Raw genomic sequence first — 43,427 nt, forward strand, 5'->3', positions numbered from 1 at the left:
CCACGCCGTGCAGGCCGCCGGAGACGGCGTAGCCGCCGCCGCCGAACTTGCCGCCCGCGTGCAGGATCGTCATGACGACCTCGACGGTCGGGCGGCCCTCGGTCGGGTGGACGTCCACGGGGATGCCGCGGCCGTTGTCGACCACCCGCACCCCGCCGTCGGCCTGCAGCGTCACCTCGATGTGGTCGCAGTAGCCGGCCAGCGCCTCGTCGACCGAGTTGTCGACCACCTCGTACACGAGGTGGTGCAGCCCGCGGGGGCCGGTCGAGCCGATGTACATGCCGGGGCGCTTCCGGACGGCCTCGAGCCCCTCCAGGACGGTGATGTCACCGGCACCGTACTCGCGCGTCTGCGCATCCTCTGTTGCCACGGGTTCCTGGCTCCTCCTGTTGGGCGTTCCGGCCGCTCCGGACAGCACAAGAGAACGCCGATGAGGCGCTCGACGACTCATCGGCTCGTGCAGGGTCGGAACGGTTCGACGGCTCCGGGCGTCCGCGCCGCGGGCGGGTGCCGCGATCGGCCGTGGGGACCCGGTCCGTCGATTCCTGTCTGACCCTGATTCTATCGGAAAACGACGGGCCAGGGGTGCCCGCAGATGCCTCTGAGCGGCCGGAAAAGGCCCTCAGGACGAATTTTCCTGCTCTCCACCACCAGCTGATCGTTCCCGGGGGGCCGCAGCGCGCCACGAGGCCGCTCAGCGCTCCGCGGATCCGGCCTCACCCGTAGGTGTCCCGGGGCCCCCGGCCCTGCACCGACCGGCGGCCGCGCTTCCAGCTCGGCGCGGCCGGGCCGAGGATCTCGATCCGGGTGACGATGCCCTCCCCCAGGTGCTCGTCGAACATGCGCAGCAGCTGCGGCACCATGAGCCGCAGGTTGGCGGCGTAGGCGGTGGAGTCGCAGCGGACCCGCACCACCGTCTCGTCGAAGCTCTCCGGCCGGCAGTGCCCCGCGATCCCCGGGCCCACGAGCTCGTCCCAGCGGGAGAGCACCGACCCGACGGCGACCGGAGACTTCCAGCCCCGCCCGGACACGAGGGCGTCCAGCACCGAGCCCACGCCCCGGGGATCGCGGGCGGAGCGGCCCGCCCCGGAGTAGCCGCCGAGCGCCCGGGGGTCCACGTCGTTGCCGCGGCGCCCCAGGCGTTCGGCCGGGGACGCGGTGGCCGACTCCATCGCCGCCCCGAAGTTCTTCAGGTTGCGCCGCGCGGCCGCCCCGTAGAGCCGGCCGTCCCCGCGCGCCTCGGCGGCGTGGCGCATCCGGGTCAGCAGCGCGGCGGGGGCGTCGATCTCGTCCTCGATCCGCACGACGTTCGCCTCCGGCGCGGGAGGCTCTGCCGCGGGGTCGGCCGGGAGGTCTGCCGGGAGGTCGTCCGGGGGACCGGGGAGCCGGTCCCCGCGCTCGGGGCCGTTCACGACGACGGAGCCTCCCCCGCCTCCGGGCCGGTCGCCGCCGGCGGGCGCTCGTCGTCGCGCACGGCCGTCCCGGGGCCCACCCGGACCACGTCGTGCGGGCCCGCGACGAGCTCGGCGGGCAGGTCCTCCTCGACCGCGGCGGTGACCAGGACCTGCTCCGCGGTGGCCACGATCGCGGCCAGCCGGCTCCGGCGCCGGGCGTCGAGCTCCGCGAACACGTCGTCGAGCAGGAGGATCGGCGCGGCGCCCTCGGCGGGATCGTCCGCGAGGTGGACGTACCAGGAGCCCAGGCGGAGGGCGAGGGCGTAGGACCAGGTCTCCCCGTGCGAGGCGTAGCCGCGGGCGGGGGCCGGACCCAGCAGCAGCTCGAGCTCGTCGCGGTGCGGGCCGATCAGGGTCAGGCCCCGCTCGAGCTCCCGCTGCTCGGCGTCCTCGCACGCCTCGAGGATCAGCCGGTGCAGGTCCGCGGGGCTGAACTCGCGCAGCCGGGCCACGTCCCCGCCGGCGCTCTCCGGCAGGACCGAGGACACGTAGCGCAGCGTGGTGGCCTTCGTGCCGTCGGTGAGCTGGTCGTAGGCGGTGGCCACCTGCGGGGCCAGGGCGTCGACGAGCTGCAGGCGCGCGTGCAGGATCACGGCCCCGGCGCGGGCGAACTGGTCGTTCCAGGCGGCCAGCGTCGATCGGTGGGTCTCGGTGAGGCGCCCGCTGCGGCGGGCCGACTTCAGCAGCGCGTTGCGCTGCCTGAGCACCTTCTCGTAGTCGGACATGGTGCCGGCGAGGACCGGGCGCATGGACCGGGCGAGGTCGTCCAGGAACCGCCGCCGGTGGGAGGGGTCGCCCTTGACCAGGGAGAGGTCCTCCGGGGAGAACAGGACCGTCCGCACGATGCCGAGGGCGTCCCGGGCGCGGACGGGGGCGGCCCGGTTGATCCGCACCCGGTTGGCGCGGCCGTCGTTGAGCTCCAGCTCGAGGACCGTCTGCTGGCCGCCGCGCCGGACCCGCGCCCGGACGATCGCCCGCTCGGCGCCGAAGCGGATCAGCGGCCCGTCCGAGGACACGCGGTGCGAGGAGAGTCCCGCGGTGTAGTCCAGGGCCTCGACGATGTTCGTCTTGCCCACGCCGTTCGGGCCCAGGAACACGGTGGTCCCGGGCCCCAGACGTATGTCCAACAAGGCATACGTCCGGTAGTCGAGCAGGGAGAGGTGGTCGACGAACACGCCCGGATCAGCAGCTTCCGCCTCGACGCCGGCCGGTCACTGGCTCGGGAGCCGGACCGGCATCAGCAGGTACTTGTAGTCGTCCCGGTCCTCGCCCTCCGGCTCGGCCTGCGCGGAGAGCACCGCCGGCTTGGGCGGGGCGGTGAACGAGAACCGCACGTAGTCCGAGGAGAAGGCGTGCAGGCCCTCCGAGAGGTACGTGGGGTTGAAGGCCACGGTGATGTCCTCCCCGGTCAGGTGGGCGTCCAGCACCTCCGAGGCCTGGGCGTCCTCGCCGGTCCCGGCGTCCAGGGCCACCTGGCCCTGGGTGAAGGCGAGGCGGACGGGGGTGTTGCGCTCGGCCACGAGCGAGACGCGCCGGACCGCCTCCACGAGCTCGCTGGTGCGCACCGCAGCCGTGATCGGGGTGTGCTCGGGGAACAGCGAGCGGATCTTGGGGTACTCGCCGTCGATGAGCAGGCTCGTGGTCCGGCGGCCGCCGGACTCGAAGCCGACGAGCTCGGCGGAGTCGGACAGCGCGATGTTGATGTCCCCGGCGGGGCCGAGGGTCTTGGCGATGTCGTTGAGGGTGCGGGCCTTGATCAGCGCTGCCGTGGAGATCTCGTGGGAGGAGGGCCGCCAGGTCAGCTCCCGCATGGCGAGCCGGTACCGGTCGGTGGCCAGGAGGGTCATCTTCTCGCCCTCGATCTCCACGCGCACGCCGGTGAGGATCGGGAGGGTGTCGTCCTTGCTGGCCGCGATGTTGACCTGGGACACGGCGAGGGCGAACTCGTCCCCGGCGACCACGCCGGAGACGTCGGGCAGGGCCGGCAGCTCCGGGTAGTCGCCCACGGGCATCGCGGCGAGGTTGAACCGGGAGGACCGGCAGGTCAGCGTGACCTTGCCCTCGTCGGCCTGGATCTCGACCGGCGCGGAGGGCAGCGAGCGGCAGATGTCGGCGAGCAGCCGTCCGGAGACGAGGGTGGTGCCCTCCTCCTGGACGTCGGCGCTGATCGACAGCCGCGCCGAGATCTCGTAGTCGAAGCTGGCGATGGACAGCGACCCGCCCTCCGCCCGGATGAGCAGACCGGACAGCACGGGGACCGGGGGCCGAGGAGAGAGGGACCGGGCGGTCCAGGTCACGGCCTCGGCGAGAACATCGCGTTCGACGGAGAACTTCACGAGAGGTTGCTGCCTTTCAGTCTGAGCAGGGGCGGCGGAGCCCGCGCCCGGAGGACGGCGTCCGCCGCGCCGCGAGGTGCGGCCGACCGGGCCTTCGCCCCCTGCATCGTATCCGCCCGTTTCGGCGGACGGCCATTCGGCCGGCCGTGGCGGAGTTCTTGTGGTTCGCCGGTCCCGGAGGGTCCGGCGGGGGCCGGGAGCACAGGATTCTTGTTGTTTGGCCGGAGATCTCTTTAAGGATGGGAGTGTTAATAACCGCTGTGGAATCTGTGGATAACTGCGTTCCGCCCAGGCGCCGGGCGGCGACGGCCTGTTGAGTTCCTGTGATTCACGATCCACCGGACGACGTCTTTCCGGTGGACAGGATCCGCGCGGTTCCGGGGCTTCCACAGCCCGGAGCGCAGTTGTGCCGAGGTTGTCCACCGGTGTCCGCCGGTGTTCCACAATTTTATCCACAGGTGTGGGTTTCGTCCTGTGCACAGGCGCTCCACAAGAGGTCGTTTCCTGTGCAGAAGAGTCCCCGCCGGCCCGGAACGGCGCGGCCGCGGCCTGTGGACGAATGACAAGAAACGGGCCCACCGGTGTCCCGCTGGGCCCGTCGGCGACGGCGCGCGGTGGTCAGCCCTCGCGCTGCTGCTGCTTGATGCGGTTCGTCAGCTCGGTGACCTGGTTGAAGATCTGCCGGCGCTCGGCCATCAGGGTGCGGATCTTGCGGTCGGCGTGCATCACCGTGGTGTGGTCGCGCCCGCCCAGCTCCTGGCCGATCTTCGGCAGGGACATGTCGGTGAGCTCGCGCAGCAGGTACATGGCGATCTGCCGGGCCGTGACCAGGGTGCGGGTGCGGGACTTGCTCTTGAGCTCCTCGAGGGTGATGTCGAAGTAGACCGCGGTCTGGGCCAGGATCGAGGCCGCGGTGATCTCCTGCGCCCCGTCGTCGGTGATGAGGTCCTTGAGCACCAGCTCGGCCAGGGGCAGGTCCACGGCCTGCTTGTTCAGCGAGGCGAAGGCGGTGACGCGGATCAGGGCGCCCTCGAGCTCGCGGATGTTGGTGGAGATGTGGGAGGCGATGTACTCCAGCACGTCGTCGGGGGCGTCCATGCCCTCGCTGGTGGCCTTCTTGCGCAGGATCGCGATGCGGGTCTCCAGCTCCGGGGGCTGCACGTCGGTGATCAGGCCCCACTCGAAGCGGGAGCGCATGCGCTCGGCGAAGCCGGTGAGCTGCTTGGGCGGCATGTCCGAGGTGATCACGATCTGCTTCTCGTGGTTGTGCAGGGCGTTGAAGGTGTGGAAGAACTCCTCCTGCGTGTGCTCCTTGCCGGCCAGGAACTGGATGTCGTCGATCAGCAGCATGTCCACGTTGCGGTAGATCTCCTTGAAGGAGGATCCCTCGTCGTCGCGGATCGAGTTGATGAAGTCGTTGGTGAACTCCTCCGAGTTCACGTAGCGCACCCGCACCTGCGGGTACAGCCGCTTGGCGTAGTGGCCGATGGCGTGCAGCAGGTGGGTCTTGCCCAGGCCGGACTCCCCGTAGATGAACAGCGGGTTGTAGGCCTTCGCCGGGGTCTCGGCCACCGCGAAGGCGGCGGCGTGGGCGAACCGGTTGGACTGCCCGATCACGAAGGAGTCGAAGACGTACTTCGGGTTCAGCCGCGCGGAGCTGTCCCACTCCCCCACCACGGCAGGGGCCGTGCCGGTGTCCTGCGCGGGGCGGCGGGGCGGGGCGGCCTGCGGGTCCCGCGGCGGGGGCAGGGTGCGGTCGCCGACGGCCGGCGCGACCGGCTCCGGGCGCGCCGCGGCGAGGTCGAGCATGCGCTGGTCGATCCCCACGGCGTCGGCGGTGCTCCCGGGGTCGCGCCGGGCGGGCCCGTCGGTGCGGTTGCGCTCGGCCTCGAGCTCGCTGATCGGGGGCAGCGCGGCCGCCTGCGGCCCCGGCTCCGGGGCGGGAGCGGGAGCGGCCTCGAGGTCGGCGTCCACGACGAAGGCCACGAGGGTCTCCGGGCTGAAGGCGCGTCCCACGGAGGAGCGCAGGACCGAGGCCATCTGGTTCTGGAAGAACTCCCGGGTCAGCTCGTTGGGGACCGCGACGAGCAGCGTGGTGCCGATGAGCCCCTGCGGCTGGGCCAGGGAGATGAACCCCCGGTACCGGCCGGTGGTCATGGGGTCCTCGTACATGTACTGCACGCATTCGGCCCACTGCGCGCTGAGCGCCTGATTGTCCTGCGTGCCCACGCGTACTCCTGCTGTCGTCGGGATGTCGTCGGGATGACGAGGCCGGTGCTCGGGTCGTCCCGGTCCTGCTGCGGCAGCCTTTTCCACAGAGTTGTTCACACCGGTGGAAAAGCTGTTCGGGGGCCGACCGCGAGTGCCAGCCTAGAACATGCTCGGAAGCTGTTCATAGCTGGTCCACTGGGCTCCGGGGAACTACAGAGGTGTAGTTCGGGCCCTGTTCCGCGCCGTTCCGCGGCCGGGGGCGCACGGGTTTTCCACAGGATGTGAGCAAGATCGGTGCACAGCTGTGGGTAGGATGTGCACTGCACAGCACCGCCCCGTTCTCGCAGGCCGCACCGGCGGCCTGCACCTCCCTCCGGCGCACCGAGGGGTCGCTCGGAGGAGCCGGTGCCCCGGGGCGTCGTCGTCCGCGGATTTGACCGTGCCCGGTGCGTTGTCTAGGGTGGGCTAGTCTTATGTGTCCTCTGTCATGCCCTTCCGCATGCTCGGACGCATCCACCAGCACTGCTGCGCTCGCCCCTTCGCCGCACCGACCCGGTGCGCCGAGGACCATGCGGCGCACACCCCGACGCCTTTGGAGTAACCAGTGAGCAAGCGGACTTTTCAGCCGAATAACCGCCGTCGCGCCAAGAAGCACGGCTTCCGCGCCCGGATGCGCACCCGCGCCGGCCGCGCCATCCTCGCCGCCCGCCGCAGCAAGGGCCGCACCGAGCTCTCGGCCTGAGCCGGCCCGTGTCGGCACCGGCGCCCCGGACGACCACCCCTGCGCGGGTGGCAGGGTCCGTGCCGCCGGAGCACCGGACCCGGCAGGAGCCGGACCGTGCTGCCTGACCGGCACCGGATCCGGACCTCGGCCCAGTTCTCGGCCACCACGCGTTCCGGCGCCCGCAACGGGCGCCGGAACGTCGTCGTATATGTGCGCCCCACCGCCGAGGACCACCCGGCGCGCTTCGGGTTCGTCGTCTCGAAGGCGGTGGGCAACGCCGTCCGGCGCAACAAGGTGAAGCGGCGCCTGCGGGAACTCGCCCAGACCACGGTCAGGCAGGACCCGTACGGTTACGACGTGGTCGTCCGTGCGCTGCCGCCCGCCTCCGCGGCGGACTGGGCGGAGCTGGCCGCCGACTACGCCAGGGCCTGGCGGACGGCGTCCGCGCGCGCGGGCGTCGCGCGGACCGCGACCGGGACGCCCCCGGCAGAAGACCACCGACCCGGATGGGAGGAGCCAGCGTCATGAGCGAGCACGCCCATGGGCACGAGGACCTCCTCGCCGCGGCCCCCCACGAGTACGTCCGCCCGGCGTCGGCGTGGCAGGCCCTCTGGTTCCTGCCGCAGAACGCGCTCATCGCGGGCCTGAAGCTCTACCGGAGCATCGTCTCCCCCCTGTACGGGGACGTCTGCCGGTACTTCCCCTCCTGCTCGGCCTACGCCCTCGAGTCCGTCACGGTGCACGGCGCCGTGCGCGGTCTCGGCCTCAGCGTCCGCCGGCTCCTGCGCTGCCACCCCTGGGCGGCCGGTGGGATCGACAGGGTCCCGGACGGCGGTCGGAGCTTTCCCGACCTCGCGTCCCTGCCCAAGATCGTCCTGCTGAACCACCCCACCCTCGCCGAGCGCCACCAGCACCACCCCGCCGGAGGCACCGGCCCCGCGGCCCAAGGAGAGCTTTCCCCATGAATCTGTTCGAACTGATCCTCTTCCCCTTCAGGTGGGTCGTCTCCGCCGTGCTGTGGGTCTTCCACGAGCTGCTGACGGCCGTCGGGATGGATCCCGCCGCGGGCATCACCTGGGTGCTGTGCATCGTGGGCCTGACCCTGGTCATGCGCACGCTGACCATCCCGCTGTTCCTCAAGCAGATCAAGTCCATGCGCGGCATGCAGGAGCTGCAGCCCGAGATGGCCAAGCTGCAGGCCAAGTACAAGGGCAAGAAGGACCAGCTCTCCCGTCAGGCCATGGCCCAGGAGCAGATGGAGCTCTACAAGCGCCACGGCTCCAACCCGTTCTCCGCGTGCCTGCCGATCCTCGTGCAGATGCCGATCTTCTTCGGCCTGTTCCAGGTGCTCAACGGCGTCCCCACGTCGGCGGCGGCCGGTGAGGGCGTGCACGTGCTCAACGCCGCCACCGTGCAGTCCTTCAACGAGGCCACCTTCTTCGGCGCCCCGCTCTTCTCGACGCTGCTCAACCCGGGCGACGGCAACCACGTCGCGACCGTCGTCCTGGCCGTCGTGATGATCGTCGCGATGTCCGCCTCGCAGTTCTTCACCCAGAAGCAGCTGACGGCCAAGAACATGAGCGAGACCGCCAAGGCCTCCCCCATGTACCGCCAGCAGCAGATGATGCTCTACCTGTTCCCGCTCGTCTTCGCGATCGGCGGCATCAACTTCCCCATCGGCGTCCTCATCTACTGGACCGTCTCCAACGTGTGGTCCATGGGCCAGCAGTGGTGGGTCATCCGCAACAACCCGACTCCCGGCTCCCAGGCGGAGCAGGAGCTCAACGAGCGCCGCGCCGCCAAGGGCCTGCCCCCGTTCGGCAAGTCCCGCGAGGAGCACGAGGCGGAGGTCGAGGAGCAGCGTGCCCGGGCCGCCGCCGGCCAGCGCCAGCAGCCGGTCGGCAAGAAGCGGCAGCGGCAGCAGGCGAAGAAGAAACAGACGCGGTGACCGCTGCGGGTCACCCCGCGACTTTCTCCCCGCACGGGGCCGGGCTGCCCGGCCCCGTGCTTCCACGGCCCCAGGAGACGACATGAGCGACATCCGGCAGACCACCCAGGACGCCGACGAGGCGCAGCCCACCCCCCACCCCGTCGAAGGCGGTGCGCCGGCGGACGCCCCCGCGCCGACCGGCCGGGACCAGGATCCCGCGGTCGACCCCCTCGAGGAGGAGGGCGAGGTCGCGGCGGACTACCTCGAGGAGCTGCTGGACACGGCGGACCTCGACGGGGACATCGACATCGAGGTCCGCGACGGGCGCACGTACCTGTCCGTCGTCGCGGAGGGCGACGACGACGGGAGCCTCTCCGCGCTCGTCGGGGAGGACGGAGAGGTCCTCGAGGCGCTGCAGGAGCTCGTGCGGCTCTCCGTCCTGGCGGCGACCGGGCGCCGCTCCCGGCTCGTGCTCGACGTCGCGGGCTACCGGGGGCGCCGGTCCTCGGCGCTGCAGGAGATGGCCCTCGCCGCCGTCCGGGAGGCTCGGGAGACCGGCGGGCGGGTGCACCTCGAACCGCTGTCCGCCTACGAGCGCAAGATCGTGCACGACATCGTCGCGGAGCAGGGCCTGGTCAGCGAGTCCGAGGGCGACGGAGCGGAACGGCACATCGTCGTCTCCGCGGAGCAGGCCTGATGGCCGAGGACCCGCGCCCCTCCCCCACCGCGCAGGAGCCCCCGCTGCCGGACCCCCGGGAGCGCCTGGCCGCCGAGCGGCTGTTCGGGGACCGGCTGGAACTGGCGGAGCGCTACGTCGCGCACCTGGCGTCCTCGGGGATCGTGCGCGGTCTCATCGGCCCCCGTGAGGTGCCGCGGCTGTGGAGTCGTCACGTGCTCAACTGTGCCGTGGTGGAGGAGCTCGTCCCGCAGGACGCGCGCGTGGCCGACGTCGGCTCCGGAGCGGGGCTGCCCGGGCTGTGCCTGGCACTGGCCCGGCCGGACCTGCGGCTGACGCTGATCGAGCCGCTGGAGCGCCGGGTGCAGTGGCTCGACGAGGTCGTGGCCGACCTGGGGCTGACCAACGTCCGGGTGCTGCGCGCCCGGGCCGAGCAGGCCGGGGACGAGGTGGGCGAGGTCGACGTCGTCACGGCCCGGGCGGTCTCCGCCCTCGTGGGCCTGCTGGACATCACGCTCCCGCTGCTGCGCGGCACGGGCGAGCTCCTCGCGCTCAAGGGGCGTTCCGCCGCGCAGGAGATCGAGAAGGCGCAGAAGAAGCTGACCCGCCACGGCGCCCGCTCCACCGAGGTCGTCACCGTGGGCGACGACCTGCTCCCGGAGCCGACCACGGTGGTCCGTGTGCGGCTCTGAGCGGTCCCGCTCCCGGTGCGGTGCGGCGACGGTAGGCTGGAGGGCGTGTGCCGCGGGCGTGGCGCTGTGGCCGTCCCCTCGGGGCGCTCCGCGCTCCCCCGCCCGGCGGCCGGGCCCGGATGACCTCCCCCCGCGGGAGGCCGGGCCCGGAGGGAACCACATCGAGACGACCCGGGAAGGTGCGCAGTCAGATGCCGATCGACGACGGCCGGGAAAGCCCGGTGGGCTTCGGCGAGGAGTTCCCGCCGGATCCCATAGATCAACCGGTGAAGGTTGTTCCAGACCGTGGCACCCGTGTTTCACGTGAAACCGACGGACAGCTGTCCAAGATGACGACGATGGCGGACGACACGCCGCTGGGGAGGACGCTCGTGGAAGAGACCAGGCGACGCGCCAGGCTGAAGAAGGTCCAGCTGGAGAAGCCCGCCGCGACGCGGGTCTTCACCATAAGCAACCAGAAGGGCGGCGTCGGCAAGACGAGCACCTCCGTGAACCTCGCCGTCGCATTGGCGCGGCAGGGGCAGAACGTCCTGGTGATCGACAACGACCCGCAGGGCAACGCCTCGACCGCACTCGGCGTGGAGCACAACTCCGAGGTGGACAGCACCTACGACGTCCTCATCGACGAGATGCCCATCGCCGACGCGGTGAAGCCCTCCGCGGAGGCCGAGAACCTGTGGGTGGTGCCGGCGACCATCGACCTCGCGGGCGCCGAGATCGAACTCGTGTCCATGGTCGCGCGGGAGCACCGGCTGCGGCGGGCCCTGGAGGCCTACGCGCGGCAGCGGGAGGCGGACGGCCTGGAGCGGCTCGACTACGTCTTCATCGACTGCCCGCCCAGCCTGGGCCTGCTGACGCTGAACGCCTTCGTCGCCGCCACGGAGGTGCTCATTCCCATCCAGTGCGAGTACTACGCCCTGGAGGGGCTGAGCCAGCTGCTGAAGAACATCGAGATGATCCAGAAGCACCTGAACCCGGAGCTGACGGTGTCGACCATCCTGCTCACCATGTACGACGGCCGGACGAACCTGGCGTCGCAGGTGGCCGAGGAGGTGCGCACGCACTTCCCGGACGAGGTGCTCGAGACCATGATTCCCCGCTCCGTGCGGATCTCCGAGGCGCCGAGCTATCAGCAGAGCGTCATCAACTACGACCCCAGCTCGACCGGTGCGCTCTCCTACCTCGAGGCCGCGGCCGAGATCGCGCAGCGCGCCGCTCGCTGACCGACCTCCCCTCCCCTACAGCGCGCCCGTCTCCGTCGGAGGCGGGCGCGCTGCTGGGTGCGGACCGGCACAACTGCCGTTCCGCACCGGAGCCCCGCCGTGTTTCACGTGAAACAGAGTGGCCGGTGCCTCGCGTGAGACCCTGCGACGAGGCGGACGCGCCCGCACAGGCCAGGCGTCCTGACCGGTGTCTCCACCCCGTCCGCGCGACGCACGGAACGGGCTCGACCCCCGCGGACGACGAGCAGGACTGACCGGGCGCTCTGCTCCCATGGCCCGGACAGTGGGTGTCGTCCCGACGCAGGACGAGGCGCCCATCGGCCGCGACCGGCCGTCACTGATCGCTGTGGCGCAGCCGACGGATTCGCCAGCACCCCTCCGGACCAGTGGCGATGCGCCTCGGCGCTGTGGTCGACGACGATGTCCTGCCGCGGGCGACGGACGGCCGTGGGCGTCGGGACATCCGAACCGGGGTCGTCGATGCCTCCTGCCGTCGTTGCCCGCGATCCCTCCGGACACCCGCAGGGGTGCGGTGTGCGGTGTCCGGACATGCCGTGCAGCATGGCGTCGACACCGGCACGGCCATGACATGCGTACGGTGGCCCTCTGTGTGGAGCGGCCGGACGAGGAGGCCTCCTCGGCTAGAATTGACCGGATTGCCGCGCGAGGAGAGGAACACCGTGAGCGAACGACGACGTGGTCTGGGTCGGGGACTGGGGGCGCTCATCCCGAGCGCTCCGGCCGCAGGGACGCGGACGGAGACCCCGGTCGAACCGGACCCGTCGGTCGGGACGGCACGGGCGGCGCGGACCGGACAGGAGGCCGCCGCTCCCCCGGCCGATGTTTCACGTGGAACATCCGGCACCGCGACCGGACGGACCGCATCGCCGCGGTCGGCCTCCTCGAACGTTCCGGACGAGCCGTCGACGGCCGCGACCACCCCGCCGCCGAGCGCGTCGGCCGCGAACACCGACGCCGCGCACGGCGAGGGTGCCGAGGACGCCGTGACCCGTCCGCAGCGGGGCGCCGCGGAGGCCGCCGGCGAATCCGGTGCGACCGGAGCCGCCCCCGCGGGCACCACGTCGACCACGGACCCGGCACCGGACGCGAGCGACACCGCGCCGGGCCGTGCCCCGGAGACCTCCCTGCCCGCAGGTCGGGCCGGGGCGGGGACCCGGGGTCGCTCCGTCAGCCCGGCTGCTCGGCAGAAGGCCATGAAAGCTCGCATGGACATGGGGGAAGCGCTGCGCAACACCACCCTGGTGAGCCGTCCGTCCGACATGTTCTTCCAGCCGTCGGCGTCCCCGGCCGCCCCCGTGGACGGTCGAGACGCGGGCCGCCCGCCCGCTCGGGAGGACGCGCCGGGCCCGTCCTCGGACCCGGCCGGTCCGACCGGGGCGGAGGCCGGCGAGCAGGGGAAGAACGTGCCCGCCGACACGGCGTCACCCGCGGACCGCGTTTCACGTGAAACGCGGTCCTCGTCGCGACCGCCGTCGAGCGCACGGCCGTCTGCGCAAGGGCGACGCCCCGCCGCCGACGACGCCGCGGCCAGCACGTCCGATACCGCGGACCGTGTTGCACGTGAAACGACGGCGGAGGCCGACGGGCTGGCGACCGTGCCCGGTGCCACGTTCGCGGAGATCGCGGTCGCGGCGATCCACCCGAACCGGAAGCAGCCGCGGCAGGTCTTCGACGAGGAGGAACTGGCGGAGCTGGCGTACTCGATCGGCGAGCTCGGCGTGCTGCAACCGATCGTCGTGCGACCCAGCCGGGAGGACGGCGGAACGTCGTACGAGCTGGTGATGGGGGAGCGCCGCTGGCGGGCGACCCAGCGCGCCGGCCTCGGCACGATCCCGGCGATCATCCGGGAGACCTCCGACGACGACCTGCTCCGCGACGCGCTGCTGGAGAACCTGCACCGCAGCCAGCTGAACCCCCTGGAGGAGGCCGCCGCGTACCAGCAGCTCCTGGAGGAGTTCGGCGCCACGCAGGAGGAGCTCTCCCGGCGCATCGGGCGGTCCCGTCCGCAGATCAGCAACACGATTCGCCTGCTGCGGCTGCCTCCGCTCGTCCAGCGCCGCGTCGCCGCCGGGGTGCTGTCGTCCGGCCACGCCCGGGCGCTCCTGTCCCTGGCCGACCCCGCGGAGATGGAGCGGCTCGCCCAGCGCATCGTCGCCGAGGGGCTGTCCGTCCGGGCCACGGAGGAGGCGGTGGCCCTGACCGAGGGGACCGACCGCAAGGCTCCGCGCGCGGCGGCCCCGGCCGGCCGGCACAAGGAGCGGCTGGACTACATCGCCGAGGCCTTCGCCGACCGGCTGGACACCAGCGTCAAGATCGCCCTTGGGGCGCGGAAGGGCAAGATGACGATCGAGTTCGCCTCGGTGGAGGACCTGAACCGCATCATCGAGGTGCTGGACCCGGGTATCGAGCGGTCCTGAGCGGCCCCGACAGCACGGAGCCCCGGTGTTTCACGTGAAACACCGGGGCTTTGTGCGCGACAGGGCTCGGGCTCAGCGTCCGTTGAACTCCGTGACGTCGTCCAGGCGCATGGTGCCCGTGGGCACGTCGTCCTCCGCGAGGAGAAACATCCGCTGCAGACCGAAGACGATGGCCTCCGCGAGGTGGCCGCGGTGCTCGGGATCCGCCAGGGCCGCGCGGTCCGTGGCGCTGGAGAGGTAGCCCAGGTCCAGCCAGACGGTCGGGGCGTCGTGGGTGCGCAGCAGCTCCCACTGCCGGGCATGGCTGCCGAGGTCGAGGGCACCGGTGCGGGCGACCATCTCCTTGAGCACGAGCCCGGCGGCGCGCTCACCGATGGGGGAGTAGACCTCGGAGTGGTCCTGCTCGCCCCAGTAGTAGGAGGCGAGACCCGTGGCGGCCGGCGAGTCGTTCCAGTCGCAGTGCAGGGACACGACCACGGGATCCGGGCGGCCGCCCACGGCCTCGGGCACGGAGGGCTCGCACCGGACCGGCTCACCGCGGCGGTCCCTGAGGCCCGGCTCCGCCGCCACGACCACCGGGGCGGCGCCGATCTCCTGCAGCAGCCCGAAGGCCAGGACGGAGACATCGGTGGTGATCTCGTCCGCGCGCTCCGCGAAGTCCGGGGCGGCCGAGGCCGGGGGCTGCTGGCCGGCGGCGCGCGAGGGCACGAGCACCACGGAACGTCCCCGGAGGGCCGAGGTGGCGCGCTCCAGGCGGTGGTAGTCCCGCAGGGAGAAGGCCTTCGACGAGGTGATGTTCTTGTTGATCCGGGCGAGGGCGGCGATGGTGTCGAGGTCCACCACACCCGTCTCCGCCACGCCGAGGCTCTGTTGCAGCTCCAGCACGGCATGGTGCGTGCTGCGGGTGAAGACTCCGTTGAGGTGCCCGTAGTAGAAACCCAACCGGGAAAGGTTGTGCTGCAGTCGGGTGACGTCGTCGCCGCGGAGGGGGCGGTCCTCGTCGAGGTAGAGGGGGCGGTCCCCGAGCGCGTACTGGGCCTCGTTGAGGCAGCGGTCGGTCTCGGGGCCGACCAGGCCGTCGACGATGAGCCCGCGCTCCTGCTGGAAGGCCCGCACGGCGGCGTCGACGTGGTCGTCGAAGTAGGAGGGGTTGTTCACGTCCTGCGGCGCGAGGTAGGCCACGGTGACGCCGGCCCGGAGCAGACGCTCCCGGAGGCCCACCACGCGCCGGTTCGTCAGGGTGCGGCGCAGCATCGGTTCGGTGTCGTCGAGTTTCACAGATGTCCCACGGTCGTCGGGTCGTCGTCGGTGCCGGTACAACGGCTCATCCGTCCCCTCCCGCTGGGGGAGAGGACGGATGAGCGCGATGTGGCAGGGATGTCGGTGCGACCGATCAGTTCCCGGGGGTCAGGTAGTCGGCGAACTCCTTCTCGAGGGCGCTCTTCGGCTTGGCGCCGATGGCCTTCTTGACGACCTCCCCGCCCGAGAACAGGTAGATCGCGGGGATCGAGGTGATGCCGTACTGGGAGGCCACCGCGGGGTTCTCGTCCACGTTCAGCTTGACGACCTCGACGGCCTCGGCGTGCTCGGCGGCGATCGCGTCCAGGACCGGGCCGACCATGCGGCAGGGGCCGCACCACTCGGCCCAGAAGTCGACGATGACGGGCTTGTCCGACTCGAGGACCTCGGTCCGGAAGTCGGCGTCGGTGACGTTCTTGGCGGCGCTCATGTTTCTCCTTGTCCGGGCGCCGGCCCGCTCGTGGCGTGCTCGGCGCGCTCTGTGGATCTGGTGCGAGGGACGGAACTGGTTCGATTATGGCCCATGCCGGGCGGGGCGGCCGGTGCCGTCCCGCCCGGCCGCGGGGCCGGGGACGCTCAGCTGTGCAGCACCGAGCGGTCGTGCAGGGCGGCGAGGTAGTGCTCGGCGTCGACCGCGGCCACGCACCCGGAGCCGGCGGCGGTGATCGCCTGCCGGTACGTCGCGTCCACGACGTCGCCCGCGGCGAAGACCCCGGCGAGGCTGGTGGTGGAGCTGCGCCCGTCCACCTGGATCGTGCCGTCCACGGTCAGCTCGAGCTGGTCCGCGACCAGCGCGGTGCGCGGGTCGGAGCCGATCGCCACGAACAGCCCCGTCACGGGCAGCTCCGACGTCTCCCGGGACTCGGTGTCCCGCACGGTGACGGAGCGGACCTTCTCCTCCCCGTTGATGGCCACGACCTCGGCGTTCCACAGCACCTCGATCTTCGGGTCCTCGAAGGCCCGCTGCTGCATGATCTCGGAGGCGCGGAAGCTGTCCCGCCGGTGGATCACGGTCACCTTCGAGGCGAAGCGGGAGAGGAAGGTGGCCTCCTCGAGGGCGGAGTCCCCGCCGCCGACGACCGCGATGTGCTGCTCCTTGAAGAAGAAGCCGTCACAGGTGGCGCACCAGCTCACGCCGTGGCCGGAGAGCCGCTTCTCGTCCGGCAGGCCGAGCTCCCGGTACGCGGAGCCGGTGGCGATGATCACGGCGTGCGCGCGGTGCACCGAGCCGTCCTCGAGGGTGACGGTCTTGACCTCGCCCTCGAGCTGCAGGGCGATGACGTCCTCGTAGCGGATGTCGGCGCCGAAGCGCTCGGCCTGCTGCTGCATGTTGGACATCAGGTCCGGGCCCTGGATGCCGTCGATGAACCCGGGGTAGTTCTCGACCTCGGTGGTGTTCATCAGCTCGCCGCCGGCGGTCACGGAGCCCGCGAAGACGATGGGGTGGAGGTCGGCGCGCGCGGCGTAGATCGCGGCGGTGTACCCGGCGGGGCCGGAGCCGACGACGATCACCTCGTGGACGACCTCGTCCCCGGGGGCGGACGTCGGCTCGCCGCCGCGCGGGGTGAGATCCAGGGCGTTGATCACGGGACCGAAGTCGGGACTCACTGTTCTGCTGACCTTCCGTACAGGGAGCGGCCGGACGGGTCCGGCCGCGGGGACCACTGGCACAACGGGGCGCGCACGGCGGATATTCCGGTGCCGCGCGTGCCCGGCCGCGGCCGCCGGCGGCGGGGCCGTCAGTCCAGCTGGATCTCCCCGACCCGCAGCCCGTAGGTGAACCCGGCGATGGGGTTGGTCAGCTGCGGCAGCTGGGTCCAGTTCACGATCACGTACTGGTGGTCCTCCTCCCGGGCCCCGGCGGCCAGCGGGACGGTGATCTCCGGGCCGGTGAAGGAGCCGGAGCCCACCTGCTGGGCGCCGTCCAGGGTCGGGGTGTCGTTGACGTAGACGTCGAAGAGGCCGCCGGACCCGGAGGACTGGCTCAGTCGCAGGGTCTCCACCGGTGCGGCTTCCTCGAGCTGCACGGCCAGGCCCACGCTGGGCGCCTGGTTGCCGAAGCTCTGGTCGGAGAACCCGTAGCTGATCCAGTAGGTGGACGGGTTCCCGTCCACGGTCTGGCCCAGCTGGGCGTCCTGGTCGGCCATGAAGTTCGGGTTGCCGGGCACGAGCCGGGTCACGGCCGTGGGCTGCGGGTCCGCCGCCGGGGCCGTCGGCTCGGCCTCCGCGCCCGGCGGGGACTGCTCCGTCCCCCCGTCCTCCCCGGCGGGGGCGCTGGCGGCCGGGTCCGGGGCGTTCGCCCCGGTGAAGAGCCCGCCCAGGCGGTCGAAGCTGAACACCACGGCCCCGATCAGCAGGGCCAGCAGCACCACCACCAGCAGGAGGAGGCCCCGGCCGCCCCGCTGGGTGCGCGGAGCGGGGTCCTGGCCGCGCGGCGGCGGGCCGGCGGGCGCCTCCGGCTCGCGCTCCGGAGCCTCCTGGTGCTCGTCGTAGTAGCTGTCGTAGCGGTTGTCGCCGTCGTAGCCGGGATCGATGTCGGTGCCGGCGGTGCGGCCGGCCACGGCGGCGGTGCCGCTGGCGGCCGCCCGGTCGAAGAGCGTGGAGCGGGTCGAGGTGGCGCTGACCCGCACCGGCCGGCCCAGGCGCGTGCGCACCGAGGGGGCGGGGGCGGCGTCGTCGTAGGAGTCGTCGTCCCGCCACCGGGTGACCTTGGGCTCGGGGGCCGCTCCGCCGAGGTCGTCCGCGGGCTCGGTGGCGACCACCGGCGTCGGGCTGGTGGGGTCCGGCTCGTCGTAGACGTACGAGGCGCTGCCGGTGCCGCGCGGCGCGCCGAAGATGTCGTCGCTGAGCGACTCGTCCTCGATCTCGTCGGGCTCCACGAGCAGGGAGTCCAGCATGTCCGCGGCCGGGGTGTGCGAGGTCACGAGGTAGGTGTGGGCCTCCGCCTGGCCCAGGTCGAGGATCTGGAACGGGGCGCCGATGCTGCCGTTGGCCATCGAGCGGGCGTTCTCCACCAGCAGGGCGGTGTGCCGCTCCGCGGGCAGCAGGATCGAGACGCGGCGGCCCAGGATCTGGTCCTGGCCCTCGAGCACGTGGTCGCCCTCGGCGGTGGCCAGCACGTCGGTGACCACCTTGTAGCGGCCGCCGAGGACGGAACCGAGCTTCATCGGTGCGGGCACGTTGGCTCCCTGGGGGTCGGGAATTCGCGGGCGGGGGCCGGAATTCGCGGGCGGGGGTGGCCGGCGGGGCGGAAGGGGTGTTCCTGGCCCACGTCGCCGACCACTGTGCACTTTACCGGTCCCGGCGGCCCGCGGCGGAGAGCCGTGTCACACGGTCAGCGGCCGAGCCGGGCGAGGACCGGGCGCACGAGGTCGTCGAGCTCCCGGACGCGGCACAGCCGGAGGGCGCCCAGATAGGCGACGCCCATGACGGTCCCGCCCACGGCGACGGTCGCGATCGCGCTCAGCTGACCGGTCCAGGGGAAGCCGTGCGGGTCGTAGCCGCCGAGCAGGAACAGGGCCGCGGCACCCACCCCGCCGGCGAGCAGGGACGCCACGAGGATCCGGGCGTGGGCGTCCAGGATGCGGGCGAGGTCGTAGTCCCCGATCCGCCGGACCAGGACCAGGTGGTAGATGAGCGTGCTCAGGATGTTCTGGGCCGCGTAGCATCCGGCGACCGCGAAGATGACGAGGTGCGGCGGGGCCAGGGAGGCGATCAGCAGCGCGCAGGCGACGGTGAAGAGGGCCACGCCCACCTGCACCAGGAACGGGGTGCGGGCGTCCTCCTGCGCGTAGAAGGCGCGGCCGAGCATGAAGGAGACGGACATGAAGGGCGCGCCGATCGCGATCACCGTGACCACCTGACCGATCACGGCTCCGGCGGAGGGCACGCCGCCGCTGAAGAGCATGCCGAGGGGTCCCGCGAAGACGATGAGGGCGACGGTCGCGAAGACCGTGGCCACGCCCGTGATCCGCAGGCTCGAGGACAGGGACGCCACCATGCCGGTCCGGTCCCCGTCCGTGGAGGCGGCGGCCATCCGGTTGAACAGCACCGTGGCGATGGACAGCCCGATCACCCCGTGCGGCAGGGAGTACAGCATCGAGGCCTGGTTCAGCGCCGCGACGCCCGCGATCTGCTGCGGCGGGTCCATGGCGAGGTACTCCGGGCGGGAGCCGGTGGGGATCGCGGCGACCTTGGTGAGGGCCAGGAACGCCAGGTTGGCGATGACCCCCGTGGCCAGGGTCCAGCCGGCCAGCCGTGCGGCGGTGGAGAGCCCGATGCCGCGCCAGCCGAAGCGGGGGCGCAGCCGCAGTCCCAGCCGGCCCAGCGGCCAGAAGAGCACCAGGGCCTGGGTGGCGACGCCCACGGTGGCCATGGCCGCCAGCCAGAACGTCTTGGCCGCCGTCCAGTCGTCCAAGGAGTGCTCCGCCGCGGCGTACGCCCCGAACTGCCGGATGAACACGAGCAGCGCCGCGATGGCCACCACGTTGTTGACCACCGGCGCCCACATGTACCAGCCGAAGGCGCCGCGGGCGTTGAGCACCTGACCCACCACGGTGTAGAGGCCGTAGAAGAAGATCTGCGGGAACGTGAACAGCGCGAACGTCACGCCGAGCGAGAGCTGCCCCTCGGTCCAGTCGGTGCCCATGGTCCGCACGATCGGTCCCGCCAGGGCCACCACGACCGCCGTCACGCCCAGCAGCGCGAGCACGGCCAGGGTGAGCAGGCGGGAGATGTAGTCGGCCCCGCCGTCGTCGGCGGTCCGGGAGGCCTTGATGATCTGGGGCACGAGGACGGCGTTGAAGATGCCGCCGGCCACGAGGACGTAGATCAAGTTCGGCAGCGTGTTCGCCAGCTCGAAGACGTCCGAGACGGTCGTGATCGAGCCGATGGCCACCGTGATGAGCACGGTCTTGACGAACCCCAGGGCGCGGGAGACCAGCGTGCCGGAGGCCATGATCGCGCTGGAGGCCGCCCCCGAGCGCCGGGCCGGGGCGGGCGGCGCGTCCTGGCGCCCGCCGGGGGAGCGCACGGTCTCAGAGCTGGTGGATGATGTATTCACGGGCGATGTCGGCGATGCGCCGCTCGTTGGGAAAGGACAGTTTCCGGCCGAGGTCGTCGATGTCCACCCACGCGACGTCCACGGCCTCGTGGTCGGGGTCGTTGTCCGTGGTGAGGTGCCCGCCGGTGGCGCGCAGCAGGAAGTGGTGCACCGTCTTGTGCACGCGGTGCCCGGAGACCGTGAACCAGTAGTCGATGCTGCCCAGCGGGCTCAGCACCTCCCCGGCGATGCCGGTCTCCTCCTCGATCTCGCGGATCGCGGCTTCCTCGTTCGTCTCCGCGCCCTCCGGGTGGCCCTTGGGCAGGCACCACTCGAGGCGTCCGCCCCGGTTGATCCGGGCGATGATGGCCACCGGGTGGGAGGGCGTGGCAAGGTCGACGACGATCCCCCCGGCGGAGACTTCCTCGACCGTGGGCAGCGCGGCGGCCGGCGCGGTGGGCCGCTTCTTCGGTGCGCTGGGGACGGGGAAAGCCATGTCTCCTACCTTGCCACACTCCTCCCGGCTCCCGCCCGCGGACGGGTCCGCGCACCGCGCCGCGGGCGGGGCCGCGGACCGGTTCCCGGCCCGCCCGGGCGGCCCGTCCGGACGGGCCGGCGCTCCGGGGTCTGGAACAATGGGCGGCACCATGACGCAGCTCCCCGACATCGACGCGATCCACCCCGCCGCCCTCGACCTGGGGCGGCGGTTCGCCGACGCCGGCCACGAGCTCTCGCTCGTGGGCGGGCCCGTGCGCGACCTCTTCCTCGGCCGGCCCGCCCTGGACCTGGACTTCACGACCGACGCCACGCCCGACCGGACCCTCGCCGTGGTCGCGGGCTGGGCCGACGCGGTGTGGGAGATCGGCCGGGACTTCGGGACCATCGGGATGCGCCGGGGCGACGTGCAGCTGGAGGTGACCACCTACCGGGCCGAGGCCTACGACGCGGACTCCCGCAAGCCGCAGGTGGCCTTCGGCACCTCGCTCGAGGACGACCTGTTCCGCCGCGACTTCACGATCAACGCGATGGCGCTGCGGCTGCCCGGGCTCGAGCTCGTCGACCCGCACGGCGGGGTCAAGGATCTGCACGCCCGGACGCTGCGCACGCCCGGTGCCCCGGAGGACTCGTTCTCGGACGACCCCCTGCGGATGATGCGCGCCGCCCGCTTCGCCTCCCAGCTCGACGTCGAGGTGGCCCCGGAGGTGCGCGCCGCCATGACGGACATGGCGGAGCGGATCGCGATCGTCTCGGCCGAGCGCGTCCGGGACGAGCTCGTCAAGCTGGTCTGCGGGCGCCGGCCCCGGCAGGGGGTCGATCTCCTCGTGGGAACGGGGCTCGCCGCGGTCGTGCTGCCGGAGGTGCCCGCCCTGCAGCTCGAGACGGACGAGCACCACCGGCACAAGGACGTCTACCAGCACTCCCTCACCGTGCTCGAGCAGGCGGCGGAGCTGGAGACCGGCCCGGACGGTCCCGTGCCCGCCCCCGACTTCGCCCTGCGCTTCGCGGCCCTCATGCACGACGTCGGCAAGCCCGCGACCCGCCGCTTCGGGGCCGACGGCGCGGTGAGCTTCCGCCACCACGAGGTGGTGGGCGCCAAGCTCACCGCGAAGCGGATGCGGGCCCTGCGCTTCGACAACGACACGATCCGCACCGTGAGCCGGCTGGTGGAGCTGCACATGCGCTTCTACGGCTACGGGGACGCCGGGTGGACCGACTCCGCCGTGCGCCGCTACGTCCGGGACGCGGGGGAGTGCCTGGAGCGGCTGCACCGGCTCACGCGGGCGGACGTGACCTCCCGGAACCGGCGGAAGGTGGCCCGGCTGTCCGCCGCCTACGACGACCTCGAACAGCGCATCGCCGAGCTCTCCGCGCGGGAGCAGCTCGACGCGGTGCGCCCCGAGCTGGACGGCCAGCAGATCATGGCCGTGCTCGGCGTCCCGCCGGGTCCCGTGGTCGGGCAGGCCTACCGGTTCCTGCTGGACCTGCGGCTCGACGAGGGGGAGCTGGGCGCCGAGGAGGCGGAGCGGCGGCTGCGGGCCTGGGCGGCGGACACCCTGTGAGCACCCGGGCGGAGTCCGTCCCGGACGCCCCCCGCACCGCCCCGGAGCCGGGGCGGCGCCCCGCGCCGCGGATCGGCCCGGGGCGGCCGGACGAGTCGGCCCGCCGCGCCGCTCCACCCGTGACCTCTATGCATGCCGAACAAGGCATATGCGCTGACCGCTCCGTTCCGCGTCCGGAGGACGTGCTGCACGGCCGGCGGTGGACCCGATGAGCCGGCCGGGCGGGCGCCTCGGCGGACACGGGCTGCAGCTGGCGGGCCTGTGCCTCTACACGGTCATGGTGGCCTACCTGCTGCGGCTGCCCTGCCGGGTCCCCGGCGGCGCGGCCGCCGAGCAGCTCCCCGCGCTGTGCGCCACCGAGGTGACCCCGGCGGCTACGGCCGGGACCCTGGACGGGTTCTTCACGGGAGGTCCCGCCGGGGACCAGCCCGCCCTGGTCGGGATGGTCACCACGGTGCTCGGGTGGATCGCGGCCCGGCTCACCGCGCTGCTCGGCGCGGACGTGGGCGGCGGCGTGTCCGCGAACCTCTCCGTGGTGCTGCTGGCGCTCCTGTGGCTGGCCACGGTCGCCGTGGTCTCCGGGCTCTCCGGCCGCCGCCGGGCCGACGCCCTCGTCCTGGCCCTGGCGCCGGTGGCGGCGCTGGTGGGCTTCAGCACGTGGGACCTGTGGGCGGTGCTGCTCATGGTCCTGGCGCTGCTCCTGCACGTGCGCGGCCGCCCGGGACCGGCCGGGGTGCTCCTCGGCCTGGGGGCGTCCGTGGCGCTGTTCCCCCTCGTGGTCCTGCTGGCCGTGCTCTTCCTCGCGGCCCGGTACCGCCAGTTCCGGGACTTCGCGGTCGTCCTCGCCGGGACCCTGGCCGCGTGGCTGCTGGTCAACGGCCCCTTCATGATCGCGGCGTGGGAGCAGTGGCTCGGCCGGTTCCGGGCGGCGGCCGACCGCCCGGTGGCCGGCTCCTCCCTGTGGAGCGTCTGGGGCCGTGCGGACGCCGTCCCCGGGGCCGCCGAGAGCGGCCAGCACGTGCTCCTGGCCCTCGTGCTCGGCGGCGCGGCGGTGCTGGTGCTCACGCTGCTCACCCGCCAGGAGCCCAGCGTCGTGCAGGTCGCGTTCCTGCTGCTCACCGTGCTGGTGCTCACGGGCCCGGCCTACTCGCTGGTGCACGCGCTGTGGCTGGCCCCGCTGCTGGTGCTCAGCCGGCGGAACTGGATCGAGTTCGCGGCCTGGCAGCTCGTCGAGGTGCTGTGGTGGACCACGCTGGTGCTGCCGGAGGCGGCCTGGCCGCTGCTGCCGTGGACCGCCCGCACGGGCTGGGACGCCCAGGACCTGCTGGCGGCCGTGCGGGTGCTGTTCCTGGTCTGGTTCCTGGGCGTGGTGGCCGTCGACGTCCTGCGCGGCCGCCGGGCGATGCAGATCGGCGTTCCCGAGGCGGAGTGAGCGCCGGCGCCTCCTCCGCCGGAAGAGGGAGACCGGGGCCGCGGAGGGCCGCCGAGCTCATCCTTCCGAGGGTGCCGGGCGGTGCCCCGGGTCCCGTAGGTTGAGGGCGGACCGCAATGACGAGTGCTCGGGAGGAGCGCCGGTGATCGAGATCGAGAACCTGACGAAGACCTACGGTGGCAAGACGGCGGTGGACGACGTCAGCTTCACCGTCCGTCCGGGCCGGGTCACCGGGTTCCTGGGACCCAACGGGGCCGGCAAGTCGACCACCATGCGCCTGCTGGTGGGCCTGGAGTCCGCCACGAGCGGGCACGCCCGCGTCAACGGCCGCCCGTACGCCCAGCACCGCGCCCCCCTCTCGGAGGTCGGCGTGCTCCTCGACGCCAAGGCCGTCCACCCCCGGCGCACGGCGCGGGCCCACCTCTCCGCGCTCGCCGCGACCCACGGCATCCCCCGCTCCCGCGTCCAGGAGGTCGTAGACCTCACCGGGCTCGGCGCCGCGGCGGACAAGCGGGTGGGGGGCTTCTCCCTGGGCATGGGCCAGCGGCTGGGCATCGCCGCGGCCCTGATCGGCGACCCGCACACCGTGGTCCTCGACGAGCCCGTCAACGGCCTGGACCCCGAGGGCGTCGTGTGGGTGCGCCACCTCGCCCGGTACCTCGCCTCGGAGGGCCGCACGGTCTTCCTCTCCTCCCACCTGATGTCGGAGATGGCCCAGACGGCCGACCACCTCGTGGTCATCGGCCGCGGCCGGATCCTCGCGGACGCGCCCATCGGGGAGCTCCTGGCGGGGGAGCGCAACCGCACCCGCGTGCGCACCACCGACCGGGAGGCCCTGCGCCGGGCCCTGCGGGAGGAGCACGCCGAGATCACGGAGTTCGACGACGACGGGGCCCTGGTCACCGGGCCCGCGCCGCGGCGGATCGCCGAGGCCGCGCTGTCCGCCGGGGTGCTGCTCTACGAGCTCACCCCGCAGACCGAGACCCTCGAGGACGTCTACATGGCCATGACGCAGGACGAGGTCGAGTACCGCTCCGGCGGCGCCCCCGTCGAGACCACCCGGGCGCCCTGGGCGGGCGCCGCCGCACGAACCGGAGACCGAGCATGAGCACCAGCACCTCGACCGCACCCCGCCCGGAGACCACGGGCCCGGGCCCCACCGGGCACGCCGGTCCCGCGTTCGACGCCCGTCTGGGCTTCGGCCGCGTCCTGCGCTCGGAGTGGATCAAGTTCCGCTCCCTGCGCTCCCACTGGATCCTGCTGACCGTGGCCCTGCTGCTCTCCCTCGGCTTCGCCGCCCTGGGCGCCTGGAGCACCACCTCCCTGCAGGACTTCAACGAACAGGCCGCCCAGGAGCAGATCGACGCGACGCTCGACGGCCGCAGTCCCGAGGAGGCCGGTCTCACCGAGGAGCAGGTCCAGCAGCAGAAGGACGAGATCATCGCCCAGTCGGACCGGCAGATCGCGCAGGACTCGGACATCGCCCTGCCCGACGGGATGGGCTTCAGCGAGTACCTGGCCATGACCAGCGCCAACGGCGGCCTCCAGCTGGTCATGCTGCTCCTGGGCGCGCTGGCCGTGCTGTTCATCGGCTCGGAGTACGCCACCCGGTCGATCCAGACCACCATGACGGCGGTGCCGCGGCGCACCCCGGTGATGCTGGCCAAGACGGTGGTGCTCTCCGCGGTCGCGCTCCTTTTCGGACTGCTCAGCGGACTGCTGTGCCACCTGCTGGTCCAGCCGATCCTGGCCGGCGGGGACATGGGCTACGACGTGTGGCAGGAACCCGTGCTGCTGAACGTCCTCGCCGTGGGCCTGTTCTACATGATCACCGCGTGGCTGGGCTTCGGACTGGGCGCCCTGCTGAGGTCCACGACCTGGGGCATCGTGGTGCTCGTGGTGGTGCTGCTGGTCCTGGAGATCGTCCTCTTCGCCCTGTCCTTCGAGTGGCTCGAGGACGTCAAGCCCTACTCCCCGGCCTCGGCCGGAGCCCAGCTCACCTCGGTGTACCAGCCCTCGGACGCCGTGCTGAACCACGTGGAGTCCGGGCTGGTCTACGGCGCCTGGGGACTGCTCTTCGTGCTCGCCGGGATCCTCGTCACGAAGAAACGCGCACTGTAGGGCTCCTCCTCCGGTCACCGCCGCCGCGCCCGACCTACGATGTGAGCCGGTGGGCCGCCGCGCGGCCCGGAGCACCGGCGCGCGCCGGACGAGCTGGGGTCGGACGGGGAGGCTGCGGTGGCGGTGCCAGGGGAACGGGAGCCCGGCGCGGTCCTCACCGCCGAGGACGCCCACGGCCTGCGGCGAACGCTGCTGATCTGGCTGGCGGCGGTCGTGGTCCTGGTCACCGGGCTGAGCTCGGCGTTCAACTGGTTCTTCGTGGACCGCGCCCCCCAGGACCCCGTGCACACCTGGCTCGGCGGCCTCGAGGACGGGCGCTCGCGGCAGCTGCTGTCCCGGGCGGAGGCCGTGGTCGCCGATCCCGCCCTCAACGTCTTCGCCAACCGGGTCTACCGCAACGCGGCCGGGCGGATCAGCGGCCACGAGGTGCTGCGCGTGGACGTGCAGGGCGAGCACGCCGAGATCCGGGCGCGCGTGTGGTGGGACGAGCCCGGGGGCGGGGACCGGGCCCGTGAGGAGGTGCACACCTACGGCGTGCACCGGGTGGAGCGCAGCGGTCCCTTCAACGACCACTGGGAGCTGGACTCCCCGGACGTGGCGCCCCTCGCCGTCCACCTCCCGGCACCCCTGGACGAGATCTCCGTCAACGGGGAGAGCATCCGCCCGGACCCGGACGAGCGTGTGCCGGACCCCACCGGCCCCGGGGGCTCGTGGCGCTTCGAGGCCCTGCCCGGGGACTACGCGGTCGGGCTCCCCGGCAACTCCTACTACCGGGTGCCCGTGCCCCTGCCTCCGGTGCGGATGGCCTTCCGCGACCCGCGCCCGGCGTCCGTGGACCTGGAGATCGAGCCCTCCCCGCGCATGTGGCAGGAGACCGAGGAGCGGATCAGCCAGTGGCTGCGCACCTGCATGGCCTCGGAGGAGCTCGCCCCCGAGGGCTGCCCGGCCTCCGCGCGGCACCCCGGCCCCGGGGCGTCCCCGGACGCCGCCGCGGGCCTGCCCGACGGGGACGGGGCGGCGGACCCGGGAGTCACCGACGTCCGCTGGCGGCTCGTCTCCCGGCCCGCCCTGGTGCTGGTCGGCTCCCCGGAGGACCCCCTGCGCTGGGACGCGGACCCGTACCGGCCCGCCGAGGCGCGGCTGAGCTACCTGGAGGACGGCGAGCCGGTCACGGAGCGCGTGCAGTTCCCGGTGCCCGCCACCGTGCGCTCCACGGGGCAGAGCGCACAGATCAGCGTGGGCCCGGAGTAGTTACGGGCCGGACCGGGGCCGGCGTGCCCGTCCGTGGCCGCCGCCCGCCGGGCCCCCGGCCGGCGAGGCCGCGGAGCACCCGCTCGGCCAGGAGCCAGTAGGCCACGCCCGCGGCCAGCGAGGCGACCACGGCCAGCACCGGGTGCACCGGCAGCAGCACGGGATAGACCAGCCAGTGCGTCAGGTAGATGTACAGGGACGCCGCGGCCAGCCGGCCGGTCAGGCGCCGCAGCCCCACCGGCACGGGCAGGGCCGGCACCCACAGGAGCAGCAGGATCCCCACGGCCAGCGTGCCCTCCCGCAGCGCGCTGTCGAAGTAGCCCGGGGTGCTCAGCACCGCGAGGACCGACACCACGCACCGCTGCGGCGTGGTCCGGGACCGGGCGGCCGCCCAGCCCAGGGCGAAGATCCAGAGCACGGGGGCGGGCTTGGGCAGGCCCGGGTCCACCAGGTCGTAGCGGCTGAGCAGCCCCACGCCGAGCAGGAGCAGCGGGAAGACGAACGGGAGGCGCCGCTCGGCGCGGTCGGCCCAGGGCAGCGCCATGAGGGCCGTGACGGCCACGAGGACGTAGACGAGCATCTCGACGAACCAGAAGTGCCACTGGCTCGTCAGCTCCTGCGGGCCCACCATCCCGTTGAGCAGCACCACGTTGGCCGCCGTGTAGTCATCGGTGAGCAGGTGGGCCACGGCGATGAAGGCCACGGAGGGGGCCACGATCCGGCCCAGGCTGCGCAGCTGGCGCCGCAGGCGGGGCAGGCGCCGCCCGGTCAGCTGGAACCGGGCGAAGTTGTAGCCGGCCACCGCGAACAGCAGGTGGGCGGTCTGGAAGGTGAACAGCTCCACGTGCGTGCAGACGATGCACACGATCGCGACCGCCCGGAGGACGACGCCGGTCTCCAGGAACGACACCGGGCGCCGCCGGGGCCGGGCCGGCCGGGGGACCAGGTCCCGGACCGGCGTGACGTGCCAGTCCGTCGGCAGGTGCCCGAGGGCCCGCTCGAGCCGGACCGAGGCCGCCACGTAGGACAGCGAGTCGCCCTCGAGGGAGACGAACGTGTCGTCGTCGTCGACGTCGGGGCGGTCCAGCACCTCCGCGAAGATCCGTCTGACGTCCTGCGGTCCCTCCGCCGCGCCCTCGGCGGGCGGGGTGGGAACGGTCCGGGGGGCGGCGAGCGCGGCGACGGCGGGGTAGTCCACCTTGCCGGTGGCCAGGCGCGGCAGCTGCTCCACGGGGTGCACCGCGACGGCGGCGCGGGGCAGTCCCACGCTGCGGGCGAGGACCTTGCCGAGCAGCCCCGGGTCGTGGTCGCCCGCGACGGCGACCACGAGGCCCTCGTCCGGGCCCGGGCCCGAGCCGGCGGCCGCCGCCGTCACGCCGAGCTCGGCGAGCGCACGCTCGACCTGCCCGAGGTCCACGCGCAGCCCCACGATCTTCACGAAGCGGCTGCGCCGCCCCACGACCTCGTACAGCCCGTCCGGGTGCCGGCGGGCCAGGTCGCCGGTGCGCAGCTCCTGGACGGTGCGCCCGGCGGCGAGGTCGGCCGGGCGCTCGGCGTAGCCGAGCATGACGTTGGGTCCGGTGTAGACGAGCTCGCCGTCGGCCAGGCCCTCCACCGGTTCGATGCGGAAGGCCCCGCCGGGCACCGGGACGCCGATGCACCCGGGGCGCTCGGCCGCCAGGTCCGGGGGCAGATAGGCCATCCGGGCGGTGGCCTCCGTGGCCCCGTACATGACGAACAGGTCCCAGCCGCGGCTGCGGCCGAGTTCGGCGTAGTGCCGGACCCGCTCGGGGGCCAGCCGCCCGCCGGCCTGGGTGACGCAGCGCAGTCGGGGCAGGTCCATCCCGGCGAAGCCCACGCGCTCCAGCAGCTCGAAGGTGTAGGGCACCGCGGCGAAGGACGTGGCCCCGCGCGCGCGGAACAGCTCCCAGAAGCAGGGGTCGACCACCGACAGGTCCGTCAGCACGAGCCCGGCCCCGCGCAGCAGGTGGCTGTTGAGCACCGACAGCCCGTAGCAGTAGGACATCGGCAGCGTGGTCGCGGCGCGGTCGTCGGGGGTGATGGCCAGGTACTCGGCGATCGCCTCGGCGTTGGCGGCCAGGTTCTCGTGCGAGAGGCGCACGAGCTTCGGGGAGCCGGTCGACCCCGAGGTGCTCAGCAGCAGCGCCAGGTCGGGGTGCAGGTCGTGGCGCGTGCCGGGGCGCCGGTCCTCCACCACGGGCGCGCCGTGGCCGGAGCGGAGCACGACGTCGGGGTCGTAGGCGGCCACCAGGGAGGCCAGGGCCTCCGGCTTGTCCGCCGGGACCAGGAGCAGGGGGTGGCCCGCGGTGAGGGCGGCGAGATAGGCGACGAGGGAGTCGAGGTCGTTGGCCGCGGCCAGGACCGCCAGCCGGCGGCCGCCGCCCAGGCGCGCGGCGAGGGCGTCGACGCGCTCGGCTAGTTCCCGGTAGCTCAGCGTCCCATCCCGGGTGAGGACGGCAGGACGGTCCCCGTGCCGGGCGAGCCCCGCCGCGAAGGGGATGCGGGCCAGATCCGGGTGCGTGGTCACGGCGCCACCTTAGAAGAGTCGATTAGCGAAGAAAAGTCTTGTCGAATTCGTCCGGCATGGGGTACCGCCCCGTCGGTGCCGCCGCCCGCGGCGGAGCGGTGACGGCCCGGTCGTCGACGAGCAGCGTCGGGGTGGTGCCCGGGGCCACCGTCACGGCGACAGGGGTCCCCGCGGGGTGGCGGACGTTGTGGGGCTGCCAGGAGCGCAGCGTCCGGCCCGAGGCCAGGCGCACGTGGTGGAGCACGAACGCACCGTGGTACTCGACCGCCGACACCCGTGCGGGGGAGTCCGGGTCCGGGTGCAGCGCCACCTCGTGCGGGCGCAGCACCACGTCGACCGCCGCGTCGCTGCCGGCCCACCCCGGCACCGTGGAGACGACGCCGATCTCGCAGGTCAGCAGCCCCCGGTGCACCCGCGCCGGGAGGAAGTCCGCGTCGCCCATGAACGAGGCGACGAACCGGGTGCTGGGCTGCTCGAAAACCTTCTCCGGGGTGTCGGCCTGCTCGATCACCCCGTCGTGCATGACCACCACCCGGTGCCCCACGGAGAGGGCCTCCGTCTGGTCGTGGGTGACCAGCACCGCGGTGGTGCCGGTCTCGTGCAGCGTGGCCGTGGTGTCGCGGCGGACCTGGGCGCGCAGGGACTCGTCGAGGCTGGAGAACGGCTCGTCGAGCAGGACGACGGCCGGCCGGGGCGCCAGCGCCCGGGCCAGGGCCACGCGCTGCTGCTCGCCCCCGGACAGCTCGTGCGGGTAGCGGTCGGCGAGGTGGCTCAGCCGCACGAGCTCGAGGACCTCCCCGACCCGGGCCCGGCGCTCCGCCCGCGGGGACCGGTCCAGCCCGAAGGCGACGTTCTTCGCGACCGTCAGGTGCGGGAACAGCGCGTGGTCCTGGAAGACCAGGCCGACCCGGCGGTGCTCCGGCTCCCGGAACCGGCGCCCGTCCGCGACCACCTCCCCCGCGATGCGGATCGTCCCCTCGTCGGGCCGTTCGAGCCCGGCCACGAGCCGCAGCGTCGTGGACTTCCCGCAGCCGGAGGGACCGATCAGCGTCACCAGCTCCCCGGGCGCCACCGTCAGGTCCAGGGCGTCGGCGCCGACGGAGTCCCCGTAGCGCTTGCCGACCCGGTCGAGGACCAGGGCGGGGGGCGCCTGCCCGGAGCGGGGCGCGCGGTGGGCGCCGACGGCCGGCACGGTCATCGCCCTACCTCTCCGGGGTGCTCGGCCCGGCGCGTCTGCCGGACCAGGACGACGACGGGCACGACCGCCGCCGCCACGATCACCAGCGCCGGCAGGGCCGCCCGTTCCCAGAAGTTCTCGCGGGCGAGCTCGTAGACCCACACGGACGTCGTGGTGAACCCGAACGGGCGCAGCAGCAGCACGATGGGCAGCTCCTTGACCGCGTCGATGAGCACGAGCACCAGGGCCACCGCCACGCCGGGGCGGGCCAGGGGCAGGTGCACCCGGGTCAGCACCCGCAGCGGGGAGGCGCCGAGGCTGAGCGCGGAGGCGGTGGTCGTCGGGGAGATCTTGCCCAGGCTCGCGTCCACGGCCTGGTAGGCCGGGGCGAGGAAGCGGATCACGTAGGCGTAGAGGATCCCCAGGACCGAGCCCGTCACCAGCAGCCCCGTGCCGCCCGGGACGCCCGCGCGCTCCAGGCCGGTGTCGAGCCCGGCGAAGGCGATGAGGACGCCGATGCCGACCACCGCGCCCGGGACGGCGTAGCCGAACGTCGTGAGCTGGGCCGCGGAGGCCGCCAGCCGACCGCCGCTCATCCGCACGCCGTGCGCGATCGCCAGGGAGAGCGCCACGCAGGTCGCGGCGGCGATCGCCGCGACCACGAGGCTGTTGGCGAGGTGGTCCGCGAAGCGGGGGTCAGTCAGGGTGGCGGGATCGCCGGCCACCTCGCCGACGGCCCACGCGAGCAGCTGGAGCACGGGCAGGAGGAAGCCCGCGGACAGGGCGGCCACGCAGACCAGCGTGGCGCCCCAGCCCCGCCACCCGGGGAGCCGCTCCGGCTGCAGCCCCTGGCCGCGGCCGCCCCGCTGGTGGAACCGGGCCCGGCCGCGGAGCAGGCGCTCGCCGGCCAGGACGGCCACCGCGAAGAGCAGCACTAGCACGGCCAGCCGGGTCGCCGCGTGGAAGTCGAAGCTGCCCTTCCACACCAGGTAGACCCCCACCGAGACCGTCTGCACGTTGAAGTACTGCACGGTGGCGAAGTCGGTGAGCGTCTCCATCATCACCAGGGCCAGCCCGGCCGCCAGGGAAGGGCGGGCCAGGGGCAGCAGGACGCGGCGCAGCGCCCGGGCCCGGCCGGCGCCCAGCGTCCGGGCGGCGTCGTAGGTGCCCGCCGTCTGCTCCACCAGCGCGGCCCGCGCCAGGAGGTAGACGTAGGGGTAGAGGGTCAGGGTCATCACCAGGACCGCGGCGGGCAGCGAGCGCACCTCGGGCAGCCACACGTCCGTGCCCAGCACCGCCCGCAGGGCGGACTGCACCGGCCCGGAGACGTCGAAGGTGGACAGGAGCACGAAGCCGAGGATGTAGGCCGGCATGGCCAGGGGCAGCACCAGCAGCCACACCAGGACGTCGCGCAGCGGGAAGCGGTGGGCGGTGACCAGCCACGCCAGCCCCCCGCCCACGACCAGCGTCCCCGCCCCGACGCCGAGCATGAGCGCCAGGGTGGTGAGCACCATCCGGCCGAGCCCGCGCGGCGGGCTGCCCTCGCCCAGGCCGCCGAGGCCGTCGGCCACCACGGCCAGGACGGGGGTCGCGACGAGGACCGCGACGAGCACGACGAGGGCCGTCCACCGCGGGCGGCCCGGGCCCGTGCCCCGGCGCGGGACGGGCGGCCGGGCCTCCGGGAGGACGGCCGTCTCGGTCACCGGTATCCGGCCTCGGCCAGCAGGTCGACCGCCTCGGCGTTGAGGTCGCCGTAGGCCTGTGCGTTGAGCGGCATGCGCTCGAACTCCCCGAAGGCGGCAATCGTCGGCTCGGGCTCCACCGCGGGGTTGACGGGGAACTCGTGGTTCGCGTCGACGAACGCGTTCTGGCCGTCGGTGGCCAGCCACTCGACGAGCCGCTGCGCGTCCTCGGGGTTGTCGGACCCGTCGACCACGCCCGCCCCGGAGATGTTCACGTGGGTGCCGGCGCCGTCCTGGCTGGCCCAGAACAGGTCGACGTTCAGATCCGGGTTCTCCTCCAGGGTGCGGGCCAGGTAGTAGTGGTTGTTGATCCCCACGTCGCAGGTGCCGGCGTCGATCGACTCGAGCAGCAGGACGTCGTTGCTCATGATCTCCACGTCGTTGGCCACCCAGCCCCGCACGATCTCCAGGGCCTCCTCCCCGCCGTGCAGGTCGATCAGACTCGCGACCAGGGACTGGGTGTAGGCGGAGGTGGCGTCCCGCATGCACAGCCGTCCCTTCCACTTCGGGTCGGCCAGCCCGGCGTAGCTCTCCCGGCCGTCGAACTCGGCGGGGTCCACGGTGTCCGGGTTGTACGTGAGCGTGCGCGCCCGCATCGCGAGGCCGAACCAGCGGTCCTGGGGGTCCCGCAGGTCCTCGGGGACCGCCTCGTCCAGGGCGGGGGAGGAGATGGCGGCGAGCTCGTCCTGGCGGGCGGCGTTCCAGAGGTTGCCCGCGTCGACGGTCATGAACACGTCCGCCGGGGTGTCCTCGCCCTCGGCCTTGAGCCGCTCGAGCAGCTCGGCGTCGTCGCCGCTGATGAACTCCACCGTGATCCCGGTCTCGTCCGTGAAGTCGCCGAACGCGCCCTCGAGGTCGTAGTGCCGTGCCGAGTAGATCTGCAGGTCGGCGGGTTGGTCGCCGAGGCCGAGCGTGCCGCAGCCCGTGACGACCGCCGTCATCGCGGTCAGGATGCCGGTGGTGACGTACAGGGAGCGACGGCGCATCGGGGCCTCTTCCTCGGGCGCGGCGATCCCGGGGACCGCACGACGATCATTCGACAAGAAAAGCGTAGCCTAATCGGAATACCCCCGGCCCGGGGGTCCCGCCGCCGACCCGACAGGAGCACCCGTGCCGCAGGATGCCTCGATCACCGTCCGCCACGCCCCCGACCGGCACCGCTACGAGCTGCTCGACGGCGGGACGGTCGTCGGGAAGGCCCACTACCGCCCCTTCGGCGCCCCGGCCGGGCCCCAGCGGATCTTCTTCCACACCACGGTGGACGACGACCGGGAGGGCGAGGGCCTGGGCAGCCGGCTGGCCGCCGCCGCGCTCGAGGACACCGTGGCCGCAGGCCTGACGATCGTGCCCGTGTGCCCGTTCATCGCCGCCTGGCTGCGCGGGCGCGAGGAGTTCACCGGGCACGTGGGACCGGTGCGGCCCGAGCACCTCGCGGCGGTCCGCCGCCCGGAATAGCGCTCGCCGGCCGGTCGTTGTGCTGATCGAGGCCGTCCCCGCGGGCGGCCCCACCCCGACCTCCCGTCCGCACCGACGGCCCGCCCCGAAAGGACCCCGTGGCTCCCGAGCCCGAGTACTACCGCCCCGTTCCGCTGAACGACGATCCCGGCCGCGCCGGGTACCGCGGCGCACCCTACGGCCAGCCGTTCGGGACCGGTTACCAGGCGCCCAGCGGGTATCCCCGCGCGCCGTACGGAAGCGGCCACGGCGTGCCCGCCGGGGCGCCCGTGGTGAACGTGGTGGGCGGCAAGTCCCTGCTCCTGGCCTACGTCCTGTGGTTCTTCCTGGGCTGGCTGGGCGTGCACAAGTTCTACCTCCGCCAGCCCGTCTGGGGCCTGATCTACCTGTTCCTGGGCGGTCTGGGCTGGAGCACCGTGGGCATCGGCATCGGCCTGCTGTTCCTCGTGCCGTGGGCGCTGCTGATGTTCCTGGACGTCTTCACCATGCCGTTCCGCACCGCCCTCGTGAACGCCTCGATCGCCCGGAGCGCCTACCGCCGGTGAGTGTCCCGCCGGGCGCGAGTGCCCCGGCCGTGCGCCCCGTTCGGCACGGGGCCGGGGATGTAGTAGTGTTGTGAGGTCTGTGTGCCCGCCGCCCGACGTGCGGCGCCGGCGCGCGGACGACGCTACAGAACCTCCTGCTGCGGAAGGACCGCAGCCGCTCAGCCCGAAGGAGGTGGGTTCGAACATGCGTGAATACGAACTGATGGTGATCATCAACCCCGAGGTCGAGGATCGTGCCGTGGAGCCGACTCTCAAGAAGTTCCTCGAGGTCGTCACCAAGGACAACGGCACCGTCGACACCGTCGACATCTGGGGCCGCCGTCGCCTCGCCTACGAGATCCAGAAGAAGTCCGAGGGCATCTACGCCGTGGTCCGCTTCACCGCGACCCCGCAGACCGCCCAGGAGCTCGACCGTGTGCTGAACCTCAACGAGGCGATCATGCGCACCAAGATCACCCGCCCGGAAGAGCAGAAGATCTCCGCCGAGTAAGGACTCCACCGGCTGATCGCCGAGGGTGCCCCCCGAGGGCCCACCGGTGAGATGCTGGAGATCCCCAGCACGTCCCGTACGACCGCGAACTTCTTCGACCCGGGAGGTCCACATGGCTGGTGACACCGTCATCACCGTAATCGGCAACCTGACCGCTGACCCCGAGCTGCGCTTCACCCCCTCGGGTGCGGCCGTGGCCAACTTCACCGTTGCGTCCACGCCCCGCACCTTCGACCGCCAGTCCAACGAGTGGAAGGACGGGGAGACCCTGTTCCTGCGCTGCTCCGTGTGGCGCGAGGCGGCCGAGAACGTGGCGGAGTCCCTGCAGAAGGGCATGCGCGTCATCGTCCAGGGTCGGCTCAAGTCGCGGTCCTACGACACCAAGGAAGGCGAGCGGCGCACCGTCACCGAGCTCGACGTCGACGAGGTCGGTCCCTCGCTGCGCTACGCGTCCGCCAAGGTCAACCGCAACGCCCGCTCCGGCGGGCAGGGCGGCGGCTTCGGCGGCGGCGGCCAGCAGGGCGGCGGCTTCGGCGGCGGCGCCTCGCAGGGCGGCGGCGGATTCGGGGGCGACTCCGGGTTCGGCGGCGGCCAGCAGGGCGGCGGCTTCGGCGGCGGCCGCGGTGGCGGCGGGCGTCAGCCCGCTCCCCAGGCCGCACCCCAGAACGACCCCTGGAGCCAGTCCTCCGGCGGCAACTACGACTGGGGCAGCGGGCAGGACGACGAGCCGCCGTTCTAGGCCTTCCCCGCTTTTCCCGACACACACCCCATCCCGCGGTGACCAGCCGCGGGCTCCACTTGAAGAACAAGGAGCACCACGATGGCCAAGGCTGAACTTCGTAAGCCCAAACCAAAGCAGAACCCGCTCAAGGCTGCCAAAGTCACTGAGATCGACTACAAGGACGTTGCGCTGCTGCGCAAGTTCATCTCCGATCGCGGCAAGATCCGTGCCCGCCGCGTCACCGGTGTGACCGTGCAGGAGCAGCGCAAGATCGCCCTGGCGATCAAGAACGCCCGCGAGGTCGCGCTGCTGCCCTACTCCGGCGCCGGCCGCTGATCAGAGAGGACAGATACTCATGGCAAAGATCATCCTGACGACCGAGGTCACCGGCCTCGGCGCTGCCGGTGACGTGGTCGAGGTCAAGAACGGGTACGCCCGCAACTACCTCTTCCCGCGCGGCTTCGCGACCCCGTGGTCCCGCGGCGGCGAGAAGCAGATCGAGAGCATCAAGGCCGCCCGCGCCGCGCGCGAGGTCGCCTCGCTCGAGGACGCCCAGACCCTGGCCCAGAAGCTGACCTCCGCCACCGTGACCATCCCGGTCAAGGCCGGCGCCGAGGGACGCCTCTTCGGCACCGTCAAGGCCGAGGACGTCGCCCACGCCGTCGAGGCCGCCGGCCTCGGCTCCGTGGACAAGCGCAAGGTCGAGCTCAACCAGCACATCAAGACCACCGGTGTGTACCAGGCCTCCGTGCGCCTGCACGAGGACGTCAACGCGAACGTCGAGTTCGAGGTCGTCCCCGCCTGACCGGTTCCCGGTCCTGCACGGCAGAAGGGCCCCCGCGGTGCGCCGCGGGGGCCCTTCCGCATCTCCTGGGCCTCAGCGGGGACGGACCCCCTCGAGGACGACGTCGAGCGCGGTCGGGGTCGTGCGGACCCGTTCGGCGCGCAGCAGGTCCAGGCCCTTGCCCTCGAGCACGGCCACCGTCTCCTCCAGGTCCGGGCGCGGCACGGCCGGCGGCGGGCCCTCCACGCTGCCGGGGGCGTGGCTGATCCACAGCAGCCGGCCGCCCGGCGCGAGCCACTCGGTCGCGCGGCGCAGCAGGGACAGGTCGTGCTGGAAGTAGGCGGCGAGCACCAGGTCGAACTGCCGGGGCACCGCGTCGGCACCGGGGAGCTGCTCCTGCTCGGGGCTCCAGGTCCGCAGGTCCGCCACTAGGGCGCGGCCCGGCAGGCCCCGCTCGGCCAGGGCGCCGGTGAGCACGCGCACGGCGCTCGGGGAGAAGTCCACGGCCGTGGGATCGTAGCCCGCCAGCGCCAGGGCCAGGGTGTGCCGGCCCGTGCCCGCACCGAGGTCGAGGGCGGCCGGGGTGCGGCCCGCGTGCTCCCCGGCCGTCCGCTCCAGGAGGGCGGCGACCTCCGGGTGCGGCGCGGTGCCGTCGGGGGACGGCTCCCCGGCGGCGTGCCGGTCCTCCCACGTGCTCCGGCTGTCGTCCACGGGACCTCCTCTGCGGCTCGGGCGCCCGGGGGCGCTCCTGGAGCGGTGTGCCGGTGCCGCGCGGACCCTCGGGGGACAATGGGTGCATGCCGTCCCTGATCCCGCGCGTCACTCCGTCCGCCCTGTACTGGTTCGGGCTGGGGTGCCTGCTCTTCACCGTACTGGCTTTCCTCGTCGCCTTCCTGGGAGGCAACTCCGGGGGAGCCGAGACGGCGATGACGGTCTTCGTGGTCGGCTTCGTGGCGGCGGCGGTGGGGGCCACCGTGACGGCGGTGGTCGCGCTGGCCGGAGCGGTCGGCTTCGCGGGCGCCCGGGCCCGCTTCCTGGTGCTGTTGGCGCTGTCCGTCCTGTGCCACCCGCTGCTGTGGCTGGGCGTGGTCGCCTCGGTGCTCTGAGGGCGGTCCGGCCCGTCTGTGCTGTGGATGACACCGGTGCCGTCCGGAGCGGTCCTGCACAGCCTGTGCATCCGTGTTTTACCTGGTCAGCACGGGATCAGTCGCTGACCGTGCACAACTGTCCACAGGGTTTCCCCCACCCTGTGCACAGTCGTGCACGGCGTTTTCCACCAGTTGTCCACAGGGTGGAAAACCCGGTGCCGCCGGTCGCGGTCCGCGGCCGCCGGCCTTTCCTCGCGCGACGGACCCTGCCAGGCTGGGCAGCAGACCCGCACGGGCAGCCCAGCTGCCGGGGAAGGAGCGGCCGATGAGCAGCACCACGCGCGTGGCACTGGCCCTGGGCAGCGGCGGTGCCCGCGGCTACGCCCACATCGGCGTGATCGAGGTGCTCGAGGAGCGGGGCTACGAGATCGTGACGATCGCGGGCAGCTCCATGGGGGCGCTCGTCGGCGGGCTGCACGCGGCGGGACGCCTGGACCCGTACGCCCGGTGGGTGCAGGGACTGACCCAGCGGGACGTGCTCCGGCTGCTCGACCCCTCGCCGTCGTCCCCGGGCGTGATCCGGGCCGAGAAGATCATGGCCAAGGTGCGCGAGCTGCTGGACGGCGTCCTGATCGAGGACCTGCCCGTGCCCTTCACCGCCGTGGCCACCGACCTGCTGGCCCGCAAGGAGGTCTGGTTCCAGGAGGGTCCGGTCGACGTCGCCGTGCGGGCGTCGATCGCCCTGCCCAGCATCATCACCCCCGTCATGGTCAACGGCCGGCTGCTCGCCGACGGCGGCATCCTGAACCCCGTGCCCATCGCCGCGACGGTCGCCTCCCGCGCGGACGTCACCGTGGCGGTCTCCCTGTCGGGGGACCGGACGCCCGGCGAGGGCAGGGTGCCGGCCCGGGAGACGGCCGCCGCGCGCCCCGCGGAGGAACGGGCGGAGCGGTTCCGCCGCAGCGCCGCCCACCTCCTGGACCGGGAGCTGACGCGCACCGTCCTGGACCGCTTCGCGGAGACCCGCGGCCGCGGGGCCGCGGCCCGCGCCCACCGGCTCGGGGAGGAGCCCCTGGAAGAGGTTCCGCAGGAGCTCCCGCAGCTGCTCGACGACGAGCTCCTCGAGGAGGCGGCCGAGGACGTGCTCGGGGCGCTCCCCGCCGGCCTGCGCACGCTCGACGTCATGCAGCTGTCCCTCGAGGCGTTGCAGTCCATGGTGCTGCGCTACCGGCTGGCCGGCTATCCGCCCGACCTGCTCATCACGGTGCCCAAGCGCACCGGCCGCCTCCTGGACTTCCACCGCGCCGAGGAGCTCATCGCCTTCGGGCGCCGGGCGACCGAGGAGGCCCTCGACCGCGCCGAGGACTTCCCGCCCCCGCGGTCCGCCCCGTAGCCCGGGCAGCCGGCGCGGCGCGCCCGCCTCACCGCTCCCGCAGCAGTGCCTCCACCGTCCGGGCGAGGTCCAGCAGCACGGCGTCCGAGCCCGGGCCGGCCGCGAGCTCGAGGCCCACCGGCAGTCCCTCCGCGGTGCGCCCGGCGGGAAGGCTGATCCCCGGCGTGCCGATGATTCCGGCGAGGTCGGAGTGGCGGGTGAAGGTCTCGAACGTGGGCACGCGGCGGCCGTTGAGCTCCACCGTGTCGTCCTCGCCGAGCGGGCGGGCCGTCACCGGGCAGGTCGGCTGCACCAGGGCGGTGACGCCCCGGGCCTCCAGCGCCCCGGTGTACAGCCGCAGGGCCAGCCGGCGCGCCTGCCGGGCTGCCCGGTACTCGTCCTCGGCGGCGCGGAACACCTCGGCCAGCTCCCAGATCCGCAGGACGTCCGGGCTGCCGATCCCGTGCCGGACCTGCTCCAGGGAGTGCCCGCCGCCCCCGTCCGCCAGGTACGCCTCCAGGTCCGGCAGGAACTCGTGCAGGGCGATCGTCATCCCGGCCGGCGCCGCGTGGTCCCGGGCCGGGGCGATGTCCACCCCGACCAGCTCCGCGCCGGCGGTCTCGAGCGCTCGCAGGGCCGCGCCGAAGACCGTGTCCACCCCGGGCTCCAGGTCCCGGAGGAACAGCTCGGGCACGCCCAGCCGGACCCCGTGCAGCGGGCCGGGGCCCTCGTCGTCGACCTCCAGGCGCCGGGCGCGGGGCGGACCGCCGGGGTGCTCCCCGGCGAGCAGCGCGTCCAGCAGGACGACGTCGTCCACGGTCCGGGCCATCGGCCCGATCGTGTCCCGGGAGTGGGCGATCGGCAGGACGCCCGACGACGGGTAGCGGCCCAGCGTGGGCCGGAACCCCACGATCCCGCAGAGCGCGGCGGGGATGCGGGAGGAGCCGCCCGTGTCCGCGGCGACCGCCGCCGGGACCAGGCCGACCGCGACGGCCACCGCCGAGCCCCCGCTGCTGCCACCGGCGGCCAGCGCGGGGTCCAGCGGGTGGCGCACCGGTCCGAAGGAGCCGTTGTTCGAGGTGATGCCGAAGGACAGCTCGTGCAGGTTGGTCTTCAGGAACAGGATGGCGCCGGCCTCCCGCAGACGCCGCACCGCGGGGGCGTCCCGGTCCGCCAGGTGGTCCTCCAGCGCCCGCGTGCCGCCCGTGGTGGCGAACCCGGCCACGTCCACGATGTCCTTGACGCCCAGGGGGATCCCCGTCAGGGGACCCCGGGTCTCCCGGCGGTCCAGGGCGTGGGCGAAGGCACGGGCCAGCTCCGGGTCCACGCTGATCACGGCCCCGAGCCGCCGGGCCGGCGGCAGGCGCTCCAGCAGGGCGTCGAGGTGCTCCACGTGGCTGATCCGGCCCGCGGCCAGCTCCTCCCGGGTGGTCCGGATGTCCCACGAACAGGGACCGCTGAGGTCTGTGGCGAGCGTCATGGTCCATGGTGTCCACGGACGCCACCGGGCGGCAAGCGGTGTCCGCGGTCGGTGCGAGAATGGTGGGGCCGCCCGCAGACGGGGCGGCGTCGTCGTTCGTCCGTGCCCCCGCACGGGCGCAGGGAGAGGTGGGCACGTGTCGGAGCAGGCGTCCGGGGGCGACCGGGAGTTCGGACGGACCCCGCCGCAGGACAACGTCGCGGAGCAGTCGGTGCTCGGCGGCATGATGCTGTCCAAGGACGCCATCGCGGACGTGGTGGAGGTGCTGCGCGGCGTCGACTTCTACAAGCCGGCCCACGAGTCCATCTACGAGGCCGTCATCTCCCTCTACGGGCGGGGCGAGCCCGCCGACGCCATCACGGTGGCCGACGAGCTGACCAAGCGCGGCGAGATCGAGCGCGTGGGCGGACCGGCGTACCTGCACACCCTCATCTCCTCCGTCCCGACCGCCGCCAACGCCGGGTTCTACGCCGAGATCGTGCGCGAGCGCGGGGTGCTGCGCCGCCTCGTGGAGGCCGGCACCAAGATCGTGCAGCTGGGCTACAGCTCCGACGGCGAGGTCGACGACATCGTCAACGCCGCCCAGGCCGAGATCTACCAGGTGGCCGAGCGGCGCTCCTCCGAGGACTACACGGTGCTCAAGGAGGTCATCGAGTCCACCGTCGACGAGATCGAGGCGGCCGGCTCCCGCGGGGAGGGCATGCGCGGCGTGCCCACCGGGTTCATCGAGCTCGACGAGCTGACCCAGGGCTTCCAGGGCGGCCAGATGATCGTCATCGCGGCGCGGCCCGCGATGGGCAAGTCGACGCTGGCCCTCGACGTCGCGCGGTCCGCGGCGATCAAGCACAACCAGACCACGGTGATCTTCTCCCTCGAGATGAGCCGCAACGAGATCGCCATGCGTCTGCTCTCGGCCGAGGCGACGCTGAACATGCAGGACCTGCGCAAGGGGCGCCTGCAGGACGAGCAGTGGGCGAAGATCGCCACCACGATGGGCAAGATGGACTCCGCCCCGCTGTTCATCGACGACTCCCCGAACATGTCGCTGATGGAGATCCGGGCCAAGTGCCGCCGGCTCAAGCAGAAGCACGACCTCAAGCTCGTGGTGCTGGACTACCTCCAGCTGATGAGCTCGGGCAAGAAGGTCGAGTCCCGTCAGCAGGAGGTCTCGGAGTTCTCCCGTGCCCTGAAGCTGCTGGCCAAGGAGCTCGAGGTGCCGGTCATCGCGCTGTCCCAGCTGAACCGTGGCTCCGAGCAGCGCCAGGACAAGAAGCCGATGGTCTCGGACCTCCGCGAGTCGGGCTCGATCGAGCAGGACGCCGACATGGTGATCCTGCTGCACCGCGACGACGTCTACGACAAGGAGTCCCCGCGCGCGGGCGAGGCCGACGTCATCGTGGCCAAGCACCGCAACGGCCCCACGAAGACGATCGTGGTGGCGTTCCAGGGCCACTACTCCCGGTTCGCCAACATGGCCCACGAAGGCCTGTAGAGCGCGCCGGCGGCCCCCGCACCAGGCGGGGAGGGGCCGTCCGGTGCTCGGCCCCTCCGGGGCTTATCAGCGGTCCGCCTCCTCCGTAGGGCGATCGCAATTGCAAAGCATATGCCTTTGCCACGAGTCCCGGGAGCCCATCATGAACCGCAGCTTCTCCGCCGGTGCCGCCGTCACGCTCGTCCTGGGACTGATCCTGGTCTTCGCCACCAGCGGCAACACGATCAGCCTGGGCTCCTTCGCCATCAGCCTGGTCACGGTGGGGTGGATCCTCACCGTCGTCGGTGCGGTGCTGCTGGTGATCTCGCTGATCCCGCGGCGCACCACCACCCAGACCCGGCACGTCGATCCCGCCGGCCGGGAGTCCGTCACCGAACGGGACGCGCACCTCTGAGCCCGGGTCGGGCGCGTCCCGCGCTCCCACGCCGCGATCCGCGCGGTCACGGCACCGGACGGGACCGCGGAAGAGCGTGCACCCGGTCCCCACGGGACCGGCGTGACGCACGGGCCGCAGGAATCGGGTAGTGTCTTCCCGTGGCTCCTGCTGGAGCCACGAATGCGGCAGTAGCTCAGCTGGTAGAGCGCCACCTTGCCATGGTGGAGGTCGCGGGTTCGACTCCCGTCTGCCGCTCTTCCCGTCCCCTCCTGCAGGGCGAGACGGAGGACCTGCCCGTCGTCGACGGCTCCAGGTTCCGCACGCGTCCCCCGGCCGCCGATGCGCTCGCCGCAGCGGCCGAGCACGACGACCCGGATGCGCGCCGCTCGACCACCACGAGCCCACCCCCCGGTCACGGCCGGGCCGCTTCGGCCCCTCCGCGGCGATGCCGTACCCGTCCCGGACGGTGAACGGTCCACGGTGCCGCGCGAACTCCACACGAACCGGCTCCTGCCGAGCCTCGGCCCCAGCCCCTTCGCGCCACAGCACGGTCCGGCGCGCGGTGCCGGACCGGTCCGACACGGAGTCCGAGGTGACCCTCGCATCCCCACGGCGGTGCCGCCTCGGCCCGCGTCTCCCTCGCCCGTGGCCCCACGGACTGTCCGGGGTGCCGATACGGAATGCCGGCACCGAGGAGGTCCGTGGCCGGGAGGCCGTCCATGCCGGCCCGGCGTGGGGGTGGTGGGGGTGTTTTGACGGTGGGGTGGGGTGGGTGTAGTGTCTTCCGAGTCGCTGCGGCCGGGGGTGGTTGTGCCCCGGGTGGTGGTGGTTTTCCGGGTTCGTCTGGTGTGGTCGTGCTCTGCTGGTGCGGGGTGCGGGAGTTGCGCGGGGCGGGTCGGGGAGGTAAATTAGCTGAGTCGCTCCGGCCGGGACGGGATGTCCTGGTGTGGTCGAGCGGATCGGAAGTGTCATCCACGAGTTTCGGGGCCCTGGGGGGTTCTGGTTCTTGGTCTGTTGTTTGAGAACTCAATAGTGTGCCATGTTTGTTGATACCAAATGTTTTGTTTGGTTGATGGATCGCCTGTGTCCCGCCTCCGTGGGGTGTGGGTGGTCGTTTCGGCCTGGATCGCTCGCTCGTCCCGGTTTGGTCGGGGTGGGTGGGTTTGTTTTTTCGTTTTTTTGACGGAGAGTTTGATCCTGGCTCAGGACGAACGCTGGCGGCGTGCTTAACACATGCAAGTCGAACGATGATCTCCCGCTTGCGGGGGT

General features: G+C 72.9%; 40 protein-coding genes, 1 tRNA gene and 1 rRNA gene (1 of these 42 running past the window's edge). 25 read left to right on the forward strand and 17 right to left on the reverse strand.

What is annotated here, in order from left to right:
• From gyrB to dnaA, 5 genes are all read right to left on the reverse strand, one after another.
• Positions 1–370, reverse strand: the beginning of a protein-coding gene (gene gyrB, locus ACWCOM_RS03150) for a DNA topoisomerase (ATP-hydrolyzing) subunit B (RefSeq protein ID WP_454547277.1). The gene continues 1,730 nt to the left of window position 1, outside the view; 370 of the gene's 2,100 nt are visible here — the first part of the coding sequence; it begins with the start codon at positions 368–370; the stop codon falls past the left edge of the window.
• A 346-nt stretch (positions 371–716) separates the two neighbouring features.
• Positions 717–1,412, reverse strand: a complete 696-nt coding sequence (locus ACWCOM_RS03155; protein WP_454547278.1) for a DUF721 domain-containing protein — start codon at positions 1,410–1,412, stop codon at positions 717–719.
• Positions 1,409–2,629, reverse strand: a complete 1,221-nt coding sequence (gene recF, locus ACWCOM_RS03160) for a DNA replication/repair protein RecF (protein ID WP_454547279.1) — start codon at positions 2,627–2,629, stop codon at positions 1,409–1,411. The genes ACWCOM_RS03155 and recF overlap by 4 nt, the downstream gene beginning before the upstream one ends.
• A 36-nt stretch (positions 2,630–2,665) precedes the next feature.
• Positions 2,666–3,790: a DNA polymerase III subunit beta gene (dnaN, locus tag ACWCOM_RS03165; RefSeq protein WP_454547280.1), complete on the reverse strand. Its 1,125-nt coding sequence runs from the start codon at positions 3,788–3,790 to the stop codon at positions 2,666–2,668.
• A gap of 618 nt (positions 3,791–4,408) precedes the next feature.
• Positions 4,409–5,962, reverse strand: a complete 1,554-nt coding sequence (dnaA, locus tag ACWCOM_RS03170; RefSeq protein WP_454547319.1) for a chromosomal replication initiator protein DnaA — start codon at positions 5,960–5,962, stop codon at positions 4,409–4,411.
• A gap of 643 nt (positions 5,963–6,605) precedes the next feature.
• Between dnaA and rpmH the strand changes: the two genes are divergently transcribed.
• The 8 genes from rpmH (at position 6,606) to ACWCOM_RS03210 (ending at position 13,684) form a co-directional block, all read left to right on the forward strand.
• On the forward strand, positions 6,606–6,743 hold the full coding sequence (rpmH, locus tag ACWCOM_RS03175) for a 50S ribosomal protein L34 (RefSeq protein WP_019181680.1): 138 nt from the start codon (positions 6,606–6,608) through the stop codon (positions 6,741–6,743).
• 96 nt (positions 6,744–6,839) lie between these two features.
• Positions 6,840–7,253 carry a ribonuclease P protein component gene (rnpA, locus tag ACWCOM_RS03180; RefSeq protein ID WP_454547281.1) on the forward strand — a complete coding sequence of 138 codons (414 nt, stop codon included), beginning with the start codon at positions 6,840–6,842 and terminating at the stop codon, positions 7,251–7,253.
• Positions 7,250–7,690, forward strand: a complete 441-nt coding sequence (gene yidD / locus ACWCOM_RS03185) for a membrane protein insertion efficiency factor YidD (RefSeq protein WP_454547282.1) — start codon at positions 7,250–7,252, stop codon at positions 7,688–7,690. The genes rnpA and yidD overlap by 4 nt, the downstream gene beginning before the upstream one ends.
• Positions 7,687–8,673 (forward strand): membrane protein insertase YidC, encoded by a 987-nt coding sequence (yidC, locus tag ACWCOM_RS03190; protein ID WP_454547283.1) that lies wholly within the window; start codon positions 7,687–7,689, stop codon positions 8,671–8,673. Before yidD ends, yidC begins: the two co-directional genes overlap by 4 nt.
• Before the next feature lie 82 nt (positions 8,674–8,755).
• Complete coding sequence (locus tag ACWCOM_RS03195; protein ID WP_454547284.1) at positions 8,756–9,352, forward strand: Jag family protein; 597 nt, start codon at positions 8,756–8,758, stop codon at positions 9,350–9,352.
• Entirely contained in the window at positions 9,352–10,023 is a 672-nt protein-coding gene (rsmG, locus tag ACWCOM_RS03200) for a 16S rRNA (guanine(527)-N(7))-methyltransferase RsmG (RefSeq protein ID WP_454547285.1), read from the forward strand. The genes ACWCOM_RS03195 and rsmG overlap by 1 nt, the downstream gene beginning before the upstream one ends.
• 329 nt (positions 10,024–10,352) lie before the next feature.
• On the forward strand, positions 10,353–11,246 hold the full coding sequence (locus ACWCOM_RS03205; RefSeq protein ID WP_454547286.1) for a ParA family protein: 894 nt from the start codon (positions 10,353–10,355) through the stop codon (positions 11,244–11,246).
• 1,232 nt (positions 11,247–12,478) lie between these two features.
• Positions 12,479–13,684 carry a ParB/RepB/Spo0J family partition protein gene (locus ACWCOM_RS03210; protein ID WP_454547320.1) on the forward strand — a complete coding sequence of 402 codons (1,206 nt, stop codon included), beginning with the start codon at positions 12,479–12,481 and terminating at the stop codon, positions 13,682–13,684.
• Positions 13,685–13,756: 72 nt separating this feature from the next.
• Here ACWCOM_RS03210 and ACWCOM_RS03215 read toward each other — a convergent pair whose 3' ends face one another.
• The 6 genes from ACWCOM_RS03215 to ACWCOM_RS03240 form a co-directional block, all read right to left on the reverse strand.
• Positions 13,757–14,962, reverse strand: coding sequence for a peptidoglycan-binding protein (locus tag ACWCOM_RS03215; RefSeq protein ID WP_454547287.1), 1,206 nt, complete (start codon positions 14,960–14,962; stop codon positions 13,757–13,759).
• A gap of 115 nt (positions 14,963–15,077) precedes the next feature.
• Positions 15,078–15,413, reverse strand: a complete 336-nt coding sequence (trxA, locus tag ACWCOM_RS03220) for a thioredoxin (RefSeq protein WP_454547288.1) — start codon at positions 15,411–15,413, stop codon at positions 15,078–15,080.
• Between the two features lie 146 nt (positions 15,414–15,559).
• Complete coding sequence (trxB, locus tag ACWCOM_RS03225) at positions 15,560–16,591, reverse strand: thioredoxin-disulfide reductase (protein WP_454547289.1); 1,032 nt, start codon at positions 16,589–16,591, stop codon at positions 15,560–15,562.
• 131 nt (positions 16,592–16,722) lie between these two features.
• The gene (locus tag ACWCOM_RS03230) at positions 16,723–18,162 is read right to left on the reverse strand and encodes a hypothetical protein (RefSeq protein ID WP_454547290.1); all 1,440 of its coding nucleotides are present in this window, start codon (positions 18,160–18,162) and stop codon (positions 16,723–16,725) included.
• Positions 18,163–18,317: 155 nt separating this feature from the next.
• A complete protein-coding gene (gene murJ / locus ACWCOM_RS03235) occupies positions 18,318–19,940 on the reverse strand; it encodes a murein biosynthesis integral membrane protein MurJ (protein WP_454547321.1) in 1,623 nt (540 codons plus the stop codon).
• Between the two features lie 79 nt (positions 19,941–20,019).
• Complete coding sequence (locus ACWCOM_RS03240; protein WP_454547291.1) at positions 20,020–20,520, reverse strand: NUDIX domain-containing protein; 501 nt, start codon at positions 20,518–20,520, stop codon at positions 20,020–20,022.
• Between the two features lie 151 nt (positions 20,521–20,671).
• On the opposite strand from ACWCOM_RS03240, the gene ACWCOM_RS03245 reads away from it, so the two are divergent.
• From ACWCOM_RS03245 to ACWCOM_RS03265, 5 genes are all read left to right on the forward strand, one after another.
• Positions 20,672–22,084: a CCA tRNA nucleotidyltransferase gene (locus ACWCOM_RS03245; RefSeq protein WP_454547292.1), complete on the forward strand. Its 1,413-nt coding sequence runs from the start codon at positions 20,672–20,674 to the stop codon at positions 22,082–22,084.
• A 208-nt stretch (positions 22,085–22,292) separates the two neighbouring features.
• Positions 22,293–23,516, forward strand: coding sequence for a glycosyltransferase 87 family protein (locus ACWCOM_RS03250; RefSeq protein WP_454547293.1), 1,224 nt, complete (start codon positions 22,293–22,295; stop codon positions 23,514–23,516).
• 142 nt (positions 23,517–23,658) lie between these two features.
• A complete protein-coding gene (locus ACWCOM_RS03255; RefSeq protein ID WP_454547294.1) occupies positions 23,659–24,624 on the forward strand; it encodes an ABC transporter ATP-binding protein in 966 nt (321 codons plus the stop codon).
• Entirely contained in the window at positions 24,621–25,637 is a 1,017-nt protein-coding gene (locus tag ACWCOM_RS03260) for an ABC transporter permease subunit (protein WP_454547295.1), read from the forward strand. Before ACWCOM_RS03255 ends, ACWCOM_RS03260 begins: the two co-directional genes overlap by 4 nt.
• A gap of 117 nt (positions 25,638–25,754) precedes the next feature.
• Positions 25,755–26,888, forward strand: coding sequence for a hypothetical protein (locus ACWCOM_RS03265; protein ID WP_454547296.1), 1,134 nt, complete (start codon positions 25,755–25,757; stop codon positions 26,886–26,888).
• Here ACWCOM_RS03265 and ACWCOM_RS03270 read toward each other — a convergent pair.
• Genes ACWCOM_RS03270 through ACWCOM_RS03285 form a run of 4 tightly spaced genes read right to left on the reverse strand, consistent with a single transcriptional unit; the run spans position 26,869 to position 33,341 of the window.
• The gene (locus ACWCOM_RS03270) at positions 26,869–29,436 is read right to left on the reverse strand and encodes an AMP-binding protein (protein WP_454547297.1); all 2,568 of its coding nucleotides are present in this window, start codon (positions 29,434–29,436) and stop codon (positions 26,869–26,871) included. The genes ACWCOM_RS03265 and ACWCOM_RS03270 overlap by 20 nt on opposite strands.
• Positions 29,437–29,458: 22 nt before the next feature.
• Positions 29,459–30,634 (reverse strand): ABC transporter ATP-binding protein, encoded by a 1,176-nt coding sequence (locus ACWCOM_RS03275; protein ID WP_454547298.1) that lies wholly within the window; start codon positions 30,632–30,634, stop codon positions 29,459–29,461.
• On the reverse strand, positions 30,631–32,316 hold the full coding sequence (locus ACWCOM_RS03280; RefSeq protein ID WP_454547299.1) for an ABC transporter permease: 1,686 nt from the start codon (positions 32,314–32,316) through the stop codon (positions 30,631–30,633). Before ACWCOM_RS03280 ends, ACWCOM_RS03275 begins: the two co-directional genes overlap by 4 nt.
• Complete coding sequence (locus ACWCOM_RS03285) at positions 32,313–33,341, reverse strand: extracellular solute-binding protein (protein ID WP_454547300.1); 1,029 nt, start codon at positions 33,339–33,341, stop codon at positions 32,313–32,315. Before ACWCOM_RS03285 ends, ACWCOM_RS03280 begins: the two co-directional genes overlap by 4 nt.
• A gap of 124 nt (positions 33,342–33,465) precedes the next feature.
• Here ACWCOM_RS03285 and ACWCOM_RS03290 point away from each other — a divergent pair, with 124 nt between their 5' ends.
• The 6 genes from ACWCOM_RS03290 to rplI all read left to right on the forward strand — a co-directional run bounded on the left by ACWCOM_RS03290 (position 33,466) and on the right by rplI (position 36,371).
• Positions 33,466–33,810, forward strand: a complete 345-nt coding sequence (locus ACWCOM_RS03290) for a GNAT family N-acetyltransferase (protein WP_454547301.1) — start codon at positions 33,466–33,468, stop codon at positions 33,808–33,810.
• Positions 33,811–33,908: 98 nt separating this feature from the next.
• The gene (locus tag ACWCOM_RS03295) at positions 33,909–34,355 is read left to right on the forward strand and encodes a TM2 domain-containing protein (protein ID WP_454547302.1); all 447 of its coding nucleotides are present in this window, start codon (positions 33,909–33,911) and stop codon (positions 34,353–34,355) included.
• Between the two features lie 184 nt (positions 34,356–34,539).
• On the forward strand, positions 34,540–34,845 hold the full coding sequence (gene rpsF / locus ACWCOM_RS03300; protein ID WP_454547303.1) for a 30S ribosomal protein S6: 306 nt from the start codon (positions 34,540–34,542) through the stop codon (positions 34,843–34,845).
• A 112-nt stretch (positions 34,846–34,957) separates the two neighbouring features.
• The gene (locus ACWCOM_RS03305) at positions 34,958–35,584 is read left to right on the forward strand and encodes a single-stranded DNA-binding protein (protein ID WP_454547304.1); all 627 of its coding nucleotides are present in this window, start codon (positions 34,958–34,960) and stop codon (positions 35,582–35,584) included.
• Between the two features lie 81 nt (positions 35,585–35,665).
• A complete protein-coding gene (gene rpsR / locus ACWCOM_RS03310; protein ID WP_017835048.1) occupies positions 35,666–35,902 on the forward strand; it encodes a 30S ribosomal protein S18 in 237 nt (78 codons plus the stop codon).
• Positions 35,903–35,921: 19 nt separating this feature from the next.
• Positions 35,922–36,371 carry a 50S ribosomal protein L9 gene (gene rplI, locus ACWCOM_RS03315; protein WP_454547305.1) on the forward strand — a complete coding sequence of 150 codons (450 nt, stop codon included), beginning with the start codon at positions 35,922–35,924 and terminating at the stop codon, positions 36,369–36,371.
• 72 nt (positions 36,372–36,443) lie between these two features.
• Here rplI and ACWCOM_RS03320 read toward each other — a convergent pair whose 3' ends face one another.
• Entirely contained in the window at positions 36,444–37,061 is a 618-nt protein-coding gene (locus ACWCOM_RS03320; protein WP_454547306.1) for a class I SAM-dependent methyltransferase, read from the reverse strand.
• 86 nt (positions 37,062–37,147) lie between these two features.
• Here ACWCOM_RS03320 and ACWCOM_RS03325 point away from each other — a divergent pair, with 86 nt between their 5' ends.
• Entirely contained in the window at positions 37,148–37,456 is a 309-nt protein-coding gene (locus ACWCOM_RS03325) for a hypothetical protein (protein WP_454547307.1), read from the forward strand.
• Positions 37,457–37,763: 307 nt separating this feature from the next.
• Complete coding sequence (locus tag ACWCOM_RS03330; protein WP_454547308.1) at positions 37,764–38,831, forward strand: patatin-like phospholipase family protein; 1,068 nt, start codon at positions 37,764–37,766, stop codon at positions 38,829–38,831.
• A gap of 28 nt (positions 38,832–38,859) precedes the next feature.
• Here the strand turns inward: ACWCOM_RS03330 and ACWCOM_RS03335 are convergent, their stop codons facing one another.
• The gene (locus tag ACWCOM_RS03335; protein WP_454547309.1) at positions 38,860–40,290 is read right to left on the reverse strand and encodes an amidase family protein; all 1,431 of its coding nucleotides are present in this window, start codon (positions 40,288–40,290) and stop codon (positions 38,860–38,862) included.
• A 136-nt stretch (positions 40,291–40,426) separates the two neighbouring features.
• Here ACWCOM_RS03335 and dnaB point away from each other — a divergent pair, with 136 nt between their 5' ends.
• The 4 genes from dnaB to ACWCOM_RS03355 form a co-directional block, all read left to right on the forward strand.
• Positions 40,427–41,782, forward strand: coding sequence for a replicative DNA helicase (dnaB, locus tag ACWCOM_RS03340; RefSeq protein ID WP_454547310.1), 1,356 nt, complete (start codon positions 40,427–40,429; stop codon positions 41,780–41,782).
• A 142-nt stretch (positions 41,783–41,924) separates the two neighbouring features.
• Entirely contained in the window at positions 41,925–42,176 is a 252-nt protein-coding gene (locus tag ACWCOM_RS03345; protein WP_454547311.1) for a DUF6458 family protein, read from the forward strand.
• Between the two features lie 164 nt (positions 42,177–42,340).
• A tRNA-Gly gene (locus ACWCOM_RS03350) sits at positions 42,341–42,413 on the forward strand.
• A gap of 924 nt (positions 42,414–43,337) precedes the next feature.
• A 16S ribosomal RNA gene (locus ACWCOM_RS03355) occupies positions 43,338–43,427 on the forward strand; the annotation flags it as partial.

Source organism: Kocuria sp. KH4 (assembly GCF_053711175.1).

What these genes read in the sequence shown, in the direction of transcription:
- dnaA (WP_454547319.1), bottom strand. Translation starts at nt 5,962, where the DNA reads ATGTACGAGGACCCCATGACCACCGGCCGGTACCGGGGGTTCATCTCC.
- yidD (WP_454547282.1), top strand. Translation starts at nt 7,250, where the DNA reads ATGAGCGAGCACGCCCATGGGCACGAGGACCTCCTCGCCGCGGCCCCC.
- yidC (WP_454547283.1), top strand. Translation starts at nt 7,687, where the DNA reads ATGAATCTGTTCGAACTGATCCTCTTCCCCTTCAGGTGGGTCGTCTCC.
- ACWCOM_RS03195 (WP_454547284.1), top strand. Translation starts at nt 8,756, where the DNA reads ATGAGCGACATCCGGCAGACCACCCAGGACGCCGACGAGGCGCAGCCC.
- rsmG (WP_454547285.1), top strand. Translation starts at nt 9,352, where the DNA reads ATGGCCGAGGACCCGCGCCCCTCCCCCACCGCGCAGGAGCCCCCGCTG.
- ACWCOM_RS03205 (WP_454547286.1), top strand. Translation starts at nt 10,353, where the DNA reads ATGACGACGATGGCGGACGACACGCCGCTGGGGAGGACGCTCGTGGAA.
- ACWCOM_RS03210 (WP_454547320.1), top strand. Translation starts at nt 12,479, where the DNA reads ATGGGGGAAGCGCTGCGCAACACCACCCTGGTGAGCCGTCCGTCCGAC.
- trxA (WP_454547288.1), bottom strand. Translation starts at nt 15,413, where the DNA reads ATGAGCGCCGCCAAGAACGTCACCGACGCCGACTTCCGGACCGAGGTC.
- murJ (WP_454547321.1), bottom strand. Translation starts at nt 19,940, where the DNA reads ATGGCCTCCGGCACGCTGGTCTCCCGCGCCCTGGGGTTCGTCAAGACC.
- ACWCOM_RS03240 (WP_454547291.1), bottom strand. Translation starts at nt 20,520, where the DNA reads ATGGCTTTCCCCGTCCCCAGCGCACCGAAGAAGCGGCCCACCGCGCCG.
- ACWCOM_RS03245 (WP_454547292.1), top strand. Translation starts at nt 20,672, where the DNA reads ATGACGCAGCTCCCCGACATCGACGCGATCCACCCCGCCGCCCTCGAC.
- ACWCOM_RS03250 (WP_454547293.1), top strand. Translation starts at nt 22,293, where the DNA reads ATGAGCCGGCCGGGCGGGCGCCTCGGCGGACACGGGCTGCAGCTGGCG.
- ACWCOM_RS03260 (WP_454547295.1), top strand. Translation starts at nt 24,621, where the DNA reads ATGAGCACCAGCACCTCGACCGCACCCCGCCCGGAGACCACGGGCCCG.
- ACWCOM_RS03275 (WP_454547298.1), bottom strand. Translation starts at nt 30,634, where the DNA reads ATGACCGTGCCGGCCGTCGGCGCCCACCGCGCGCCCCGCTCCGGGCAG.
- ACWCOM_RS03285 (WP_454547300.1), bottom strand. Translation starts at nt 33,341, where the DNA reads ATGCGCCGTCGCTCCCTGTACGTCACCACCGGCATCCTGACCGCGATG.
- rpsF (WP_454547303.1), top strand. Translation starts at nt 34,540, where the DNA reads ATGCGTGAATACGAACTGATGGTGATCATCAACCCCGAGGTCGAGGAT.
- ACWCOM_RS03305 (WP_454547304.1), top strand. Translation starts at nt 34,958, where the DNA reads ATGGCTGGTGACACCGTCATCACCGTAATCGGCAACCTGACCGCTGAC.
- rpsR (WP_017835048.1), top strand. Translation starts at nt 35,666, where the DNA reads ATGGCCAAGGCTGAACTTCGTAAGCCCAAACCAAAGCAGAACCCGCTC.
- rplI (WP_454547305.1), top strand. Translation starts at nt 35,922, where the DNA reads ATGGCAAAGATCATCCTGACGACCGAGGTCACCGGCCTCGGCGCTGCC.
- ACWCOM_RS03325 (WP_454547307.1), top strand. Translation starts at nt 37,148, where the DNA reads ATGCCGTCCCTGATCCCGCGCGTCACTCCGTCCGCCCTGTACTGGTTC.
- ACWCOM_RS03330 (WP_454547308.1), top strand. Translation starts at nt 37,764, where the DNA reads ATGAGCAGCACCACGCGCGTGGCACTGGCCCTGGGCAGCGGCGGTGCC.
- ACWCOM_RS03335 (WP_454547309.1), bottom strand. Translation starts at nt 40,290, where the DNA reads ATGACGCTCGCCACAGACCTCAGCGGTCCCTGTTCGTGGGACATCCGG.
- ACWCOM_RS03345 (WP_454547311.1), top strand. Translation starts at nt 41,925, where the DNA reads ATGAACCGCAGCTTCTCCGCCGGTGCCGCCGTCACGCTCGTCCTGGGA.